Source organism: Enterobacter hormaechei subsp. xiangfangensis, assembly GCF_001729785.1.
GTDB lineage: Bacteria > Pseudomonadota > Gammaproteobacteria > Enterobacterales > Enterobacteriaceae > Enterobacter > Enterobacter hormaechei_C.
Genome location: NZ_CP017183.1, coordinates 1263306 through 1320859, shown reverse-complemented (window position 1 = coordinate 1320859; position 57554 = coordinate 1263306). Strand labels below are relative to the sequence as shown.

At 54.8% G+C, this 57554-nt stretch carries 56 protein-coding genes and 7 tRNA genes (2 of these 63 cut by a window edge); 47 read left to right on the top strand and 16 right to left on the bottom strand.

The genetic code is table 11. The annotated features are described in order from the left end of the window. From nagC to BFV63_RS06190, 10 genes are all read left to right on the top strand, one after another. Positions 1-186, top strand: the 3' end of a protein-coding gene (gene nagC / locus BFV63_RS06235; RefSeq protein ID WP_003858665.1) for a DNA-binding transcriptional regulator NagC. It extends 1035 nt beyond the left edge of the window; only the last 186 of its 1221 coding nucleotides appear in the window; its start codon lies off the left edge, out of view; it ends in the stop codon at positions 184-186. 45 nt (positions 187-231) lie between these two features. Beyond that, entirely contained in the window at positions 232-984 is a 753-nt protein-coding gene (gene nagD, locus BFV63_RS06230; RefSeq protein WP_003858667.1) for a ribonucleotide monophosphatase NagD, read from the top strand. A 250-nt stretch (positions 985-1234) separates the two neighbouring features. Further along, positions 1235-2899 carry an asparagine synthase B gene (asnB, locus tag BFV63_RS06225; RefSeq protein ID WP_003858669.1) on the top strand — a complete coding sequence of 555 codons (1665 nt, stop codon included), beginning with the start codon at positions 1235-1237 and terminating at the stop codon, positions 2897-2899. Positions 2900-3124: 225 nt separating this feature from the next. Beyond that, positions 3125-3201: transfer RNA gene (locus BFV63_RS06220), tRNA-Met, on the top strand. An 8-nt stretch (positions 3202-3209) separates the two neighbouring features. Continuing rightward, positions 3210-3294 (top strand) — tRNA-Leu (locus BFV63_RS06215). Between the two features lie 23 nt (positions 3295-3317). Next, positions 3318-3392 (top strand) — tRNA-Gln (locus BFV63_RS06210). 32 nt (positions 3393-3424) lie between these two features. Further along, positions 3425-3499 (top strand) — tRNA-Gln (locus BFV63_RS06205). Between the two features lie 17 nt (positions 3500-3516). Next, positions 3517-3593, top strand: a tRNA-Met gene (locus tag BFV63_RS06200). 41 nt (positions 3594-3634) lie between these two features. Further along, positions 3635-3709, top strand: a tRNA-Gln gene (locus BFV63_RS06195). A gap of 34 nt (positions 3710-3743) precedes the next feature. Continuing rightward, a tRNA-Gln gene (locus BFV63_RS06190) sits at positions 3744-3818 on the top strand. Between the two features lie 108 nt (positions 3819-3926). On the opposite strand, the gene ubiF is transcribed toward BFV63_RS06190, so the two are convergent. Next, complete coding sequence (gene ubiF / locus BFV63_RS06185) at positions 3927-5102, bottom strand: 3-demethoxyubiquinol 3-hydroxylase (protein ID WP_047054208.1); 1176 nt, start codon at positions 5100-5102, stop codon at positions 3927-3929. 135 nt (positions 5103-5237) lie between these two features. Between ubiF and miaB the strand changes: the two genes are divergently transcribed. The 12 genes from miaB to BFV63_RS06120 all read left to right on the top strand — a co-directional run bounded on the left by miaB (position 5238) and on the right by BFV63_RS06120 (position 17201). Then, entirely contained in the window at positions 5238-6662 is a 1425-nt protein-coding gene (gene miaB, locus BFV63_RS06180) for a tRNA (N6-isopentenyl adenosine(37)-C2)-methylthiotransferase MiaB (protein WP_003858672.1), read from the top strand. 163 nt (positions 6663-6825) lie between these two features. Next, positions 6826-7872 (top strand): PhoH family protein, encoded by a 1047-nt coding sequence (locus BFV63_RS06175; protein ID WP_003858674.1) that lies wholly within the window; start codon positions 6826-6828, stop codon positions 7870-7872. Next, the gene (gene ybeY / locus BFV63_RS06170; RefSeq protein ID WP_003858677.1) at positions 7869-8336 is read left to right on the top strand and encodes an rRNA maturation RNase YbeY; all 468 of its coding nucleotides are present in this window, start codon (positions 7869-7871) and stop codon (positions 8334-8336) included. The genes BFV63_RS06175 and ybeY overlap by 4 nt, the downstream gene beginning before the upstream one ends. An 84-nt stretch (positions 8337-8420) precedes the next feature. Beyond that, on the top strand, positions 8421-9299 hold the full coding sequence (corC, locus tag BFV63_RS06165) for a CNNM family magnesium/cobalt transport protein CorC (RefSeq protein WP_003858679.1): 879 nt from the start codon (positions 8421-8423) through the stop codon (positions 9297-9299). 5 nt (positions 9300-9304) lie between these two features. After that, positions 9305-10843, top strand: a complete 1539-nt coding sequence (lnt, locus tag BFV63_RS06160; protein WP_023315631.1) for an apolipoprotein N-acyltransferase — start codon at positions 9305-9307, stop codon at positions 10841-10843. Positions 10844-11225: 382 nt separating this feature from the next. Next, positions 11226-12131 carry an amino acid ABC transporter substrate-binding protein gene (locus BFV63_RS06155; RefSeq protein ID WP_069597465.1) on the top strand — a complete coding sequence of 302 codons (906 nt, stop codon included), beginning with the start codon at positions 11226-11228 and terminating at the stop codon, positions 12129-12131. 155 nt (positions 12132-12286) lie between these two features. Next, the gene (gene gltJ, locus BFV63_RS06150) at positions 12287-13027 is read left to right on the top strand and encodes a glutamate/aspartate ABC transporter permease GltJ (RefSeq protein ID WP_015571133.1); all 741 of its coding nucleotides are present in this window, start codon (positions 12287-12289) and stop codon (positions 13025-13027) included. Continuing rightward, positions 13028-13702, top strand: coding sequence for a glutamate/aspartate ABC transporter permease GltK (gene gltK, locus BFV63_RS06145; protein ID WP_003858686.1), 675 nt, complete (start codon positions 13028-13030; stop codon positions 13700-13702). After that, positions 13702-14427, top strand: coding sequence for an amino acid ABC transporter ATP-binding protein (locus BFV63_RS06140; RefSeq protein ID WP_006809622.1), 726 nt, complete (start codon positions 13702-13704; stop codon positions 14425-14427). Before gltK ends, BFV63_RS06140 begins: the two co-directional genes overlap by 1 nt. Positions 14428-14546: 119 nt before the next feature. Further along, a complete protein-coding gene (rihA, locus tag BFV63_RS06135) occupies positions 14547-15482 on the top strand; it encodes a pyrimidine-specific ribonucleoside hydrolase RihA (protein WP_045350552.1) in 936 nt (311 codons plus the stop codon). A gap of 218 nt (positions 15483-15700) precedes the next feature. Next, complete coding sequence (locus BFV63_RS23340) at positions 15701-16174, top strand: hypothetical protein (RefSeq protein WP_064590481.1); 474 nt, start codon at positions 15701-15703, stop codon at positions 16172-16174. A 547-nt stretch (positions 16175-16721) separates the two neighbouring features. Beyond that, positions 16722-17201, top strand: coding sequence for an Hcp family type VI secretion system effector (locus tag BFV63_RS06120; protein WP_048209133.1), 480 nt, complete (start codon positions 16722-16724; stop codon positions 17199-17201). A 130-nt stretch (positions 17202-17331) separates the two neighbouring features. Here BFV63_RS06120 and BFV63_RS06115 read toward each other — a convergent pair whose 3' ends face one another. Further along, a complete protein-coding gene (locus BFV63_RS06115) occupies positions 17332-17814 on the bottom strand; it encodes a zinc ribbon-containing protein (RefSeq protein ID WP_003858689.1) in 483 nt (160 codons plus the stop codon). A gap of 214 nt (positions 17815-18028) precedes the next feature. Here BFV63_RS06115 and leuS point away from each other — a divergent pair, with 214 nt between their 5' ends. From leuS to lipA, 14 genes are all read left to right on the top strand, one after another. After that, positions 18029-20611: a leucine--tRNA ligase gene (leuS, locus tag BFV63_RS06110; RefSeq protein WP_022650605.1), complete on the top strand. Its 2583-nt coding sequence runs from the start codon at positions 18029-18031 to the stop codon at positions 20609-20611. Positions 20612-20625: 14 nt separating this feature from the next. After that, positions 20626-21195 (top strand): LPS assembly lipoprotein LptE, encoded by a 570-nt coding sequence (lptE, locus tag BFV63_RS06105; protein ID WP_022650604.1) that lies wholly within the window; start codon positions 20626-20628, stop codon positions 21193-21195. Then, complete coding sequence (gene holA, locus BFV63_RS06100) at positions 21195-22226, top strand: DNA polymerase III subunit delta (protein ID WP_022650603.1); 1032 nt, start codon at positions 21195-21197, stop codon at positions 22224-22226. Before lptE ends, holA begins: the two co-directional genes overlap by 1 nt. After that, positions 22219-22884 (top strand): nicotinate-nucleotide adenylyltransferase, encoded by a 666-nt coding sequence (gene nadD, locus BFV63_RS06095; RefSeq protein WP_003858694.1) that lies wholly within the window; start codon positions 22219-22221, stop codon positions 22882-22884. The genes holA and nadD overlap by 8 nt, the downstream gene beginning before the upstream one ends. 268 nt (positions 22885-23152) lie before the next feature. Further along, a complete protein-coding gene (rsfS, locus tag BFV63_RS06090; protein WP_003858696.1) occupies positions 23153-23470 on the top strand; it encodes a ribosome silencing factor in 318 nt (105 codons plus the stop codon). A gap of 3 nt (positions 23471-23473) precedes the next feature. Continuing rightward, positions 23474-23941 (top strand): 23S rRNA (pseudouridine(1915)-N(3))-methyltransferase RlmH, encoded by a 468-nt coding sequence (rlmH, locus tag BFV63_RS06085; RefSeq protein WP_003858701.1) that lies wholly within the window; start codon positions 23474-23476, stop codon positions 23939-23941. A gap of 28 nt (positions 23942-23969) precedes the next feature. Continuing rightward, entirely contained in the window at positions 23970-25871 is a 1902-nt protein-coding gene (gene mrdA / locus BFV63_RS06080) for a peptidoglycan DD-transpeptidase MrdA (RefSeq protein WP_015571138.1), read from the top strand. A gap of 2 nt (positions 25872-25873) precedes the next feature. After that, positions 25874-26986, top strand: a complete 1113-nt coding sequence (gene mrdB, locus BFV63_RS06075; protein ID WP_015571139.1) for a peptidoglycan glycosyltransferase MrdB — start codon at positions 25874-25876, stop codon at positions 26984-26986. Positions 26987-27002: 16 nt separating this feature from the next. Continuing rightward, positions 27003-28109, top strand: coding sequence for an endolytic peptidoglycan transglycosylase RlpA (gene rlpA / locus BFV63_RS06070; RefSeq protein ID WP_032608855.1), 1107 nt, complete (start codon positions 27003-27005; stop codon positions 28107-28109). Between the two features lie 139 nt (positions 28110-28248). Then, positions 28249-29460, top strand: a complete 1212-nt coding sequence (gene dacA / locus BFV63_RS06065; protein WP_003858714.1) for a D-alanyl-D-alanine carboxypeptidase DacA — start codon at positions 28249-28251, stop codon at positions 29458-29460. Positions 29461-29567: 107 nt separating this feature from the next. After that, positions 29568-29831, top strand: a complete 264-nt coding sequence (gene ybeD, locus BFV63_RS06060) for a DUF493 family protein YbeD (RefSeq protein WP_003858718.1) — start codon at positions 29568-29570, stop codon at positions 29829-29831. A gap of 94 nt (positions 29832-29925) precedes the next feature. Then, complete coding sequence (gene lipB, locus BFV63_RS06055; protein WP_022650601.1) at positions 29926-30567, top strand: lipoyl(octanoyl) transferase LipB; 642 nt, start codon at positions 29926-29928, stop codon at positions 30565-30567. A gap of 291 nt (positions 30568-30858) precedes the next feature. Beyond that, on the top strand, positions 30859-31812 hold the full coding sequence (locus BFV63_RS06050) for a YbeF family transcriptional regulator (RefSeq protein WP_023315623.1): 954 nt from the start codon (positions 30859-30861) through the stop codon (positions 31810-31812). A 207-nt stretch (positions 31813-32019) separates the two neighbouring features. Then, complete coding sequence (gene lipA / locus BFV63_RS06045; protein WP_006809637.1) at positions 32020-32985, top strand: lipoyl synthase; 966 nt, start codon at positions 32020-32022, stop codon at positions 32983-32985. 80 nt (positions 32986-33065) lie between these two features. Here the strand turns inward: lipA and tatE are convergent, their stop codons facing one another. Next, the gene (gene tatE / locus BFV63_RS06040; RefSeq protein WP_003858723.1) at positions 33066-33269 is read right to left on the bottom strand and encodes a twin-arginine translocase subunit TatE; all 204 of its coding nucleotides are present in this window, start codon (positions 33267-33269) and stop codon (positions 33066-33068) included. 125 nt (positions 33270-33394) lie between these two features. Continuing rightward, the gene (locus tag BFV63_RS06035; protein WP_023324314.1) at positions 33395-34183 is read right to left on the bottom strand and encodes a deaminated glutathione amidase; all 789 of its coding nucleotides are present in this window, start codon (positions 34181-34183) and stop codon (positions 33395-33397) included. A gap of 67 nt (positions 34184-34250) precedes the next feature. Between BFV63_RS06035 and crcB the strand changes: the two genes are divergently transcribed. Next, positions 34251-34634: a fluoride efflux transporter CrcB gene (gene crcB / locus BFV63_RS06030; protein WP_017382474.1), complete on the top strand. Its 384-nt coding sequence runs from the start codon at positions 34251-34253 to the stop codon at positions 34632-34634. A 219-nt stretch (positions 34635-34853) separates the two neighbouring features. On the opposite strand, the gene cspE is transcribed toward crcB, so the two are convergent. From cspE to BFV63_RS05995, 7 genes are all read right to left on the bottom strand, one after another. Continuing rightward, entirely contained in the window at positions 34854-35063 is a 210-nt protein-coding gene (gene cspE, locus BFV63_RS06025; RefSeq protein WP_002439184.1) for a transcription antiterminator/RNA stability regulator CspE, read from the bottom strand. Positions 35064-35253: 190 nt separating this feature from the next. Beyond that, positions 35254-35829 carry a lipid IV(A) palmitoyltransferase PagP gene (gene pagP, locus BFV63_RS06020; RefSeq protein ID WP_045342250.1) on the bottom strand — a complete coding sequence of 192 codons (576 nt, stop codon included), beginning with the start codon at positions 35827-35829 and terminating at the stop codon, positions 35254-35256. A gap of 161 nt (positions 35830-35990) precedes the next feature. Further along, positions 35991-39107 carry an efflux RND transporter permease subunit gene (locus BFV63_RS06015; protein WP_048241155.1) on the bottom strand — a complete coding sequence of 1039 codons (3117 nt, stop codon included), beginning with the start codon at positions 39105-39107 and terminating at the stop codon, positions 35991-35993. Then, positions 39104-40303: an efflux RND transporter periplasmic adaptor subunit gene (locus BFV63_RS06010; protein ID WP_048241157.1), complete on the bottom strand. Its 1200-nt coding sequence runs from the start codon at positions 40301-40303 to the stop codon at positions 39104-39106. Before BFV63_RS06010 ends, BFV63_RS06015 begins: the two co-directional genes overlap by 4 nt. Next, the gene (locus BFV63_RS06005; RefSeq protein ID WP_045896387.1) at positions 40300-41556 is read right to left on the bottom strand and encodes a TolC family protein; all 1257 of its coding nucleotides are present in this window, start codon (positions 41554-41556) and stop codon (positions 40300-40302) included. Before BFV63_RS06005 ends, BFV63_RS06010 begins: the two co-directional genes overlap by 4 nt. A gap of 11 nt (positions 41557-41567) precedes the next feature. Then, complete coding sequence (locus BFV63_RS06000) at positions 41568-41861, bottom strand: copper-binding protein (RefSeq protein ID WP_003858733.1); 294 nt, start codon at positions 41859-41861, stop codon at positions 41568-41570. Between the two features lie 53 nt (positions 41862-41914). After that, complete coding sequence (locus BFV63_RS05995) at positions 41915-42316, bottom strand: hypothetical protein (protein WP_032608844.1); 402 nt, start codon at positions 42314-42316, stop codon at positions 41915-41917. Between the two features lie 339 nt (positions 42317-42655). Between BFV63_RS05995 and dcuC the strand changes: the two genes are divergently transcribed. The 7 genes from dcuC to ptsP all read left to right on the top strand — a co-directional run bounded on the left by dcuC (position 42656) and on the right by ptsP (position 51357). Next, positions 42656-44023: an anaerobic C4-dicarboxylate transporter DcuC gene (gene dcuC / locus BFV63_RS05990; protein WP_017382481.1), complete on the top strand. Its 1368-nt coding sequence runs from the start codon at positions 42656-42658 to the stop codon at positions 44021-44023. 94 nt (positions 44024-44117) lie between these two features. Next, positions 44118-44927 carry a ribonuclease I gene (gene rna / locus BFV63_RS05985; protein ID WP_023324308.1) on the top strand — a complete coding sequence of 270 codons (810 nt, stop codon included), beginning with the start codon at positions 44118-44120 and terminating at the stop codon, positions 44925-44927. A 173-nt stretch (positions 44928-45100) separates the two neighbouring features. Beyond that, a complete protein-coding gene (locus BFV63_RS05980) occupies positions 45101-45424 on the top strand; it encodes a PTS fructose transporter subunit IIB (protein WP_017382483.1) in 324 nt (107 codons plus the stop codon). Positions 45425-45451: 27 nt separating this feature from the next. Beyond that, on the top strand, positions 45452-46702 hold the full coding sequence (locus BFV63_RS05975) for a PTS fructose transporter subunit IIC (RefSeq protein WP_023315613.1): 1251 nt from the start codon (positions 45452-45454) through the stop codon (positions 46700-46702). 11 nt (positions 46703-46713) lie between these two features. Then, positions 46714-47796 carry an aminopeptidase gene (gene ypdF / locus BFV63_RS05970; protein ID WP_057059374.1) on the top strand — a complete coding sequence of 361 codons (1083 nt, stop codon included), beginning with the start codon at positions 46714-46716 and terminating at the stop codon, positions 47794-47796. Positions 47797-47798: 2 nt separating this feature from the next. Continuing rightward, a complete protein-coding gene (ypdE, locus tag BFV63_RS05965) occupies positions 47799-48839 on the top strand; it encodes an aminopeptidase (RefSeq protein WP_022650592.1) in 1041 nt (346 codons plus the stop codon). 22 nt (positions 48840-48861) lie between these two features. Beyond that, entirely contained in the window at positions 48862-51357 is a 2496-nt protein-coding gene (gene ptsP, locus BFV63_RS05960; RefSeq protein WP_048241163.1) for a phosphoenolpyruvate--protein phosphotransferase, read from the top strand. 3 nt (positions 51358-51360) lie between these two features. On the opposite strand, the gene BFV63_RS05955 is transcribed toward ptsP, so the two are convergent. Continuing rightward, positions 51361-52215 (bottom strand): helix-turn-helix domain-containing protein, encoded by an 855-nt coding sequence (locus tag BFV63_RS05955; RefSeq protein ID WP_045332385.1) that lies wholly within the window; start codon positions 52213-52215, stop codon positions 51361-51363. A gap of 1 nt (position 52216) precedes the next feature. Continuing rightward, a complete protein-coding gene (locus BFV63_RS05950; protein WP_048241165.1) occupies positions 52217-52837 on the bottom strand; it encodes a flavin reductase family protein in 621 nt (206 codons plus the stop codon). A gap of 262 nt (positions 52838-53099) precedes the next feature. Here BFV63_RS05950 and rnk point away from each other — a divergent pair, with 262 nt between their 5' ends. After that, a complete protein-coding gene (gene rnk, locus BFV63_RS05945) occupies positions 53100-53510 on the top strand; it encodes a nucleoside diphosphate kinase regulator (RefSeq protein ID WP_032608834.1) in 411 nt (136 codons plus the stop codon). Positions 53511-53647: 137 nt separating this feature from the next. Continuing rightward, a complete protein-coding gene (yldA, locus tag BFV63_RS23495) occupies positions 53648-53737 on the top strand; it encodes a small membrane protein YldA (RefSeq protein WP_015571155.1) in 90 nt (29 codons plus the stop codon). A 10-nt stretch (positions 53738-53747) separates the two neighbouring features. Here yldA and BFV63_RS05940 read toward each other — a convergent pair whose 3' ends face one another. Beyond that, on the bottom strand, positions 53748-54986 hold the full coding sequence (locus BFV63_RS05940) for a zinc-dependent alcohol dehydrogenase (protein ID WP_045345780.1): 1239 nt from the start codon (positions 54984-54986) through the stop codon (positions 53748-53750). A 181-nt stretch (positions 54987-55167) separates the two neighbouring features. Between BFV63_RS05940 and uspG the strand changes: the two genes are divergently transcribed. Next, on the top strand, positions 55168-55596 hold the full coding sequence (uspG, locus tag BFV63_RS05935; protein ID WP_022650588.1) for a universal stress protein UspG: 429 nt from the start codon (positions 55168-55170) through the stop codon (positions 55594-55596). Between the two features lie 59 nt (positions 55597-55655). Here uspG and ahpF read toward each other — a convergent pair whose 3' ends face one another. Beyond that, on the bottom strand, positions 55656-57221 hold the full coding sequence (gene ahpF / locus BFV63_RS05930; RefSeq protein WP_022650587.1) for an alkyl hydroperoxide reductase subunit F: 1566 nt from the start codon (positions 57219-57221) through the stop codon (positions 55656-55658). Between the two features lie 242 nt (positions 57222-57463). Continuing rightward, positions 57464-57554, bottom strand: the 3' end of a protein-coding gene (gene ahpC, locus BFV63_RS05925) for an alkyl hydroperoxide reductase subunit C (protein WP_003858764.1). It continues 473 nt past the right edge of the window; the window shows 91 of its 564 coding nt (coding positions 474-564); its start codon lies beyond the right edge, outside the window; it ends in the stop codon at positions 57464-57466.

Below are 57554 nucleotides of genomic sequence, written 5' to 3'. Positions count from 1 at the left end.
GAAGCCGAAAAAGTGTTACTGCCCGCCATTGAAGGCTGCATCAATACCCAGGCGCTGAAGGCATTTCGCCAGAATTTGCCGGTGGTGCGATCTACGCTCGATCACCGCTCGGCAATTGGCGCATTCGCCCTGGTAAAACGTGCCATGCTGAACGGGATCCTGCTGCAACATTTGCTGGAATCCTGATCGGATCTTATAGTAACGCCTTCTTTTTTTGATGTCGGATTGTCCATGACCATTAAGAATGTAATTTGTGATATCGACGGCGTGCTGATGCACGACAACGTTGCCGTGCCGGGTGCTGCGGAGTTTCTTCACCGCATCATCGACAAAGGAATGCCACTGGTTCTTCTCACGAACTACCCTTCACAGACTGGTCAGGATCTGGCAAACCGCTTTGCTACTGCGGGCGTCAACGTCCCGGACAGCGTGTTTTATACCTCTGCGATGGCGACCGCGGATTTCCTGAAGCGTCAGGAAGGCAAAAAAGCCTATGTGGTTGGTGAAGGTGCGCTGATCCACGAGCTGTATAAAGCGGGCTTCACCATCACCGACGTGAACCCGGACTTTGTCATCGTGGGCGAAACGCGCTCCTTTAACTGGGAGATGATGCATAAGGCAGCCTACTTTGTCGCCAACGGTGCGCGTTTTATCGCCACCAACCCGGACACGCACGGTCGCGGTTTTTATCCCGCCTGCGGTGCGCTGTGTGCCGGTATCGAAAAAATCTCGGGCCGTAAGCCGTTTGTTGTCGGTAAACCGAGCCCGTGGATTATCCGCGCCGCACTGAATACGATGCAGGCACACTCAGAAGAAACCGTCATTGTGGGCGACAACCTGCGTACCGATATTCTTGCTGGCTTCCAGGCGGGGCTTGAAACCATCCTGGTGCTTTCTGGCGTTTCACAGCTTGATGACATTGATACGATGCCGTTCCGGCCAAGCTGGATTTACCCCTCTGTCGACGAAATCGACGTTATTTGATTCAGAACCACGCCTCAGGGCGTGGTTTTTCATTTCTGCTGTCTGAAAACATCACTTCATCTAACGAAATCAGCTCTTCATTGAGAAATCATCAATAGAATCGCTTAAGGCATACTCTTTTTTTAAGATTCGGCAATTGCCATTGCACTTTTTACGTTTTCATCGGTAAAACGCTTGCGCCCCCTCCCCTTTTTGCGGCATTTTCATAAGCAAGCAACATCACAACGCAACAGGGTTAACGGAGAAGGTTATGTGTTCTATTTTTGGCGTACTGGATATTAAAACTGACGCGGGCGAACTGCGTAAAAAAGCACTCGAATTGTCCCGCCTGATGCGCCATCGCGGTCCGGACTGGTCAGGCGTTTACGCCAGCGATAAAGCGATTCTGGCTCACGAACGTCTCTCCATTGTTGATGTCAACGCTGGCGCACAGCCGCTGTATAACGAGAAAAAAACGCACGCGCTGGCTGTTAACGGTGAAATTTACAACCATCAGGCGCTGCGCGCTGAGTACGGCGATCGCTACGCGTTTCAGACCGGCTCAGACTGCGAAGTGATCCTGGCGCTGTATCAGGAGAAAGGCCCGGAGTTCCTCGACGACCTGCAAGGTATGTTCGCCTTCGCCCTGTACGACAGCGAAAAAGACGCTTACCTGATTGGCCGCGACCATATTGGTATTATCCCGCTGTACATGGGACACGATGAACACGGTAACTTCTACGTTGCCTCAGAGATGAAAGCCCTGGTACCGGTATGCCGCACCATCAAAGAGTTCCCGGCAGGTAGCTACCTGTGGAGCCAGGACGGCGAGATCCGCCCGTACTACCAGCGCGACTGGTTTGATTATGAAGCGGTGAAAGACAACGTGACGGACAAAGCGGAACTGCGTCAGGCGCTGGAAGAGTCAGTGAAAAGCCACCTGATGTCAGATGTCCCCTACGGTGTACTGCTCTCCGGCGGTCTGGACTCCTCCGTGATCTCCGCGATCACCAAGAAATTCGCCGCACGTCGCGTGGAAGATCAGGAGCGCTCTGAAGCCTGGTGGCCACAGCTGCACTCCTTTGCCGTGGGTCTGGAAGGGGCACCTGACCTGAAAGCCGCCCAGGAAGTGGCGAACCATCTTGGCACGGTGCACCATGAAATTCACTTCACCGTACAGGAAGGTCTGGATGCGATCCGCGATGTGATCTATCACATTGAAACCTATGATGTGACCACCATTCGCGCCTCCACGCCGATGTATTTGATGTCGCGAAAGATCAAAGCGATGGGCATCAAGATGGTGCTCTCCGGCGAGGGTTCTGACGAAGTGTTTGGCGGTTACCTCTATTTCCACAAAGCACCGAACGCCAAAGAGCTGCATGAAGAAACGGTGCGTAAGCTACAGGCACTGCACATGTTTGACTGCGCGCGCGCCAACAAAGCGATGTCCGCCTGGGGTGTGGAAGCCCGCGTGCCGTTCCTCGATAAGAAATTCCTCGATGTGGCGATGCGCATCAACCCACAGGACAAAATGTGCGGCAACGGCAAAATGGAGAAACATATCCTGCGTGAATGTTTTGAATCCTACCTGCCGGCGAGCGTGGCGTGGCGTCAGAAAGAGCAGTTCTCCGATGGCGTAGGCTACAGCTGGATCGACACCCTGAAAGAGGTGGCGGCGAAACAGGTTTCTGATCAACAACTGGAAACTGCGAGCTTCCGTTTCCCGTACAACACGCCAGCCTCGAAAGAGGCGTATTTGTACCGTGAGATCTTTGAGGAGCTGTTCCCGGTTCCAAGCGCAGCCGAGTGCGTACCGGGTGGTCCTTCGGTCGCCTGCTCTTCTGCTAAAGCCATTGAATGGGATGAATCCTTCAAAGCGATGAACGATCCGTCAGGACGCGCGGTGGGCGTTCACCAGTCTGCTTATAAATAATGTCCAGACTATAATCAGGCCCTCCGGGGCCTGATTTTTTTGCCTCTCTTTTCCCGGCATAAAATCGATTAATAACCAATAATTGTCGAATATTCGGCCTCGCTGTTCGCAACCTAACCAAACAGTCACATTCCGGCTATTTTCATTGAAAAAGGTGTTGACGCTGCAAGGGTCTATACGCATAATGCGCCCCGCAACGCCGATAAGGTAACGCGAAAAAAAGATGGCTACGTAGCTCAGTTGGTTAGAGCACATCACTCATAATGATGGGGTCACAGGTTCGAATCCCGTCGTAGCCACCATCTTTTTTGCGGGAGTGGCGAAATTGGTAGACGCACCAGATTTAGGTTCTGGCGCCGCAAGGTGTGCGAGTTCAAGTCTCGCCTCCCGCACCATTCCCAGGTAAGCGTTGCACGGATGGGGTATCGCCAAGCGGTAAGGCACCGGTTTTTGATACCGGCATTCCCTGGTTCGAATCCAGGTACCCCAGCCATATTTCTTCGATCATGCGGTTCTCCGCGGTATTGGGGTATCGCCAAGCGGTAAGGCACCGGTTTTTGATACCGGCATTCCCTGGTTCGAATCCAGGTACCCCAGCCATCGAAGATTGCAGTACTGGCTACGTAGCTCAGTTGGTTAGAGCACATCACTCATAATGATGGGGTCACAGGTTCGAATCCCGTCGTAGCCACCATATTTACGTTATCGAATACGATTCGGTAAACTGAACATTGTTGGGGTATCGCCAAGCGGTAAGGCACCGGATTCTGATTCCGGCATTCCGAGGTTCGAATCCTCGTACCCCAGCCACTTTAAAGTCGTTAAGCAGTTTGTTTAACGCAATTGGGGTGTCGCCAAGCGGTAAGGCTCTGGTTTCTGATACCAGCATTCCGGGGTTCGAATCCCTGCACCCCAGCCACTTTAAACAAACAAGCCCGCTCTGCGGGCTTTTTTGTTTTTGTTGTTCAGAATAGTGCGGCCTGATGCCTTCACCCTAACCCTCTCCCACGGGGAGAGGGAATAAAGATCAGAGTCCGAGGGCGTACTTCAGGGCCTGACGCTTCAGACCACCGGCACGTTCCGCTGCCATCAATCCAATATTGCGCACTATACGCACCGGACCAACATCATTGCTGAACCCGGCATAGAACAGATCCATCCCCGACTGCATAATGAAGTTATCCGCCATACGGCGCGTCTGGTAGCGCTTCAGAACCTGATGGCTGGCCCAGGCTTCCGCGTGGGCGCGAGCGTTACCCAGCACATCCAGTAACGCATCGACGTCACGGTATCCCAGATTCACCCCCTGCCCCGCCAGCGGATGAATGGTGTGCGCCGCGTCCCCCACAAGCACCAGTCCTTCACGGGCATACTGCAACGCATGGCGTCGCATCAGCGGGAATGCGCCGGCGGCAACCGGGGTCACGTTGCCCAGACGGCTCGGGAAGTGCTGGCGGATTTCGCGCTGCAACTGATCCATGGACAGCCCCTGCAACTGTCGAATGCGCGCCGGTTTGTCGTACCACACCAGCGAAGCCCAGTTATCAAACAGCGGTAAGAATGCATGCGGGCCGTTCGGCGTAAAATGCTGCCAGGTGCTTTCGCCCGGCGCGTTTGCTGACTGAACGGTGATCAGCATGCAGGACTGCTGGTACTGCCAGGCATGGATCCCAATGCCTGCCATCTGCCTGACCTGCGAGTTCGCGCCATCCGCCCCCACCACCAGCTTCACGGCCAGCTCATCGTCGTTGTCCAGCGTCAGGAGATACCCGCCCTCATGACGATGCAGGCCTTTCAGCGAGTCCGGCACGCGCAGCGTCACCTTCGGGTGCGCCTCCAGCGCCTGCCAGAGTGCCTGCTGGAGCACGTTGTTTTCCACCATATAGCCCAGGCGCGGCAGTTTCAGCTCGGCGGCATCAAACGACACGTGAGCATTTTCCCACTCCCAGGTTTCGAGACGGCTGTAAGGATGCGCGCGCATCGCCAGCACCGCCTCCCAGACGCCCAGCCCGCGAAGCAGATCAACAGAGGCCGCGCTGATGGCGGAAATACGCACGTCCGGTTGGCTGGCAGGATCGAATGCCGGCGGAGCCGCCTGTTCAATAACGGTTACGTCAAATCCCTGCTGCGCCAGCCCCAGCGCCAGTGCGCCGCCGACCATACCGCCGCCAACAACGGCAACTTCGGTGTTCAGGAGTGTCATGGTCACTATTCCTTATTGAAGAATGCCTTAAGTTTACCGGATTTTTGCGGCCCTGAGGTTGACAACCTTCATACTGGTCACAACCGCACCAAAGCATTACAATACGCGGCTTGCAATCCTGAGCTGAGCAAGTCGATGACTAAAAAACTCCATATAAAAACCTGGGGCTGTCAGATGAACGAATACGATTCATCGAAGATGGCCGATCTGCTGGATACCACCCACGGATACCAGCTGACTGAAAATGCGAAAGAAGCCGATGTGCTGCTGCTGAACACCTGTTCAATTCGTGAAAAAGCACAGGAAAAAGTCTTTCATGTGTTAGGCCGCTGGAAGCTTCTCAAACGGAAAAATCCGGACCTGATCATTGGCGTGGGTGGCTGCGTCGCATCGCAGGAAGGTAAGCTGATCCGCCAGAGAGCCCCCTATGTGGATATCGTTTTTGGCCCTCAGACCCTGCACCGCCTGCCAGAGATGATTAATCAGGTTCGCGGCAGCCGTAGCCCGGTGGTTGACGTGAGCTTCCCGGAGATCGAGAAATTTGACCGTCTGCCAGAGCCGCGCGCTGATGGCCCGACCGCCTTCGTCTCCATCATGGAAGGCTGCAACAAATACTGTACTTACTGCGTGGTGCCTTACACCCGCGGTGAAGAAGTGAGCCGCCCGGCAGACGATATCCTGTTTGAAATCGCGCAGCTTGCCGCGCAGGGCGTTCGCGAAGTGAACCTGCTGGGGCAGAACGTGAACGCCTGGCGCGGGGAAAACTACGACGGCACCACCGGCAGCTTTGCTGAACTGCTGCGTCTGGTGGCGGCGATTGACGGCATCGACCGCATTCGCTTTACCACCAGCCATCCGATGGAATTTACCGACGACATTATTGACGTCTATCGCGATACGCCAGAGCTGGTGAGCTTCCTGCACCTGCCTATCCAGTGCGGCTCTGACCGCGTGCTGAACCTGATGGGTCGTCCACATACGGTGCTGGAGTATAAGTCCACCATCCGCAAGCTGCGTGAAGCGCGCCCGGATATCCAGATTAGCTCCGACTTTATCGTCGGCTTCCCTGGCGAAACCGCTGATGACTTCGAGCGCACCATGAAGCTCATCGGCGAGGTGAATTTCGACGTCAGCTACAGCTTTATCTTCTCTGCGCGCCCGGGCACCCCTGCGGCCGATATGGTTGATGATGTACCGGAAGAAGAGAAAAAGCAGCGTCTGTATATTCTACAGGAGCGTATCAACCAGCAGGCCAACGCCTGGAGTCGTCGCATGCTCGGCACTGTCCAGCGTATTCTGGTGGAAGGCACCTCCCGTAAGAGCATCATGGAACTGTCTGGTCGAACCGAAAATAACCGCGTGGTGAATTTTGAAGGCACCCCGGACATGATCGGTAAGTTTGTGGACGTCGAGATTGTCGAAGTGCTCACGAACTCGCTGCGCGGGAAGGTGGTACGCACTGAGGATGAAATGGGTCTGCGAATTGCACAGACTCCGGAATCCGTTATCTCTCGCACCCGCAAGGTCAACGACTCTGGCGTAGGTATTTACCAGCCGTGATCCTCCTGGCCTGCCTGTCCGGCAGGCCTTGTATTTCCTCTCATCACCCCCAATATCTACCGCAACGCTTGCGCCTTTATTCTGTGGCGTGAATAATTTCGGTAATGACCGTTTTATTACGCCGTGTGGCCACAGGTCAGTTAACCAATTAAAGAGGAACAGTTTGAACATAGATACGCGTGAAATTAGCCTTGAGCCCGCAGACAACGCTCGCCTGCTGAGCCTGTGCGGGCCGTTTGATGACAACATCAAACAACTGGAGCGACGTCTGGGTATCGAAATCAATCGTCGCGATAACCATTTCAAACTCACCGGACGCCCAATCTGCGTCAACGCCGCGGCAGATATTCTCCGCAGCCTGTATGTTGATACCGCCCCGATGCGCGGTGAGATCCAGGACATTGAACCTGAACAGATCCACCTGGCCATCAAAGAGGCGCGCGTGCTTGAGCAGAGCGCGGAGAGCGTGCCGGACTATGGCAAAGCCATCAACATCAAAACTAAACGCGGCGTGATTAAGCCTCGTACCCCGAACCAGGCGCAGTACATCGCCAATATTCTCGACCATGACATCACCTTCGGCGTGGGCCCGGCGGGTACGGGTAAAACCTATCTGGCCGTTGCTGCTGCGGTCGATGCGCTTGAGCGTCAGGAGATCCGCCGTATCCTGCTGACCCGCCCTGCTGTTGAAGCCGGTGAAAAACTGGGCTTCCTGCCGGGCGATCTGAGCCAGAAGGTCGACCCGTATCTGCGCCCGCTGTATGACGCGCTGTTCGAAATGCTCGGCTTCGAGAAAGTTGAAAAGCTCATCGAGCGTAACGTGATTGAAGTGGCCCCGCTGGCCTACATGCGTGGCCGTACGCTTAACGACGCGTTCATCATTCTGGATGAGAGCCAGAACACCACTATCGAACAGATGAAGATGTTCCTGACGCGTATTGGCTTTAACTCGAAAGCGGTTATCACCGGTGACGTCACCCAGATTGACCTGCCGCGTAACACCAAATCGGGTCTGCGTCACGCCATCGAAGTCCTGGCCGAGGTAGAGGAAATCAGCTTCAACTTCTTCCACAGTGAAGACGTGGTACGCCATCCGGTGGTCGCGCGTATCGTTAACGCTTATGAGGCCTGGGAAGAGGCAGATCAGAAGCGCAGGGCCGAACTGGCCGCAGAACGTAAGCGCGAAGCGCAGGAGCATGAACAGAAATGAGTCAGGTGATCCTCGATTTACAGCTGGCCTGTGAAGATAATTCCGGCATGCCAGAAGAGGCACAGTTTCAGAAATGGCTGGATGCCGTTATCCCCCAGTTTCAGGAAGAATCAGAGGTCACGATTCGCCTGGTGGATGAAGCAGAAAGCCATGAGCTCAACCTGACCTACCGCGGGAAAGATAAGCCGACCAACGTGCTCTCTTTCCCGTTCGAAGCCCCTCCGGGCATTGAGATGCCGCTGCTGGGCGATCTGATCATCTGCCGTCAGGTGGTTGAGCAGGAAGCCAAAGAGCAGCAAAAGCCGCTGGAAGCGCACTGGGCACACATGGTGGTGCACGGTAGCCTGCATCTTCTGGGTTACGACCATATTGAAGATGACGAAGCGGAAGAGATGGAATCCCTCGAGACAGAGATAATGCTTGCTCTGGGCTATGAGGATCCGTACATTGCCGAGAAAGAATAGTCAGTCACTGACTACCATGCCGCCGCGCAGGGACATAGCGCGGCGGTTAACGTTGAACTAACAAGAGAACCCTTAACAAACGCCATGAGCGACGACAATTCACACAGTAGCGACACGACAACCACTAAAAAGGGATTTTTCTCCCTCATTCTGAACCAGCTTTTCCACGGCGAACCGAAAAACCGTGATGAACTGCTGGAGCTGATTCGTGATTCCGGGCAGAACGACCTTATCGACGAAGATACGCGCGAAATGCTCGAAGGGGTGATGGACATCGCCGACCAGCGCGTCCGCGACATCATGATCCCCCGCTCGCAGATGATTACCCTGAAACGCAACCAGACGCTGGACGAGTGCCTCGATGTGATTATCGAATCGGCTCACTCACGTTTCCCGGTCATCAGCGAAGATAAAGATCACATTGAAGGGATTTTGATGGCGAAAGATCTGCTGCCGTTTATGCGCAGCGATGCCGAAGCCTTCAGTATGGAAAAGGTGTTACGCCCGGCCGTGGTTGTGCCGGAAAGTAAGCGTGTGGATCGGATGCTGAAGGAGTTTCGCTCCCAGCGCTATCACATGGCGATTGTTATTGATGAATTTGGTGGCGTTTCCGGTCTGGTCACAATCGAAGACATCCTTGAGCTGATCGTGGGCGAAATCGAAGACGAGTATGACGAAGAAGAGGATATCGACTTCCGTCAGCTGAGCCGCCACACCTGGACCGTGCGCGCGCTGGCCTCCATTGAAGACTTCAACGATACCTTTGGCACCAGCTTCAGCGATGAAGAAGTGGACACCATTGGTGGTCTGGTGATGCAGGCCTTCGGCCATCTTCCGGCCCGCGGTGAAACCGTTGACATCGATGGTTACCAGTTCAAGGTCGCAATGGCTGACAGCCGACGTATTATTCAGGTTCACGTCAGAATGCCGGACGACTCACCGGTGCCAAAACTGGAAGATTAATGTAAATGGCATTTGCCCCACTCTTTGAACGCCAGCGCGTCCGTTTGCTGCTGGCGCTGTTACTCGGAGCCAGCGGTACGCTGGCTTTTTCTCCTTACGATATCTGGCCAGCCGCTATTCTCTCCCTGATGGGGCTACAGGGGCTTACCCTGAACCGTCGTCCGGTACAGGCCGCGGCCATCGGCTACTTCTGGGGGCTGGGACTGTTTGGCTCTGGTATCAACTGGGTCTACGTCAGTATCGCGCAATTTGGCGGAATGCCGGGGCCGGTTAACGTCTTCCTGGTTGTGCTGCTCGCCGCCTATCTTTCGCTCTACACTGGCCTGTTCGCGGGCATCCTGTCTCGCCTGTGGCCAAAAACGACCTGGCTGCGCGTGGCGATAGCGGCACCCGTTGTCTGGCAAATCACCGAATTTCTGCGCGGCTGGGTACTGACCGGCTTCCCGTGGTTGCAGTTCGGCTATAGCCAGGTAGACGGCCCGCTGAAAGGCCTGGCCCCGGTCATGGGCGTGGAAGCCATCAACTTCCTGTTGATGATCGTCAGCGGCCTGCTGGTGCTGGCCCTGGTGACACGTAACTGGAAGCCGCTGGTTGCCGCGTTAATCCTGTTTGCCCTGCCCTTCCCGCTGCGTTATATCCAGTGGTTTACGCTGGAGCCCGCGCGCGCCACGCAGGTTTCTCTGGTCCAGGGCGATATCCCGCAGTCCCTGAAATGGGATGAGAATCAGCTGCTGAACACGCTGAAAATCTACGCCAACGCCACTGAAAAGGTGATGGGCAAATCGCAGCTCATCATCTGGCCTGAGTCTGCGATCCCAGACCTGGAGATCAATCAGCAGCCCTTCCTGAAGATGATGGACGATCTGCTGCGCGCACGCGGCAGTACGCTGATCACCGGAATTGTGGATGCGCGTCTCAATCAGCAGAACCGCTATGACACGTACAACACGATCATTACGCTCGGTAAGGGCAGCGAATACAGCTATACCTCCACCAATCGTTACAACAAAAACCACCTTGTACCGTTTGGCGAATTTGTTCCGCTGGAGTCTATTCTGCGCCCACTGGCACCGTTCTTTGATTTGCCGATGTCCTCATTCAGCCGGGGCCCTTACGTTCAGCCGCAGCTGCATGCGCACGGTTTTGCCCTGACGGCCGCCATTTGCTACGAGATTATCCTCGGCGAGCAGGTGCGCGATAATTTCCGCCCGGACACCGACTATCTGCTGACCATCTCAAACGATGCGTGGTTCGGTAAATCGATTGGTCCGTGGCAGCACTTCCAGATGGCGCGAATGCGTTCTCTGGAGCTGGCGCGTCCGTTGCTGCGCAGCACCAATAACGGCATTACCGCCGTGATTGGTCCGCAGGGTGAAATCCAGGCCATGATCCCGCAATTTACCCGTGAGGTGCTGACTACTAACGTCACGCCAACTACCGGGCTCACCCCTTACGCGCGCACCGGGAACTGGCCGCTGTGGATTTTGACCGTGCTGTTCGGCTTTGGCGCAGTGCTGATGAGCCTGCGTCAGCGTCGTAAATAACCTTACCTTCTATTGCCGGGTGGCGGCTACGCCTTACCCGGCCTGCTCTCCGGCGCCGGCGCCACCCGACAATTTCCTCCCAAACTTCAATTCTGGCACGCCTGTTGCTTTGTTTAATTACATCAACGCTGTCTGGCTTAACGTGCAACCTTGTCGCACCAGCGTAGATCATCGGTAGCACCGAAATGGTGCAACGAGGGATTTTGCCTCTGAATGGTGCGGCGCGCTTCGCAAAAATAAACAATAACGCAGCAAAATCTTTACATTAAGCCAGACTAAATGTTAACAAGCTTGCATAACACTGCACTCGCATTGCGCGAGATATAACAACATCACAATGGGTATCTATGCGTCACTGGCGCTGATAAGAAAGGAGTTGGGTATGCAATTACGTAAACTGGCCACAGCAATGCTGGTTATGGGAATGTCTGCGGGGGTTGTCCACGCTGAAGACGCTCCGGCAGCAGGAAGCACTCTCGACAAGATTGCCAAAAACGGCGTGATCGTGGTCGGCCACCGTGAATCTTCTGTCCCGTTCTCTTACTACGACAACACGCAAAAAGTCGTGGGCTATTCACAGGATTACTCCAACGCCATCGTTGAAGCCGTGAAGAAAAAGCTGAACAAACCTGACCTGCAAGTGAAGCTGATCCCCATCACTTCACAGAACCGTATTCCTCTGCTGCAAAACGGCACATTTGATTTTGAATGTGGCTCAACCACCAACAACCTTGAGCGTCAGAAACAGGCCGCTTTCTCGGACACCATCTTCGTTGTGGGCACCCGCCTGCTGACGAAGAAAGGCGGCGACATCAAAGATTTTGCTGACCTGAAAGGCAAAGCGGTTGTCGTGACCTCCGGTACCACGTCCGAAGTGCTGCTGCACAAGCTGAACGAAGAAAAGAAAATGGACATGCGCATCATCAGCGCGAAAGACCATGGCGACTCCTTCCGTACCCTGGAAAGCGGCCGTGCCGTCGCGTTTATGATGGATGACGCTCTGCTGGCAGGCGAGCGCGCCAAGGCGAAGAAACCAGACAACTGGGAAATCGTCGGTACCGCCCAGTCGAAAGAAGCCTACGGCTGTATGCTGCGTAAAGGTGACGAGGACTTCAAGAAACTGATCGATGACACCATCGCTCAGGCGCAAACCTCCGGCGAAGCGGCAAAATGGTTCGACAAATGGTTCAAGAACCCAATTCCACCAAAAAACCTGAACATGAACTTTGAACTGTCTGACGACATGAAAGCGCTGTTCAAATCACCAAACGACAAAGCTCTTAACTAATTAGAACGACAGGGGCGGGATCTCCTGCCCTCTCGATTGTCGGGAAGCATGGACAGACTATACGTTGAGTGGTCGTTCCCCACTCAGCGCAAAAATTGAGCTTCTCACCAATCTTCGAGGGTAGCGCTGCTACCCTTTTTTTTCTGGAGTTTACTATGTCAATTGACTGGAACTGGGGCATCTTTCTGCAACAAGCCCCGTTCGGCAACACCACCTATCTCGGCTGGCTGTGGAGCGGCTTTCAGGTTACCGTTGCGTTATCGATAACGGCGTGGATTATCGCGTTTCTTGTCGGTTCGCTGTTCGGTATTCTGCGTACCGTCCCTAACCGTTTTCTCTCTTCAATTGGCACGCTCTATGTGGAACTGTTCCGTAACGTTCCGCTGATCGTGCAGTTCTTTACCTGGTATCTGGTGATCCCGGAACTGCTGCCGGAAGATCTCGGCATGTGGTTTAAGGCCGAGCTGGATCCTAACGTACAATTTTTTGTCTCCTCTATGCTGTGTCTGGGGCTGTTCACCGCTGCGCGCGTCTGCGAGCAGGTACGTGCCGCCATACAGTCACTGCCGCGCGGGCAAAAGAATGCGGCACTGGCGATGGGCCTGACTCTGCCTCAGGCCTACCGTTACGTACTGCTGCCGAACGCTTACCGCGTCATCGTTCCGCCGATGACCTCCGAGATGATGAACCTGGTAAAAAACTCGGCTATCGCCTCAACCATTGGTCTGGTAGATATGGCGGCGCAGGCGGGCAAACTGCTGGATTATTCCGCTCACGCATGGGAATCCTTCACGGCGATCACGCTCGCCTATGTTCTGATTAACGCATTCATCATGCTGGTGATGAACCTGGTTGAACGCAAAGTACGCCTGCCGGGCAATCTGGGGGGCAAATAAATGTACGATTTTGACTGGAGTTCCATTGTTCCCTCCATGCCCTATCTGCTGGATGGACTGGCAATCACCTTAAAGATCACCGTTATCGCCATTATCGTCGGTATTGTCTGGGGCACCCTGCTGGCAGTGATGCGCCTGTCGAGCTTTAAGCCGCTCGCCTGGTTTGCCACGGCTTACGTTAACGTGTTCCGCTCCATTCCACTGGTCATGGTGCTGCTGTGGTTTTATCTGATTGTTCCCGGCTTTTTACAGAACGTACTGGGACTGTCGCCAAAGACCGATATCCGCCTGATCTCTGCCATGGTGGCGTTTTCCATGTTTGAAGCCGCCTACTACTCAGAGATCATCCGCGCCGGTATTCAGAGTATCTCGCGCGGGCAGTCCAGCGCTGCGCTGGCGCTCGGTATGACGCACTGGCAGTCTATGAAGCTCATTATTCTGCCGCAGGCGTTTCGCGCCATGGTTCCGCTGCTGCTGACGCAGGGCATCGTCCTGTTCCAGGATACCTCCCTGGTCTACGTGCTGAGTCTGGCAGACTTCTTCCGTACCGCCTCCACCATTGGCGAACGTGACGGAACGCAGGTTGAGATGATCCTCTTCGCGGGCGGGGTCTATTTTGTGATTAGTTTAAGCGCATCGCTGTTGGTCAGCTGGCTGAAGAAAAGGACGGTATAATGATTTCCCTGAAAAATGTTTCTAAATGGTATGGGCACTTTCAGGTGCTGACCGACTGCTCAACAGAAGTGAAAAAAGGCGATGTGGTGGTGGTATGCGGTCCGTCCGGTTCCGGTAAGTCCACGCTTATCAAAACCGTTAATGGGCTGGAACCTGTCCAGCAGGGCGAGATTGTCGTTAACGGCACCAAAGTGAATGACCGCAAAACCAACCTTGCCCAGCTTCGCTCCCACGTAGGGATGGTGTTCCAGCATTTTGAGCTGTTCCCTCACCTCTCCATCATTGAGAACCTGACGCTGGCGCAGGTGAAAGTGCTGAAGCGCGACAAAAAAGCGGCGCGCGAAAAGGGCCTGAAGTTGCTGGAACGCGTCGGGCTGTCTGCACATGCGGATAAGTTCCCGGCGCAGCTTTCGGGCGGCCAACAGCAGCGTGTGGCAATCGCGCGTGCGCTGTGCATGGATCCGGTGGCTATGCTGTTTGATGAGCCGACGTCCGCGCTCGATCCTGAGATGATCAACGAAGTGCTGGACGTCATGGTGGAGCTGGCGCACGAAGGGATGACCATGATGGTGGTGACGCACGAAATGGGCTTCGCCCGTAAAGTGGCCAACCGCGTGATCTTCATGGACGAAGGGAAAATTGTTGAAGACTCACCAAAAGAAGAGTTCTTCGCAAATCCTAAATCTGAACGTGCAAAAGACTTCCTCGCCAAAATCCTGCATTAATCTTTTTAGTGCGCAATCTGCGGATTGCGCACTGCTTCACGCTTTAGATCTCTTTTTCTATTCGGCGTCACATCGCAGCGTTAACCTTGTCACAAATAATGCTGAGAATGGAGAACGCTATGGCACAGCCAATTATTCTCGACTGCGATCCGGGTCATGATGACGCGATCGCACTCGTCCTTGCTCTTGCTTCCCCTGAACTGGACGTAAAAGCTGTCACCTCCTCCGCCGGAAACCAGACGCCGGATAAAACCTTGCGAAACGTGTTGCGCATGTTGACGCTGCTGAAACGCACCGATATTCCTGTCGCAGGTGGTGCCGTTAAGCCGCTGATGCGCGAGCTGATCATTGCGGATAACGTTCACGGTGAAAGTGGGCTGGATGGTCCGGCGCTGCCGGAGCCGGATTTCGCACCGCAAAACTGCACTGCCGTCGAGCTCATGGCGAAGGTGCTGCGTGAGAGCGCAGAGCCCGTGACGCTGGTGGCGACCGGCCCGCAGACCAACGTTGCGCTGCTGCTGAACAGCCATCCTGAACTGCACAGCAACATCGCCCGTATCGTCATCATGGGCGGGGCAATGGGGCTGGGGAACTGGACGCCAGCAGCAGAGTTCAACATCTTCGTTGACCCGGAAGCCGCGGAAATCGTCTTCCAGTCGGGCCTGCCGATTGTGATGGCGGGGCTGGACGTTACCCACCGCGCACAAATTATGGTGCAGGACATCGAACGATTTCGTACTGTGGGTAACCCGGTTGCAACGACCGTGGCAGAGCTGCTCGATTTCTTTATGGAGTATCACAAAGCCGAGAAGTGGGGCTTCCACGGCGCCCCGCTGCATGACCCATGCACCATCGCCTGGCTACTGAAGCCGGAAATGTTTACCACGGTCGAGCGTTGGGTTGGTGTGGAAACACAGGGGAAATATACCCAGGGAATGACGGTGGTGGACTATTACTCGCTAACGGGAAACAAGCCGAATACCACGGTGATGGTGGATATCGATCGGGAAGCGTTTGTGGATTTGCTGGCGGAGCGGCTGGCTTATTATATGTAGTCCGAAAAAACAGTACATTATTGGGCATTTTAGGCGGTTCTGCTGCCTAATGCCCTTATCATGCCTCCCTCATACTAAAAACTTCATTAAATAAAACAAGCAAGAAAAAACAGAACGCTTTTATTTGATAATAGCTAAACCATTAGCCCCACCCATTTGTCACAATTATTATTACTTGCTACTGATTCACTCCTCAAATAAAAACAATGAATTCTTTTATGGATACTTTCAAAAGTGAGATAAACATCACTTTGCTTGGCAAGGACATGTTCGATGATCGAATGAACATAGCAAGGGAGCACGTTATGTATTACAGCGAAGAAATTATTAAGCAACCTGGAACTGACAAAGAGCTAGCTGTGCGGTTAGATAAAGCGTTAATAGGCGTTAAAGAAGGTGTACAATATTATGTAAATGGTCTTGGCGATGCCACAACACGCTTACTTTATTATACATCCTGTCTTACAGAAAATTATCAAGATGTTTGTAAAAAACTTGGTTCTGAAGATGTCAGATTTATTTGCGCTCTATATGAACTAGTCAAACATAGAAATGTTATATTTCGAATGTTGAATATATATATAGAAACCCTCTTAAAAAATAAAAGCGATGTAGAAAAGAAAACAATCCTTGAAAACTTAACGCCATTCGCCAAAAACTATCCCATTAAATACATTTCAAAAATGGTTTGATTTACTTTATAACATCATATATATGCTACGGAAACAAAATGAATTTATCTGTTCAGAATGCATTAATGAAAAAATAGGAAGCAGAGTTGGGTGGGTCATAGGAGGACTGAATATTTATGGGATTGTACAACGTGCTGCTGATAGCGCAGATAATCTAAAAAATTTCTGCCCAATATTTTATAACGCCTTATATAGAGAGGGGTTAGAAATGATGTATTTCTTGATCGAACCCATGATCATGAAGTCTTGCTATCTAAATATTAGCACAGCATCTGATGAAGAAATTGTCAGAGCACTTAAGAGAATGATGTGAAAATGCTTAATTTGATGAATAATCTATTAAGAAGATGTATCAGGCGTTTTTATAATAGTATCAAAGATGATTGCATCAACAATATTATAGGCTGTGCAATAATTTTCCTTATAGCCATAATCTCCATTTTGGTTTCTATTTTTGTCGATAATAACAAAATTGCATTTGGAATTATCGCCTTGATAGTAACACTGACATTTTCACTAATATTTTTTTACAACGGAAAAGAATGAAATGACTATCCCGGCACATATTTGGCTCATCGATGACAATGGCTCACCTTTGATAGGAGAGTGTTTAATGCCATCACGATTGGGTTCCACTGAGCTTAAGTCCTTTAATCATTCGGTATGGATTCCTACAGACCATAATACAGGGAAACTGACTGGAACACGTCTTCATGTACCGATTAGATTTAAAAAAGAGATAGACCGGCTCACACCCTATCTATTCAGAGCCGTATGCGAAGGAAGAATACTGAAAGAAGCTTTAATAAAAATGTATAAAATTAATGATGCAGGAATAGAACTGGAATATTTCAATATAAAGCTGGAAAATGTAAAGATAACTCAAATCTCCCCCGTTCTATTTCCAGTAGGTATTGCAAGTAAGCATATGGAAGAAGTTGAAATTCGCTATGAGTCTATAGAATGGAAGTACACTGAAGGAAACATAATGTACAAAGACTCGTTGAATGAAAGGGTCACAGCCTAAAGAGGGTGGAAATCTTTCGGGAAACGTTTGGATATTTACTGGCGGAGCGGCTGGCTTATTATTCTGCGGCCTGATGCCCTCACCCCGACCCTCTCCCACAGGGAGAGGGTGCAAACAGTTTTGCTTTTACCTACGGCTCAAACGGCCGACGCTGGAACTGGTCGTGCCCGCACTTCGGACACAGCGACAACACCTCCGGCGTATAAACGGCGATATGGTGGTGGCACTTCTCACACACCAGGTTCCCCAGCCCCACTACTTCGCCGCTGTGATAGACACCGTGGTGGTTTAAATCCTGGAACACCTCGCGCCACTCCAGCTGAGTTTTATCGGTAATATCCGCCAGCTCCTGCCACAGGCTCTCTTTAATTACCCGCATAAAAACACTGTCGGCGATCTCGTCCTGGCTCTCTTCATAGCTTCGCGCGAACTCCTCCAGGTCGCGGCGCACGGCGCGCGTTACCTCTTCCACTTCGGTTCGCGTTAACTCACCCGTTTGCGTCACGCGTGCGCGTGCCTGTTCGACCAGCGCGTCGATATCACGCTCGCCGTTACGCAGCCGTTCCGTCAGAGTCGCTACCAGTTCACGGTAAAATTGAGCAACCTTGTTCATCATTTTGCCTCCCGGGTAAGTAACTGTCTCTAATAATAGACCTTATTTCGTCGCCGCTTTGTCAGGTGAAGCACAGACCCGGTAAATTCCTGCAAAGTGCATTTGCGTGAAAGGCTGTTTTGACGCGGGCGTTTGGGCTATGCTATGCGGATCTGAATTACCACATCCATTGGCTACATTTGTAGCTGTATTGAACACAGGACCACTGGCTGCCATGCAAGAGCAATACCGCCCGGAAGAGATAGAATCAAAAGTCCAGCAACACTGGGACGAGAAGCGCACCTTTGAAGTAACCGAAGACGAGAGCAAAGAGAAGTATTACTGCCTGTCGATGCTTCCCTATCCTTCTGGTCGACTACACATGGGCCACGTGCGTAACTACACCATCGGTGACGTGATTGCACGCTACCAGCGCATGCTGGGCAAAAACGTTCTTCAGCCTATCGGCTGGGATGCGTTCGGCCTGCCTGCTGAAGGCGCGGCGGTGAAAAACAACACGGCACCGGCTCCGTGGACGTACGACAACATCGCGTACATGAAAAACCAGCTGAAAATGCTGGGCTTCGGCTATGACTGGAGCCGCGAGCTGGCAACCTGTACCCCGGAATACTACCGCTGGGAGCAGAAGTTCTTCACCGAGCTGTATAAAAAAGGCCTGGTGTACAAGAAGACCTCTGCCGTTAACTGGTGCCCAAATGACCAGACCGTTCTCGCGAACGAACAGGTTATCGATGGCTGCTGCTGGCGCTGCGACACCAAAGTAGAGCGTAAAGAGATCCCGCAGTGGTTTATCAAAATCACCGCCTACGCTGACGAACTGCTGAACGATCTGGACAATCTGGACCACTGGCCAGATACCGTTAAGACCATGCAGCGCAACTGGATCGGCCGTTCCGAAGGTGTGGAAATTACCTTCAACGTTGAGAACTACGATCAGACCCTGACCGTCTACACCACCCGCCCGGACACCTTCATGGGCGCGACCTACCTGGCCGTGGCCGCAGGTCACCCGCTGGCGCAGAAAGCGGCAGAAAACAATCCAGAACTGGCGACCTTTATCGACGAATGCCGCAACACGAAAGTGGCCGAAGCCGACATGGCGACGATGGAGAAAAAAGGCGTTGATACCGGCTTCAAAGCGATCCACCCGCTGACGGGCGAAGCGATCCCTGTCTGGGCCGCCAACTTCGTACTGATGGAATACGGCACAGGCGCCGTGATGGCCGTGCCGGGTCACGACCAGCGCGACTACGAATTTGCCACCAAATACGGCCTGACCATCAAGCCTGTTATTCTTGCTGCTGACGGCTCTGAACCCGATCTCTCTGAGCAAGCGCTGACTGAAAAAGGCACCCTGTTTAACTCCGGTGAGTTCAGCGGCCTGAGCTTTGAAGAGGGCTTCAACGCCATCGCCGACAAGCTGGCCTCCCTGGGCGTGGGCGAGCGTAAAGTGAACTACCGTCTGCGCGACTGGGGCGTTTCCCGTCAGCGTTACTGGGGTGCGCCAATCCCAATGGTGACGCTGGAAGATGGTACCGTGATGCCAACGCCAGAAGATCAGCTGCCGGTGATCCTGCCGGAAGACGTGGTCATGGACGGCATCACCAGCCCGATCAAAGCCGATCCTGAGTGGGCGAAAACCACCGTCAACGGTCAGCCAGCGCTGCGTGAAACCGACACCTTTGACACCTTTATGGAATCCTCCTGGTACTATGCGCGCTACACCTGCCCGCAGTACAAAGAAGGCATGCTGGATTCTGATGCAGCAAACTACTGGCTGCCGGTAGACATTTACATCGGTGGCATTGAACACGCCATCATGCACCTGCTCTACTTCCGCTTCTTCCACAAACTGATGCGTGACGCAGGCCTGGTCAACTCCGACGAGCCGGCAAAACAGCTGCTGTGTCAGGGTATGGTGCTGGCAGATGCGTTCTACTACGTTGGCGCGAACGGCGAGCGTAACTGGGTTTCTCCGGTTGATGCGATTGTCGAGCGCGACGAGAAAGGCCGTATCGTGAAGGCGAAAGACGCTGAAGGTCATGAACTGGTTTATACCGGCATGAGCAAGATGTCCAAGTCTAAAAATAACGGCATCGACCCGCAGGTGATGGTTGAGCGTTATGGTGCGGATACCGTGCGTCTGTTCATGATGTTCGCCTCCCCGGCAGATATGACCCTTGAGTGGCAGGAATCCGGCGTTGAAGGGGCCAACCGCTTCCTGAAGCGCGTCTGGAAACTGGTTTACGAGCACACCTCTCAGGGCGATGCGCCAGCGCTGAACGTAGCTGCACTGACTGAAGATCAACAGGCGCTGCGTCGTGATGTTCATAAAACTATTGCGAAAGTCACCGATGATATTGGTCGTCGTCAGACCTTCAATACCGCAATTGCGGCTATTATGGAACTGATGAACAAGCTGGCGAAAGCCCCGCAGGATGGCGAGCAGGATCGCGCGTTAATGCGTGAAGCGCTGCTGGCGGTCGTTCGCATGCTGAACCCGTTCACGCCGCACGTTAGCTTTACCCTGTGGCAGGAGCTGAAAGGCGAAGGCGATATCGACAATGCGCCGTGGCCAGTGGCGGATGAATCCGCTATGGTGGAAAACACCACGCTGGTGGTGGTGCAGGTTAACGGTAAAGTGCGCGGTAAAATTACCGTCGCGGTCGACGCAACCGAAGAACAGGTTCGCGAGCGCGCAGGCCAGGAGCATCTGGTCGCTAAATACCTTGAGGGCGTTACCGTACGTAAAGTGATCTACGTACCTGGTAAACTGCTGAATCTGGTCGTTGGCTAAGCGCGGGAGGAAACGTGCGACAACTGGCAACAATACTCTTATCTCTGGCGGTGCTTGTCACCGCTGGCTGCGGCTGGCACCTGCGCAACACCACGGCAGTGCCTGCGCAGATGAAAACGATGATCTTCGACTCATCCGATCCGAACGGACCGCTGAGCCGGGCCATTCGTAACCAGCTGCGTTTGAACGATGTTAAGCTGATCGAGAAGGGAACCCTACGTCAGGATGTTCCTTCGCTCCGTGTCCTGAAATCAACGCTGTCACAAGATACGGCCTCGATCTTCCAGGATGGGCGGACGGCGGAATATCAGATGGTGCTAACCGTTGATGCGGCCGTCTTGATGCCAGGTAAAGATATTTACCCTATCAATACCAAAGTCTACCGCTCGTTCTTCGATAACCCGCAGACGGCGCTGGCAAAAGACGCCGAACAGCAGATTATCATCAAGGAAATGTATGATAAGGCCGCGGAACAGCTGATCCGCAGGCTGCCTGCCATTGCCGCGTCGACGAAAAAAGGCGCTGACGTTATCGAAACACCGGATGCCAGCACGCCGGATATGCCAACGTCTCTGGGTAACTGATGATCAGGTTGTATCCTGAACAACTCCGCGCGCAGCTCAACGAAGGGCTGCGCGCGGCCTATCTGCTACTCGGCAACGACCCCCTGTTACTACAGGAAAGCCTTGATGCGGTTCGCCATGCGGCAGCCGCGCAGGGTTTCGATGAGCATCATACGTTCCAGATCGATAACAGTACCGACTGGAACGCTATCTTCTCGCTTTGTCAGGCCATGAGCCTGTTTGCCTCTCGTCAGACAATCCAGATCCTGCTGCCTGAGAATGGTCCTAACGCTGCCATCAATGAACAGCTGGCTATGCTGGTGAGTTTGTTACACGGCGATCTGCTGCTTATCGTACGCGGCAACAAACTCACAAAAGCGCAGGAAAACGCTGCTTGGTTTACCCGGCTAACCCCCAGTGCGGTGCTTGTCTCCTGCCAGACTCCAGAGCAGGCGCATCTGCCAAAATGGGTTGCCGCGCGAGCAAAGCAGCACAATTTGCAGCTGGATGAGGCCGCCAGTCAGCTCCTGTGCTACTGCTACGAAGGCAACCTTCTGGCACTGGCGCAGGCGCTGGACAGGCTCGCCCTGCTGTGGCCCGATGGCAAGCTGACGCTGCCGCGCGTGGAACAGGCGGTGAATGATGCCGCGCACTTTACCCCCTTCCACTGGGTTGATGCGCTGCTGTCGGCGAAAAGTAAACGTGCTCTGCACATCCTGCAACAGCTGCGCCTGGAAGGGAGTGAGCCGGTCATCCTTCTCCGTACGCTCCAGCGCGAATTACTGCTGCTGAACAACCTTAAACGCCAGTCAGCACACACGCCCCTGCGCGCCTTATTCGACAAACATCGCGTCTGGCAAAACCGTCGGGCGATGACCACGGAGGCGATAAACCGCCTGAGCCAGGAGCAGTTGCGTCAGGCAGTGCAACTTCTGATGCGCGCCGAACTGACGTTAAAACAGGATTACGGTCAGTCTGTCTGGGCGGAGCTGGAGAGTCTCTCTTTGCTGCTCTGCCATAAGGCGCTGGCAGACGTATTTATCGATGGGTGATATGCATTCTTTACAGGCAATGTATGGCGGGACCTTCGACCCGGTGCACTATGGGCATCTTAAGCCGGTAGAAATCCTCGCGAATTTGATTGGCTTGCAGCGGGTGATCATCATGCCCAACAATGTTCCGCCGCACCGTCCTCAGCCAGAAGCAACCAGCGAGCAGCGTAAAGCGATGCTCGCGCTGGCTATCGCCGATAAGCCTCTCTTCACACTGGATGAGCGTGAACTGCGTAGAGATACCCCTTCCTGGACATCGCAAACGCTGCGGGAGTGGCGCGCTGAGCAGGGGCCCATGAAACCGTTGGCGTTTATCATCGGCCAGGATTCCTTGCTCAACTTTCCCAGCTGGTACCAGTACGAAACCATTCTGGAAAACAGTCATCTGCTGGTCTGCCGCCGTCCGGGCTACCCGCTGACCATGCGCGACGCGCAGCATCAGCAGTGGCTTGACGCACATCTGACGGACAATATAGAAGACCTGCACAGTCTCCCCGCCGGGAAAATTTACCTCGCTGAAACGCCGTGGTTTGATATTTCTGCGACCCTCATCCGCGAGCGTCTCCAGCAGGGTTTAGACTGTGACGATCTCCTCCCCTCGCCCGTGCTGGCCTATATCCATGCGCACGGTCTGTATCAGAAAAGTACAGATGTCTGAGCATCGCCGGCGAAATTGTCCGTTAATGATTATCCTGCCTTGACAGGCTAAGCCATACTGATATCCTCCGCTGCCAGACTTTCCCGCCGATCGCTGCTTTACAGAAATTGTTTTACAAAAATGGCGATGCAATCTCAGGCGGAGGGTGGGATGATACCCGCCTTCAAAAGCCGGGCGGTGACATTTGTCCCGCGACTGGCGTCAGTTCAGGTATACTGACTGGCCACGAATTCATAGTTGTACAATCTCATTCACCCAGGGGGAAAACTTGCAGGGTAAAGCACTCCAGGATTTTGTTATCGACAAAATTGATGACCTGAAAGGTCAGGACATCATCGCTATCGACGTTAAGGGTAAATCCAGCATCACCGACTGCATGATCATCTGCACCGGCACCTCAACTCGTCACGTTGTTTCGATTGCTGACCATGTTGTTCAGGAATCGCGCGCGGCAGGGCTGCTTCCGCTGGGCGTTGAAGGTGAAGCGACCGCTGACTGGGTGGTTGTCGATCTCGGCGATGTGATTGTCCACGTCATGCAGGAAGAGAGTCGTCGCCTGTATGAGCTGGAAAAACTCTGGGGTTAATGCGTGAAGTTGCAACTGGTCGCCGTCGGCACCAAAATGCCGGACTGGGTACAAACCGGTTTTACTGAGTATCTGCGTCGTTTCCCAAAAGATATGCCGTTCGAACTGGTGGAGATCCCAGCAGGAAAGCGCGGCAAGAACGCAGATATCAAACGTATTCTCGATAAAGAGGGAGAGCTGATGCTGGCTGCCGCAGGCAAAAACCGCATCGTGACCCTCGATATCCCGGGCAAACCCTGGGATACGCCGCAGCTGGCGCACGAACTGGAGCGCTGGAAGCAGGATGGTCGGGACGTCAGTCTGTTGATTGGCGGACCAGAGGGGTTATCTCCCGCCTGCAAAGCGGCAGCAGAACAAAGTTGGTCACTCTCGGCGCTGACGCTGCCCCACCCGCTTGTACGGGTTCTCGTGGCAGAAAGTTTGTATCGCGCATGGAGCATCACTACCAACCACCCTTATCACCGCGAGTAATGACTGACCAGGGTAATTTAAGCAGCGGATGAAACTACAGAATTCTTTTCGCGACTATACGGCTGAGTCCGCGCTGTTTGTGCGCCGGGCGCTGGTCGCCTTTACGGGGATTTTGCTGCTTACCGGCGTGCTGATCGCCAACCTCTATAATCTGCAAATTGTCCGCTATACCGATTACCAGACCCGCTCAAACGAAAACCGTATCAAGCTGGTGCCCATCGCGCCCAGCCGCGGCATTATCTACGATCGTAACGGCACGCCGCTGGCGCTTAATCGCACCATCTACCAGATAGAGATGATGCCCGAGAAAGTGGATAACGTGCAGGATACCCTGAACGCGCTGAGAAGCGTTGTCGACCTGACTGATGACGATATCGCTGCGTTCAAAAAAGAGCGCGCACGTTCTCACCGCTTCACCTCCATTCCGGTAAAAACCAACCTGACGGAAGTGCAGGTCGCCCGTTTTGCCGTTAACCAGTACCGTTTCCCCGGTGTGGAAGTCAAAGGCTATAAACGCCGCTACTATCCTTACGGCTCCGCGCTGACGCACGTCATTGGTTACGTCTCCAAAATCAACGATAAAGACGTCGAACGCCTTGATAAAGATGGCAAGCTGGCTAACTACGCCGCAACCCATGATATTGGCAAGCTTGGGATCGAACGTTATTACGAAGATGTGCTGCACGGTCAGACCGGGTATGAAGAGGTTGAAGTTAACAACCGTGGCCGTGTGATCCGACAACTGAAAGAGGTGCCCCCGCAGGCGGGGCATGACGTCTATCTGACGCTCGACCTGAAGCTACAGCAGTATATCGAGACGCTGCTGGCGGGTAGCCGTGCTGCGGTTATTGTGACCGACCCGCGTACCGGCGGCATTCTGGCGATGGTTTCGATGCCAAGCTACGATCCGAACCTCTTCGTGGATGGCATCTCCAGCAAGGATTACTCCGGCCTGCTCAACGATCCAAACACGCCGCTGGTAAACCGCGCGACGCAGGGGGTTTATCCTCCAGCTTCAACGGTTAAACCGTATGTCGCCGTGTCTGCGCTGAGCGCGGGCGTCATCACCCGTAATACCAGTCTGTTTGACCCCGGTTGGTGGCAGTTGCCTGGCTCTGAGAAACGCTACCGCGACTGGAAAAAATGGGGCCACGGCCATCTGAACGTGACCAAATCACTGGAGGAGTCGGCGGATACCTTCTTCTATCAGGTCGCCTACGACATGGGTATTGACCGTCTGTCTGAATGGATGAGCAAGTTCGGCTACGGGCATTACACCGGTATAGATTTGGCGGAAGAGCGTTCCGGCAACATGCCAACCCGCGAATGGAAGCTGAAGCGCTTTAAAAAACCCTGGTATCAGGGTGACACCATTCCGGTGGGGATCGGCCAGGGCTACTGGACGGCAACGCCGCTGCAAATGAACAAGGCGATGATGATCCTCATCAACGATGGCGTCGTGAAAGTGCCGCACCTGCTGCAAAGCACCGTTGAAGACGGCAAAAAAGTGCCATGGATACAGCCGCACGAGCCGCCGGTGGGTGACATTCATTCCGGATACTGGGAAATCGCGAAAGACGGCATGTACGGTGTAGCCAACCGCCCTAACGGGACGGCGCACAAATATTTCGCTGGCGCACCGTATAAGGTAGCCGCGAAATCAGGTACGGCTCAGGTCTTCGGTCTTAAAGCGAATGAAACTTACAACGCACATAAAATTGCCGAACGTCTGCGTGACCACAAGCTCATGACGGCGTTTGCCCCTTATGATAACCCGCAGGTTGCGGTGGCGATGATTCTGGAGAACGGCGGCGCAGGCCCGGCGGTGGGTACCATCATGCGTCAAATCCTCGACCACATCATGCTGGGTGACAACAACACCGAACTGCCAGCTGAAAACCCGGCAGCCGCTGCGGCGGAGGACCAATAATCATGACGGATAATCCGAATAAAAAATCGCTGTGGGACAAGATCCACATCGACCCAGCCATGCTGCTGATTCTGCTGGCTCTGCTGGTCTATAGCGCCCTCGTTATCTGGAGCGCCAGCGGCCAGGATATCGGCATGATGGAGCGTAAAATCGGCCAGATCGCCATGGGTCTGGTTATTATGGTGGTGATGGCGCAAATACCGCCGCGCGTGTACGAGGGTTGGGCGCCCTATCTCTATATTTTCTGTATCATTTTGTTGGTGGCAGTAGATGCTTTCGGCGCCATCTCGAAGGGGGCACAACGCTGGCTGGATCTGGGGATTGTCCGCTTCCAGCCGTCGGAAATCGCCAAAATCGCCGTCCCGCTGATGGTGGCGCGCTTTATTAACCGCGACGTCTGCCCGCCGTCGTTGAAAAATACCGCCATTGCGCTGGTGCTGATTTTCCTGCCGACGCTGCTCGTGGCCGCACAGCCGGACCTCGGCACCTCGATTCTTATCGCCCTCTCCGGCCTGTTCGTCCTGTTCCTGTCCGGCCTGAGCTGGCGTCTGATTGGTATCGCCGTGGTGCTGGTTGCCGCGTTTATTCCTATCCTCTGGTTCTTCCTGATGCATGATTACCAGCGTCAGCGCGTTATGATGCTGCTCGATCCCGAGACCGATCCGCTGGGCGCAGGCTATCATATTATTCAGTCGAAGATTGCGATTGGCTCCGGCGGCCTGCGCGGCAAAGGCTGGCTGCACGGTACGCAGTCGCAGCTCGAATTTTTACCGGAACGCCACACCGACTTTATCTTTGCCGTTCTGGCTGAGGAGTTAGGGCTGGTTGGCATCCTGGTTCTGCTTGCACTCTACGTGCTGCTGATCATGCGAGGTTTGTGGATTGCCGCACGCGCCCAAACCACCTTTGGTCGCGTGATGGCAGGCGGATTAATGTTGATTTTGTTCGTTTATGTCTTCGTAAATATTGGTATGGTGAGTGGGATTCTGCCGGTTGTCGGCGTACCGCTGCCGCTGGTGAGTTACGGGGGCTCGGCACTGATCGTGTTGATGGCCGGGTTTGGTATCGTCATGTCGATCCATACCCACAGGAAAATGTTGTCCAAAAGCGTATAAAAATAAGGGGATCGCAATGCGTAAGCAGTGGCTGGGGATCTGCATCGCAGCAAGTTTACTTGCCGCCTGTACAAGTGATGATGGTCAGCAACAGGCAACCGTCGCGCCGCCGCAGCCTGCGGTCTGTAATGGCCCGATTGTCGAGATTAGCGGTGCCGATCCCGTTTATGAACCGCTGAACGCCAGCGTGAATCAGGATTATCAGCGCGACGGTAAAAGCTATAAAATCGTTCAGGATCCTTCCCGTTTCAGCCAGGCTGGCTTTGCTGCCATCTATGACGCTGAGCCCGGTAGCAACCTGACCGCGTCGGGTGAAACCTTCGATCCGATGCAGATCACGGCGGCACACCCGACGTTGCCTGTCCCGAGCTATGCACGCATCACTAACCTGGCGAATGGCCGAATGATCGTGGTGCGTATCAACGATCGCGGTCCTTACGGCACCGATCGCGTGATCTCCCTGTCCCGCGCGGCGGCCGACCGTCTGAACACCTCAAACAATACTAAAGTGCGTATCGACCCAATTATCGTGGCGCAGGATGGTTCGCTGTCTGGCCCGGGCACGGCCTGTACCACGGTCGCGAAACAGACCTATGCCCTGCCCGCTCGCCCGGATCTGAGCGGTGGTATGGGGGGCGCTTCAACGCCGGCAGTGCCCGCGCAGCCGCAGGGTGAAGTGCGCGCCATCAGCAACGATACGCTGCAAAGTGAAGACGCGACAGGCGCCCCGGTGAAAAGCAGTGGTTTCCTTGGCGCACCCACCACGTTAGCGCCGGGCGTGATTGAATCAAATGAACCTGCCCCAGCGCCTGCGCCCGTCGTTGCTGCACCCGCTGCACAACCCGCCCCGGTGACCGCGCCTGCTGCTACGCAGACTGCGGCGCCTGCGACGGCGAGCGGCAGCTACGTGGTTCAGGTTGGCGCTGTCAGCGATCGGACCCGTGCAGAGCAATATCAGCAGCGTTTAAGCAAACAGTTTGGCGTGCCAGGCCGCGTTGAGCAAAACGGTGCGGTATGGCGTATCCAGATGGGTCCGTTTGCCAGCAAATCGCAGGCAGCATCCCTGCAACAGCGTTTGCAGAGCGAGGCGCAGCTCCAGTCGTTTATCGCTGTTGCAAAATAATTATTCGGTGGTATCCGAAATGTCAGTTTGTGTAAACCACGTTAACACTCTCATGATGAAAGTCGGATGCCTGCCCGTATAGCATTTGCTATAGTAAGGCACTTTTTTTAATTCCATCACGGATGTCGTAGTTCTGACCATGAAGACCACTTTTTCTGCTCGTTTTGTGCAGCGCATGGCGCTGACCACGGCCCTTTGCGCTGCTGCGTTCTCCGCAGCTCACGCGGATGACCTGAACATCAAGACCATGATCCCTGGCGTTCCGCAGATCGACGCGGAATCCTACATCCTGATTGATTACAACTCCGGCAAAGTTCTGGCAGAACAGAACGCCGATGCCCGCCGCGATCCGGCCAGCCTGACCAAAATGATGACCAGCTATGTTATCGGCCAGGCTATGAAAGCAGGCAAATTCAAAGAAACCGACCTGGTGACTATCGGTAACGATGCGTGGGCAACCGGCAACCCCGTGTTCAAAGGTTCATCGCTGATGTTCCTGAAACCTGGCATGCAGGTTCCGGTCTCTCAGCTTATCCGTGGCATCAACTTGCAGTCCGGTAACGACGCCTGCGTGGCCATGGCTGATTTTGCCGCGGGCAGCCAGGACGCGTTTGTGGGCCTGATGAACAGCTACGTCTCCGCGCTGGGTCTGAAAAACAGCCACTTCCAGACCGTTCACGGCCTGGACGCCGAGGGTCAGTACAGCTCCGCACGTGACATGGCGCTGATCGGTCAGGCGCTGATCCGCGACGTGCCAAACGAGTACTCTATCTACAAAGAGAAAGAGTTCACCTTCAACGGCATTCGTCAGACCAACCGTAACGGCCTGCTGTGGGACAACAGCCTGAACGTCGACGGTATCAAAACCGGCCACACCGACAAAGCTGGCTATAACCTGGTGGCCTCCGCCACTGAAGGCCAGATGCGTCTGATCTCTGCCGTGATGGGGGGGCGTACGTTTAAAGGACGCGAAACGGAAAGCAAAAAACTGCTGACCTGGGGCTTCCGCTTCTTCGAAACCGTGAACCCGCTGAAAGCCGGTAAAGAATTTGCCTCTGAACCTGTCTGGTTTGGCGATAACGACCGCGCTTCCCTGGGCGTGGACAAAGATCTCTATCTGACTATCCCACGCGGTCGTATGAAAGATCTGAAAGCCAGCTACGTGCTGAATACCACCGAGCTGCACGCCCCGCTGCAAAAGAATCAGGTCGTGGGTACTATCAACTTCCAGCTGGATGGCAAAACCATCGATCAACGCCCGCTGGTGGTGCTGGAGGAGATTCCTGAAGGCAATTTCTTCGGCAAAATCATTGATTACATTAAGCTGATGTTCCATCACTGGTTTGGTTAAAAATTGAACACTTGAAAGTGTGATTTTGATCCCCATATACTACGTATCAGTAAAACTCCCGCCCCGTGGCGGGAGTTATTATTTTTTACACACACGCCGGAGCTGACATGAAAACCAAACTTAACGAACTGCTTGAATTCCCTACCCCTTTTACTTACAAAGTAATGGGTCTGGCGAAACCTGAGCTGGTTGATCAGGTGGTTGAAGTGGTACAGCGCCATGCGCCGGGCGACTACTCTCCATCAGTCAAACCGAGCAGCAAAGGTAATTACCACTCGGTCTCAATCACCATCACTGCGACACACATTGAACAGGTTGAGACGCTGTACGAAGAGCTCGGCAATATCGAAATTGTTCGTATGGTGCTGTAGTCCCTCTGCGGTTACCCGGTTTGCCGGGTAACCCACTTCCCCGCTGTGATATACTCCGCGTTACCTATTCTCCCTTGTCTTCGGAGACGTCCTTTTGTACCAGGATAAAATTCTTGTTCGCCATCTTGGGATACAGCCTTACGAGCCAGTCTCTCAGGCTATGCATGACTTTACCGATATGCGCGATGACACCACCCCTGATGAAATCTGGCTGGTTGAACACATGCCGGTGTTTACTCAGGGCCAGGCAGGAAAAGCCGAACATTTATTGATGACGGGTGATATCCCGGTGATCCAGAGCGATCGCGGTGGACAGGTAACCTACCACGGCCCGGGCCAGCAGGTAATGTATGTCCTGCTTAACCTGAAACGCAGAAAGCTGGGCGTACGTGAGCTCGTGACCTTACTGGAACAGACCGTGGTGAACACGCTCGCTGAGTACGGTATCGACGCTCATCCTCGCGCCGATGCCCCGGGCGTCTACGTGGGAGAGAAGAAAATCTGTTCGCTGGGGCTGCGTATCCGTAAAGGCTGCTCGTTCCACGGGCTGGCGCTGAATATCAATATGGATCTGACCCCTTTCCAGCGCATCAACCCATGCGGGTATGCGGGTATGGAAATGACGCAAATGCGCCAGTGGGTCGCTACCGCCACGCCTGAGAATATCCGCCCCGTGCTTTTGAAGAAGTTTTTAGCGCTGCTTAACAATCCTGACTACGAATATATTGCTGCTTAACACACTTCCGGCAGTGGTTCGGTTATTTGACCAGCCACTGCTTAATTGCCGCATTTACGCTTTACAATAAACCGCATATTCTATATTTTCGAGTCGCCCATATATTAGCGTCCCATATTAATTAGAACCTTAATAGTACCATCACCGGGTATCGTGTAACGTGCGTGATAATCACCCAACTGCTTGTTTTCGATAAACAAGGGAAACTTACGAAACACTTTACGAATCTCTGCAAGCATAATAAATAAATTCAACTATCATTCATATTGTGAATGGATACGGAGTAAGAGCGTGGAGCCTACTAATTTACCAGCCAAACGCCTGAATGAAACCAGCGGCGAAGATAAGCCGCAAATTTTCCGGACTTTACGTAATATTGATCTCAATTTATTGACTATTTTTGAGGCGGTATATGTCCACAAAGGTATCGTTAATGCTGCGAAAATTCTTAATCTCACACCCTCTGCTATTAGCCAGTCAATTCAAAAATTGCGCGCGATATTTCCCGATCCCTTATTTATTCGTAAAGGCCAGGGCGTAACCCCCACCGCGTACGCCACCCATCTGCATGAGTACATCAGCCAGGGTCTGGAATCGATTCTGGGCGCGCTGGATCTCACCGGCAGTTACGATAAGCAACGAACCATCACCATAGGCACCTCTCCCTCTGTGGGCGTTCTGGTCATGCCCGCTATTTACCAGGCTGTTAAACAGCATGCGCCACAGCTGCTGATCCGCAATGTGCCCGTTAACGATCCGGAAACTCAGCTGGCGCAATTCCAGACGGACCTGATCATCGACAGCAACAGCTTCGCGGCCAGAGCATTAGGGCATAACGTTCTCTATACCGACTCTCTGGCGCTCGTTTGTCGTCAGAATCATCCTGTATTGAGCGCACCTTTGACGCCTGAAAATTTGCGTCATTACGAACATGCAACCTTTATGTCCGAGGGGCAGGGCCCGGATCCGCTGCGCCAGCGTATTGACGAACTGTTCCCGGACCGTCTGATCAGCTTCAGCAGTTACAATATGTTTACCCTCGCGGCCCTGATTGGCAGCAGCGATTTGCTCTGTATTATGCCCGTGCGTCTCTTCGCTTTGCTTCAAAAATGCTGGCCGCTGGAGAGCATTCCATTGAGTCAACTTACGACGGAATCTGTTGAAATCTCACTGCATTACAACAAGCTAAGCCTGCGCGATCCGGTGCTGGAAAACGTCATTAACGTGATCCGCCAGGCTTTCTGATCCCGCCTTTCAGCGCAAGCCCCTGCCGCAAGCGGGGCAAAAGGCACAAAACAACAACTATTTTACAAATTGGCGACCTGGCAGGCTGCTTTATCGCCCCTTTAAATGATATACTGCCTGTCGTTCGTTCAAAAATAGTTGATAATTACAACATTCCCTTGAATTGAAACGCTTTCCTTCGATATTCGCAACTGGAACACGCACGCTATGAGTAAACCCATTGTGATGGAACGCGGTGTTAAATACCGCGATGCCGATAAAATGGCCCTTATCCCGGTTAAAAACGTGGCTACAGAGCGCGAGGCGCTGTTAAGAAAACCGGAATGGATGAAAATCAAACTTCCGGCCGACTCTTCGCGTATCCAGGGGATCAAAGCGGCGATGCGCAAAAATGGTCTTCACTCTGTCTGTGAAGAGGCCTCGTGCCCTAACCTTGCTGAATGTTTCAATCACGGTACCGCGACATTTATGATTCTGGGTGCCATCTGCACCCGCCGCTGTCCGTTCTGTGACGTTGCCCATGGCCGTCCCGTTGCGCCAGACGCTAACGAACCGCAAAAACTGGCGCAGACGATTGCCGATATGGCGCTGCGTTATGTTGTTATTACCTCCGTTGACCGTGACGATCTGCGCGATGGCGGTGCTCAGCATTTTGCTGACTGTATTACCGCCATCCGCGAAAAAAGCCCGAACATTAAGATTGAGACGCTGGTGCCGGATTTCCGTGGCCGTATGGATCGCGCGCTCGATATCCTGACCGCGACGCCTCCAGACGTGTTCAACCACAACCTGGAGAACGTACCGCGTATCTACCGTCAGGTACGTCCCGGTGCAGACTACAACTGGTCGCTGAAGCTGCTGGAACGCTTTAAAGAAGCCCATCCGCATATTCCAACCAAGTCTGGTCTGATGGTCGGCCTGGGTGAAACCAACGCTGAGATCATTGAAGTGATGCGCGATCTGCGCCGCCACGGCGTCACCATGCTGACGCTGGGCCAGTACCTCCAGCCAAGCCGTCACCACCTGCCTGTACAGCGTTACGTAAGCCCGGATGAGTTCGATGAAATGAAAGCCGAAGCGATGGCGATGGGCTTTACCCATGCCGCGTGCGGTCCGTTTGTTCGCTCCTCTTATCACGCCGATATGCAGGCGAAGGGCGAAGAAGTGAAATAAAGCTGTAAAATTTATTTACAGTAAAACAAAAAACCGGCCTCGTGAGCCGGTTTTTTTATGCAAGCCTTGCAGCATTGCCATTACTCTTTGTGTGAAAGCTTCTGTGCAGTGATGTCATCTTCGGCACTTTTCTTCGCTGCCGCGTCGTCATCGTTCATTGCTTTCTTAAAGCCCTTAATGGCAGCACCCAGGTCTCCACCCAGCGTGCGTAACTTCTTGGTACCGAACAGCAGGACGACCAGTGCGGCAACCACCAGCAGTTTGGTAATACTAATCTCACCCATAAATACCTTCTTTACATGAAACAGGCTGCATTCCGCCAAAAAACCTGAACGTATTAACGGTCATTTGGCGCGTGCACACAATAGCAATCTGTAACAAGGTGAATCAAGCATTGTTGAAAAAAACATCACATTAATTGCGGTGGCGCAAACCTGCGGTTGCGCAGAACAGGTAATTGCTGCCGCGCAAGCGCTATTCGGGCTGAAATTATCTCCGTCAGCAATAACGCAGGCGTCTCCGCTGCCGCAACAACCGTCACCCCCAGCGGATCGACAACCCTGCTCTGCCCAATATTTTTGTTACCACATTCACCCGCGGCTACCACGTAACAGGTGGTATCCAGCGCGCGTGCTGCCAGCAGCGTCGCCCAGTGATGCTCCTTAAGCGGTCCTTTGACCCACGCGGCGGGCAGAACCAGCACCTCCGCCCCCTGCAATGCCAGGTTCAGCGCCAGCTCGGGAAAACGGATATCGTAGCAGGTCATCAGGCCAACCTTAAAACCCTCCACCTCAATCAGCGGCGGAATTACACTCCCCGGATCGACCAGGCGCGACTCCTGAACGCTGAACGCATCATACAGATGAAGTTTGGCGTAGCTCGCGACAATGGCACCCTCACGTATCGCCACCAGCGTGTTCACCGCGCGCCCCGGCGAGGACGGAATATGGACCGTCAATATGGTGGTGAGCGTGTTGCCAACGCTTTCGGCCAGCAGTCGTTTCAGAAACGCCCCTTCCAGCGTTTGCGCAGACTTTACCGACAGGTCCGGATCGCCATCATCACGGGCCAGTAACGCCTCGGGAAGTACCAGCAACGACGCCCCCTTTTGCTTCGCCGCATGCATCAGGGAGACGCATTTATCCGCGTTTTCATTCCAGTCCGGCGTCACCGCGAACTGCCCTACTGCAACATACATAATTGTCTCCCGGTCAAAAACAGCGTTACACTCGACGCACTTACACAGCAAATAGCAGGTATTGACAGTGTTACAACTACTTATAGCCGTTTTTATTGGTGGAGGCACGGGTAGCGTTGCGCGGTGGCTCTTAAGCATGCGGTTTAACCCTCTGCATCAGGCCATTCCGATGGGGACACTGGCGGCAAATCTGATCGGGGCGTTTATTATTGGGATGGGGCTGGCCTGGTTTAATCGCATGACCAACATCGACCCTATGTGGAAGGTTCTGATTACAACCGGTTTCTGCGGCGGCTTAACAACGTTTTCTACCTTCTCTGCGGAGGTGGTGTTTCTGTTTCAGGAAGGCCGGATGGGCTGGGCGCTGACGAACATTGCCGTTAACATGCTTGGCTCGTTTGCGATGACTGCGATCGCATTCTGGTTATTTTCCTCCGCCAGCGGACATTAAGCACTGCAACCTTAATGTTGGCTTAATTTTTCTCTGTCACTCTTGGCTCAATATTGAACGAGGGTGATAGCATGAAAGAAAATCTCTTAGGCGTGGGTATGGTATTGCTAAGCGTCGCGATCGTCGCCAGCTTCCTGAAGATCTATCTTATCGGTTGATTCAGAACGAAAAAAACCCGCTCATTGAGCGGGTTTTGAAATTCTTGCTGACGCGTCTGAATTACAGAGCGATTACGTTAGCAGCAGAAGGGCCTTTGGCACCGTTAGTGATTTCGAACTCTACGCGCTGACCTTCAGCCAGAGTTTTGAAACCATTAGACTGGATTGCAGAGAAGTGTACGAACACGTCTTTGCTGCCATCTTCAGGAGTAATGAAACCGAATCCTTTGGACTCATTAAACCACTTAACGTTACCTTTAATCTTAGACATCAAAATTACCTTTACATTAAAAAACGACACAAATGCTGTGTCGGGTATCAGTACAACAATTGTGAGGCGTTTTGTCCAGCGGATCTTTGATAAAAAGTGACAAAAGTCGCGTTAATTTTCGCTGTCCGATTTTTATCCTTTACATTTCAATGTCTGTGCATTTTTTGGCCGATTTAGCAGAAAAACTCAGTTAAAACTGAAACCGCATCCAGGCAAAGTAAACGTTACCGTTGTTATAGGTACCCGGTATGTAGGTCATCTGAAACGTCGCCGGACCGTAACCAATGGAGGCAAGCGGCAGCAGTACCGGAACAGGAATGTATTTCCAGTTATCACGCGCCGTAAACCCTGCCGTATAGCCCAGCCCGAGACGGAAGTTGTCGTCTGATAACGGACGCCAGGTTTTTTCCCAGCCGTAACCGCCAATAGGCTCCCATTTATTGTAGGAGTCCTTAAACGCCATCAGGTACAGGCCATGCCAGTTACCTTTTTCATCCCAGCGAGACTGACCGAAGCCGGCCCCCCACGGACGTTCGTTATAACGGTCTGTTTTTTCTTTATCGTAGGCGAAACGTGCATGCCACGTAATGGCCGGAATATAGAGATCGTAATGCTCAGGTTCATTCCATGTTTGCGCGACGTTATCCGTGAAGGTGGTGAACCAGCCTTTATCCGCTGTATTGCTGTCTGCATTAACAGCAGACGCACACGATAACTGCCCAATAATAAACAACAAAATCAGGGGGAATTTAATTCGTACAATCACAATGCCATTACCATATTTAGTATTCGGTGCAGACCTTAACACAGAATACTTGAATGAACGCTTAACAGCATGGGTGTTATTCCTAATTACCATCCCGTTCCTGGGAATAATCTGAGGATACATAAACTGCATGCCTGAATAAGCACATGCAGTTGACATATTTAACGTTGATGTAACAATTTGTAGAGTGCGGGAATAACTAACATCGACAATAACGGTGCCGTTACCATGCCACCAATCATCGGCGCGGCAATACGTTGCATCACCTCCGAGCCACTCCCACTCCCCCACATGATGGGCAGCAGTCCTGCCATAATAGTGGCGACCGTCATCACCTTCGGACGCACGCGCAGCACGGCACCTTCGTGGATCGCCCGCATCAGCACCGTATTTCCCCCTTCTGGCTCCAGCCTGTGATATTTATCGATCGCATGATTCAAATAAAGAACCATAATTACGCCGAATTCTGCCGCCACCCCGGAGAGGGCGATAAAGCCAACGCCCCCCGCCACTGACAAATTATATTCAAGCAGCCACAATAACCACACGCCCCCAATAAGCGCGAACGGCAATGTCCCCATTATTATCAGGACATTTGATATCCGCCTGAAGGTTAACCATAAAAGGACGAATATAATCATCAGCGTGACAGGTAAAACTATTTTGAGCCTCTCGGTCGCCCGTTCCAGATATTCAAACTGCCCGGACCAGGAGAGAGACACGCCCTGCGGCAATACCACCTTCTCTCCCACCCGTTTTTGCATTTCATCCACGGCGGACTTCAGATCGCGCCCGCGCAAGTCAACATAGATCCAGCTGGAAAGGCGCGCGTTTTCACTTTTTAGCATCGGTGGGCCTTCCGTCACGACGATATCGGCCAATTCCCCCAGCGCCACCTGGCTACCGCTGGCGGTCACTACCGGCAACACCCGCAACGCGTCGACGTTATCACGCAAATCGCGGGGATAACGCAGGTTGATGGGATACCGCTCGCGTCCCAGGATCACCTCACCAATGTTATCGCCCCCGACCAGCGTGGAGACCAGGCTTTGCAGTTCATCGACGGAAACGCCGTAGCGCGCGGATTTTTGCCGATCGATACGAATATCCACGTAGCGCCCGCCTTCCAGACGCTCCGCCAGCGCAGAGGAGACGCCCGGAACGTCCTTCACCACCTGCTCAATCTGCCGGGCCACACGCTCAATGTCGGCAATATTATTGCCGTTCACCTTAATGCCGACCGGGCTTTTGATCCCGGTTGCCAGCATGTCCAGACGGTTACGGACAGGCGGCACCCACACATTGGCAATGCCCGGCAGCGACACGGTTTTATCGAGCTCCTCCACCAGCTTTTGCGGCGTCATTCCTGGCCGCCACTGCTCGCGGGGCTTAAAGTGGATGGTTGTTTCCAGCATGGTTAATGGCGCGGGATCGGTTGCCGACTCTGCCCGACCGGCTTTGCCAAACACGCTCGCCACCTCCGGGACGCTTTTGATCAAGCGGTCCGTCTGCTGAAGCAGCCGTGATGCCTCGCGAGCAGAGATCCCCGGCAGCGTGGAGGGCATATAGAGTAAATCTCCTTCATCCAGCGGCGGCATAAATTCGCTTCCCAGGCGGCTCAGCGGCCAGAGCGTGGCGATCAGCAGCAGACATGCCAGTGCCAGCGTCGTTTTCGGGAAGGTCAGTACCTTGTCCAGCAGCGGCTCATACAGGCGGATCAGGAGGCGGTTGATCGGGTTTGCCTTCTCATCCGGGATTTTCCCGCGAATGAAAAAGCCCATTAGCACCGGCACCAGGGTGATCCCAAGCCCGGCGGCCACGGCCATCGACCAGGTTTTGGTGAACGCCAGCGGCGAGAACATTCTGCCCTCCTGCGCTTCCAGCGAAAAAACCGGTATAAATGACAGCGTGATGATTAACAGGCTGCAAAACAGCGCCGGTCCCACTTCAACCGCCGCCTTTTCCGCCAGACGCCAGTATTCCCCCGGCGCGGGCTCCTTGCCCGGATTATCATGCCGCCACAGCTCCAGCACCTTGTGCATGTTTTCAATCATCACAATTGCGGCATCCACCATCGCCCCGATGGCAATGGCGATCCCGCCGAGCGACATCATATTCGCGTTAATGCCCTGATAGTGCATCACCACAAAAGCCCCGAGGATCCCCAGCGGCAGAGAGACCATCGCCACCAGCGCGGAGCGCAGGTGGAACAGGAACAGCGCACACACCAGTACCACCACGGCAAACTCTTCGAGCAGCTTGTACGTCAGCGTTTTGACCGAGTCCTCAATCAGCGTGGAACGATCGTAGACCGGAACAATCTCGACGCCCTGCGGCAGCGTTTCTTGCAGCTCGCTCAGTTTCGCTTTTACCGCATGAAGCGTTTCCAGCGCATTCTGCCCGTAGCGCATCACGATCACGCCGCCAGCGACCTCCCCTTCACCGTTAAGCTCCGCCACACCCCGGCGGATCTCCGGGCCAATGCCAATGGTGGCGACATCTTTCAGCAGGACAGGTACGCCATCGCGGGTAGCGATCACCACATTGCGAAAATTCTCCAGCGAGCGCAAATAGCCCGTTGTCCGCACCATATACTCCGCTTCGCCCATCTCCAGCAGGGCGCCGCCGCTCTCCTTATTGGCGGCCTGCACCGCGCCGGATAGCTGGCTGTGGGTAATATTCAGCGCGCGCATTTTCGCCGGGTCCGCCACGATCTGATACTGACGCACCATTCCGCCAATACTTGCCACCTCAGATACATTCGGTACCGTCTTAAGCTCGAACTTAAGCGTCCAGTCCTGTAGGGCCCGCAGATCTGCCAGGCTGTGTTTTCCACTACGGTCGATCAGTGCATATTCGTAGATCCAGCCGACGCCCGTCGCATCCGGCCCCAGCGACACCTTCACGCCCGGCGGAAACTGCGCCTGTACCTGGCTTAAATATTCCAGCACCCGGGATCGCGCCCAGTAGAGATCGGTGCCATCCTCAAACAGCACATACACATAAGCGTCACCAAACATTGAAAAACCGCGCACGGTTTTAGCGCCCGGCACAGACAACATGGAGGTTGTCAGCGGCCAGGTCACCTGATCTTCAATCACCTGCGGCGCTTTCCCGGGGTAACTCGCTTTGATAATGACCTGCACATCAGACAGATCGGGCAACGCGTCCAGCGGCGCGCGTTGCACCGCCCACCAGCCCCAGCCTGCCATCATCAGTGCGGCCAGGATCACCAGCAGGCGGTTACGCAACGAGGCGCGAATCACAGCGGCAATCATGGCGTCACCTCCGGCATCACGCTACGCAGGCTGGCTTCGGAATCAATGAGGAATTGCCCGGACGTCACCACCTTATCGCCCTCTTTGACCCCGGACAGGATCGCCGTCCAGCCCTGCGCCGTCAGGCCGGTTGTCACCGTCACAGGCCGGAAATAACCGTCCCCGGTAGCCAGCAGCAGACGCGCAGACTCTCCGCTGTTAATCACCGCCTCTTCCGGCACCGCCAGCACCGGCGGGCCTTTCATCTCTTCCGCACGCCTGACGGAGAGGTACATACCCGGCTTCAGCTTATGTGCGGAATTTTCCATCACGATACGGGCTTTCAGGGTTCGCGTGGTCGTCTCCATCTGCGGCAGCAATTCGCTGACCGTGCCGTGGAATTGCTCCCCCGGCCAGCTTTCTGACGTTGCGACCACGTTGCTGCCCACTGCCAGAGACTGCGCCTGCGTTTGCGGGTAATCGACCACCAGCCAGACCGGATCGAGCCTGGCGATCTCAAACAGCGGCGCCGTTGCGGTGATTTGCGCCCCTTCCCGCACGTCCAGCTTCACCACATAGCCGGCCCGGTCAGCGCGCAGGATGAGCGTGGTCTGCGGCTTGCCGCTACGCTCCAGCAAACGAATGACCTCTTCCGGCATAAACTGCAACGCCAGCCGCTCGCGTGCGGCGCGGGTCAATGCGGCATCGCCAAGCTGACGAACTGCGAGATACTCCTGCTGGGCGGTGGTCCATTGCGGGATCCACAGTTGCGCCAGCGCCTCTCCGGCTTTCACCTGCTGCTGCGGTGCATTAACAAACAATTTTGACACCACGCCATTGGCCGGAGCTGACACCACCGAGACGTTACGTTCATCCGTTGCAACCGTGGCAAAGGCCGAGAACGGCGAAACCAGCTGGCGCATCTCAACGTTGGCGGTTTTCATCCCCAGGTTTTGCTGCTGTTGAGTGCTGATGGCCACGCCTGACGCCGCCTGCGCTTCATCAGCGTAGCGCGGGACCAGATCCATATCCATAAAGGGGGATTTACCCGGCTTATCGAAGCGCTGACCGGGTACCATGGGGTCGTACCAGTAAAGCACCTTACGTTCAGAGGGTTGTGCAGCCGCAGCCGGCTGATGCGTCTGCTTCTGTCCGACAAAATAGCCGCCAGCGGCAGCTATCGCGATGGCAATCGCCATTAACGTTGTTTTTTTCATTGCGCCAGCTCCTGCGGGATCAACCAGTTCACGGCAGCCCAGGTTCGCGCCATTTCGCGCTCCGCCTGGTTCACCGCCAGTTCCGTATCCAGTACGCCACGACGCGCCTCCAGCAGGGCCGGAAGCGCCGACTGTCCAGAGCGATATTGCGCCGTCAGTACCGCCAGCCGTTGACGCTGCAACGGTAGTACCTCGTCCCGCTGTCGCTGCCACACCGTTTGCGCAGCCTGATACTGCGCCACCAGCGTTTGCACCTGGGCAATGTGTTCGCGCTTGAGCAGCGTCAGTTGATCCGCCGCCTGCATAGAGCGGGAAACATCGGCGGCGTAATCCTTGTCCTGACGTTTTGACTGGAACAGAGGCAGATCCACGCTGAACATCACGCCAGCCATATCGTCATAGCCTTCAGCGCGGTGGGCGTAATAGACCTCCACATCCACATCGGGTATCGCCGCCACGGCAGATTGCGCTGAACGCGCTTTCGCGGTCTCGGCTTCACGTCGTGCGGCCTCCACTTCCGGGTGCCTGACGATCCCCTCCTGCAACGTTTTTTCATCGGCAGGAAGACGCTGATAGCGCGGCAGCGGACCGCGAACCGCCGTAATCGCGTGCCCCGTAAGCTCCAGCAGACGGCTTTGCGCCAGCTGCACATCCCGCTGCGCCAGCGTCTCTTTGTCGCGCATGGCGCTGAGGATCATTTGCAGGGCCAGTACGCTGTCCGGCGTGGCGCTTCCCGCCCCGACACTCGCCTTCTGCACGCCCCGCTGGCGTTCGGTTTCACGGACCAGCGTTCTGGCCGTGTTCAGCGCCTGCTGGGCCAGCGCCAGATCCAGCCAGGCCTGGGCGGTATCACGCTGAAGCGCGGCGCGGACGGCTTCGGATTTTGCCAGCACGCTTCGCGCCTGCGCCTGAAAGGTCTGCGCTTTACGTTCCCGCTTCTCTGAGCTGACGTAGCTTTGCATGATGCCAACCTTCTGCATGGTCATCCCTTCGCGCGTCAGTCGCCGATCGTTGCTGCCCTGTACCGGCACGTTTTCGATGCCGAATTTCAGTTTTGGGTCAGGTAATTGCGTGGCGGAAACCGCCATCGCATCCAGCGCCTGCGCTTCGTTACGGCTGGCGGAGAGTTCTGCTGAGTAGCGCTGGGCTTCGGTCAGGGTGTGTTCGAGCGTCCACGGCTCCGCCTGCGCGGCGGAGGTTAACAGGCCGAACAACACCCCACCGAGCCACAGGCTCAGTGTGTGTTGTTTCATGGTGACCTCGCTTAGCGCGCTGGCGTCAGCGAGATAATCTGGAAACCGTCACCCGCACGCTGAAGCGTGAAGGTCACCTCATCCCCCGGTTTGGCGCCATTCAGCGTAGCGCCGGCAGATAAAGTAAACGGCATGGTCATTGCTGGCCATTTTAGTTCCGGTATGGCCTCGTGCCGGAGCATGACGGCGCTGTCAGAGATCGACTGAACCACGCCGCGGCCCTGCCAGGTCTGGTTTGCCTGAACGGTATAAGAAGCGAAAGAGACGGACGCGCCAACCAGCGCGGAAAGGAATACGGTACGCATGATAAAACTCCTGTTAAACGTTAAGTAAATAAAATCAACGAATTAACAGGTTTTTACTCCCGAAACCGGCAATAGCGGATCGTTGCCGGCGGCCCCACAGCAGGAGGGGTAACGGACCACGCAGAATGGCTTGCAGACGAGCACTCTGGCGGAGTTAAGGTCAGGGTCATGGCGGCAGGCAGCGCCACCAGATGCGGCTGGGCAGGATCTTTTTGTACCTGATCCGGCACACAATGTTTTTCACACAGCGGTGAAGCACCGGCAGCATAATGCGGCCCCGGTTGCGCCATCATCTCCATATGCTGGATGGTGGCCACCTCGCCGCGCAAATCCATTGAACATTGATGGGACGCGACGGCCACCTGAGTCTGGATCAACAGCCAGCCAAACGCCAGCAAAAACATCAGCAGATGTTTTTTGATAAAGCGCAGGCGATATGTCCAGCTGGCGTACATATTGAGATCGTCGGACAGGAGAAAGTGAACCGAGTATAAGCAGGCAAAAGAATGAAAGAGAAGTGGTTTTAAAGAGATTTACGTTTTAAATCGATTGTCGGCAAGTAATACTCAAAACCTTAACACTTCACCATCAATTTAATGACATATAATATCTATTCATCAGGTCAATAACGTCTTAATATAAATGACGCAGGGTTAGCAAAAATATCGTCATCAGTGCCTTTAGTAGTCTCTTTCTTGATTTTAATCAGCAAGGACTGGACATTTATTCGGCACATTTCAGCTTCTTTTTTATTGATTATTTGTCTCTCGGGCAGCAAGGAAACAGGGGAAATCATGCTTACTTTTCTCGAACTCCTCATTGGAGTCGTGGTCATTGTCGGTGTAGCACGCTACATCATTAAAGGTTACTCAGCCACCGGCGTGCTATTTGTCGGCGGCCTGACGCTGCTGATCATTAGCGCGCTAATGGGTCATCAGGTTTTACCCGCCAGCGAAGCCAGTACCGGATATACCGCTACCGATATTGTGGAATATATAAAAATTCTGCTAATGAGCCGCGGCGGCGATCTGGGCATGATGATCATGATGCTCTGCGGATTTGCTGCCTATATGACCCATATCGGCGCGAATGATATGGTGGTAAAGCTGGCTTCTAAGCCGCTGCAATATATTAACTCCCCCTATCTGCTGATGGTCGCGGCCTATTTCCTGGCCTGTCTGATGTCATTAGCCGTTTCCTCAGCAACGGGCCTTGGCGTGCTGTTAATGGCAACTTTATTCCCGGTAATGGTTAACGTCGGGATCAGCCGTGGTGCAGCGGCGGCTATTTGCGCCTCTCCGGCGGCGATTATTCTCTCCCCTACTTCCGGTGACGTAGTGCTGGCCGCGAAAGCCGCGGAAATGTCGCTAATTGACTTCGCCTTCAAAACCACACTGCCGATCTCCATCACCGCTATTCTCGGCATGGGCGTGGCGCATTTCTTCTGGCAGCGCTATCTCGATAAGAAAGAGAACGTCAGCCACGAAATGATGGACGTCAGCGAAATCACCACTACCGCCCCGGCGTTTTATTCCATCCTGCCCTTCACGCCGATTATTGGCGTGCTTATTTTCGACGGCAAATGGGGCCCGCAGCTGCACATCATCACTATCCTGGTGATCTGTATGCTGCTGGCGGCCATCCTGGAGTTCGTTCGTGGTTTTAACACCCAGAAAGTGTTCACGGGTCTGGAAGTAGCCTTCCGCGGTATGGCGGATGCCTTCGCGGGCGTGGTGATGCTGCTGGTTGCCGCGGGGGTGTTTGCCCAGGGGCTGAGCACCATCGGCTTTATTCAGAGCCTGATCTCTATCGCCACCTCGTTCGGCTCGGCCAGCATTATCCTGATGCTGGTGCTGGTGGTGCTGACCATGCTGGCGGCGATGACCACCGGCTCCGGTAACGCGCCGTTCTACGCCTTTGTTGAGATGATCCCTAAGCTGGCACACTCCTCCGGCATCAACCCGGCTTACCTGTCCATTCCAATGCTTCAGGCCTCCAACCTGGGTCGTACCATTTCTCCGGTATCGGGCGTGGTGGTTGCGGTTGCGGGGATGGCGAAAATCTCTCCGTTTGAAGTGGTAAAACGCACGTCAGTGCCGGTGCTGGTTGGCCTGATTATCGTTATTATCGCCACCGAAGTACTGGTTCCCGGCGCTGCCTAAGCGAAATTCCTGATTTCCAAAAAGCGCCTGCGGGCGCTTTTTGTGCTTTAATAACCCCCAGAAATTAATCGCGCCCAACCAATCAGGAAAGCAAATGTTCAGGAAGGATATCGTTATCCCGTCTGGCGCAGTAGCGCTTGCACTCTGTGTCTTCTCAATTCAGGCAGATCCGCTTAAGCCAACCCAGTACGGCGATTTCGATCGCTACGTTCTGGCCCTTTCCTGGCAAACCGGATTTTGCCAGAGCATGGTCGAACGTAACCGTGACGAACCGGAAGAGTGTCGCCTGCAAAAAGAGAGCAGCAACAAAACCGATTTTCTGACCGTCCACGGCTTATGGCCAGCATTGCCGAAATCGATTGCCGCTCGCGGAGTGGATGAACGCCGCTGGATGCGCTTCGGCTGCGCCACTCGTCCGGTTCCGAATATGCCGGAAGCAAAAGCCAGCCGCAAATGTGACGCCGCAGAGACCGGACTATCGCTAACGGGCGCGGCGAAGCTGAACAGCGTGATGCCCGGCGCGGGCGGCAACTCCTGCCTTGAACGTTATGAATACGCGAAACACGGCGTCTGCTTTGGTTTTGATCCCGACGCTTACTTCGGCACCATGGTGCGCATGAACCAGGAAGTGAAGCACAGCGCGGCAGGAAAATTTCTGGCGGAAAACTATGGCAAAAGCGTCCGCCGCAGCGACTTCGATGCAGCCGTGGCCAAAAGCTGGGGAAAACAGAGTGTAAAAGCGTTCAAGCTTACCTGCCACGGCAATCCGGCTTATCTGACCGAAATGCAGATCTCGCTGAACGCCAGCACCATCAACAACCCACTCTCTGCCGGCTCCTTTGCGCCACAGCCGCATCCGGGCAACTGCGGCAAACAGTTTGTCATTGATAAAGCCGGTTACTGATGCTGCGCCGGGCAACTTTTTGCCCGGTTTTTCATCGGCTTCCGTGATATGACGATTAACCTCACACTTCCGCTCACACGCATCATTTTTCCAGCAAAAGCATTATTAATCCGGTAAACATCACTGAAACCTCCCCGTCATAATCGTGGCGTTATCTACAGGAGGAATTTCACATGGCTAAAAAACTGATTGCACTGTGCGCCTGCCCGATGGGCCTGGCACATACCTTCATGGCAGCCCAGGCGCTGGAAGACGCGGCGACGGAAGCCGGTTATGAGGTAAAAATTGAAACCCAGGGCGCGGACGGGATCCAGAATCGCCTGACCCCGCAGGATATTGCCGACGCTGACATTATCATCCACGCCATCGCGATCACCCCGGAAGACAATGAACGCTTCGAAACGCGCGACGTGTATGAGATTACGCTTCAGGACGCCATTAAAAACGCGGCAGGCACCCTGAAAGAGATCGAAGAGATGATTGCAGCAGAACAATAATAATCTTCACATCCAGGGGTTTTCGTCATGGCTATTAAAAAACGCAGCGCGGTTCGCCCGGACAGTCACGAGGGTGACACACTTGCCATCAAATCCGCACCGGTTGCCGCCGGTGCGTCTTTCTGGAAAGAGCTTCCACAGCACATTATGTCGGGGATATCCCGCATGGTGCCAACACTTATCATGGGCGGGGTTATCCTCGCCATTTCACAGCTTATCGCCTACGTCTGGCTGGAGATCCCGCCTGACACCGGTATTCTCGACGCGCTTAACTCAGGCAAATTCACCGGTTTCAATCTCTCGCTATTGAAATTTGGCTATCTGACTGAATCGTTCGGCGGGCTGCTGTTCAGCTTCGCCATCCCAATGTTTGCCGCCTTTGTCGCCAACTCTATCGGCGGAAAACTGGCCTTCCCGGCCGGGTTTATCGGTGGCCTTGTCGCCACGCAGCCGACGCTGGTGCTGAACTTTGATGCGGAAAAACTGACCTGGCTTGCCACCAAACCCGTGCCCTCCACGTTTATTGGCGCGCTGATTATCGCCATAGCCGCAGGCTATCTGGTCAAATGGCTGAATAGCCGCATTAACGTTCCACAGTATCTGCTGGCCTTTAAAAGCACCTTTCTGATCCCAATCCTCTCGGCGCTGTTTGTAATGCTGGCGATGTATTACATCATCACGCCGATTGGCGGCTGGCTGAATGCAGGTATGCGGACCGTACTGCTGGCGGCGGGTCAGGCGGGCTCCATGATGTACGCCATCGGGATGGCGGCGGCCACGGCGATTGATCTTGGCGGCCCCATTAACAAAGCGGCGGGATTTGTTGGCCTGGGGCTGACAACCGATCATGTCCTGCCCATCACCTCCCGCGCCGTGGCGATTGTTATTCCGCCCATTGGTCTGGGGCTGGCCACGCTGATTGACCATCGTCTGACCGGCAAACGCCTGTTTAGTCCGCAGCTTTATCCGCAAGGCAAAACGGCCATGTTCCTCGCCTTTATGGGCATCAGTGAAGGGGCCATCCCGTTCCTGCTGGAAAATCCGCTTGCGACGCTGCCGGCGTATATGGCGGGCGCGATCGCCGGTGCAATGACTGCCACCGCGCTCGGTGCCGTGCAGTGGTTCCCTGAATCGGCGATCTGGGCGTGGCCACTGGTCACCAATCTGGGGGCGTACATGCTCAGTATTGTGGTCGGGGCGGCGATCACCGCGCTGTTGGTAGTGATTATTCGTAACAGTCTGCACAAGCGCGGGAAACTCGCTATCAACACGCTGTAACGGGGTGAAACATGGAATTACTGAGAAGGCTTCGTGCCTGGCTGGCTGCGGAAAAACTGGACGGCGTGCTCATCTCTTCGCGCCAGAATAAACAGCCGCACCTGGGCATTTCAACCGGTTCGGGCTATGTACTGGTGACACAAACCGCGGCACATATCCTGGTGGATTTCCGTTACTACAGCGATATCGCTTCACGAGCGGCGGGCTATGAGATGCACCTGCTTAACACGGAGAACCCGCTTGCGCAGGCGGTGAATCAGATTATTGCGAAGGAAGCTCTCACCCGTCTTGGCTTTGAGGGTGAATACGTGAGCTGGCAAACAGGCGTGCTGTGGCGCGATACGCTGAATACCGCCCTTTGCAGCACCTCGCTCGACGCGCTGCGGCAGATAAAAACCGCTGACGAAATCGACCGTATCCGTGCAGCATGCGGCATTGCCGACCGCGCCGCACAGCACATCCGGCGTTTCATTCAGCCCGGTATGCGCGAACGTGAAGTCGCTGCCGAGCTGGAGTGGTTTATGAAGCAGGAGGGTGCGGACAAGCCCTCTTTCGACACCATTGTCGCCAGCGGGCCGCGCGGTGCGCTGCCCCACGGCAAAGCCTCTGACAAAGTGATTATGCCTGGCGAGATGATCACCCTTGATTTCGGCGCCCAACACCAGGGGTATTGCTCGGATATGACAAGGACCTTTCTTGTCGCCGGGCAAAACACGCCGCCGGAGGAACACCCTCTCTATGCGGTGTACCAGATCGTTCTGGCGGCACAACAGGCAGCTATTGATGCCATCCGCCCCGGCGTTTCCTGTCATCAGATCGATAGCGCCGCACGTTCCGTGATTGAACGTGCAGGTTACGGTCCGCAGTTCGGGCATAACACCGGCCATGCCATTGGTATTGATGTTCATGAAAATCCACGTTTTTCCCCTACCGACCGCACCCCGTTGCAGCCCGGCATGGTGCTGACCGTTGAGCCGGGGATCTACCTTGAACACCTGGGCGGGGTACGAATTGAAGATGTGGTGCTGGTGACGGAAACGGGTGCGGAGGTGCTTTATACCTTCGACAAACGGCTATTGCTGACGGGAGAATAAGAGTGGACAGAGATTTACTGCGCGCCCTGAGCGAAGCAGACGCCATTGCGGCCTCAGAGCAAGAGGTGCGCGACATCCTGCTCAGTGAGGCGCAAAAGTACCATAAAGAGGTTCAGTTTGATGGGCTGGGTTCCGTGCTTATCCGCGTCAACCAGAGCCGGGGCCCGAAGGTGATGGTCTGCGCCCATATGGATGAAGTCGGTTTTATGGTGCGTAGCGTCTCGCGCGAAGGGGCCATTGATGTCCTGCCCATCGGCAACGTGCGCATGATGGCCCGTACCCTTCAGCCGGTGCGCATCACCACGCGTAACGGGGAAAAAATACCGGGACTGCTGGATGGGGATCTGAAAGGAGAAAACGTTGACAATTTGCGTGTCGACATTGGCGCGACGTCGGCGGAGGAGGTGTTCGCCGCCGGTATCGACGCAGGCGACCGCGTGACGTTCGATACACCCTTTCAGACCCTTCCCCACAATCGGGTGATGGGTAAAGCCTTCGACGATCGTCTCGGCTGTTACCTGCTGATTGCGCTGCTGCGCGAGCTGCACCAGACGCCGCTCGACTGCGAGCTTTGGCTGGTGGCCAGCTCAAGTGAAGAGGTCGGCCTGCGCGGCGGCCAGACCGCCACGCGCGCCATTCATCCTGATATCGCGCTGGTGCTGGATACCGCCTGCTGGTCAAAAAATTTCGATTATGGCAGCGCCAACCATCGCCAGATCGGTGCGGGCCCGATGCTGGTGCTGTACGACAAAACGCTCATCGCCCCAGCCAAACTGATTGCGCTGGCTGAGACGATCGCGCGATCTCAGGGGATCCCGCTGCAAAAAGACATGTTCAGCAACGGCGGAACGGACGGCGGGGCGATCCATCTCTCCGGCACTGGCGTGCCGACTCTTGTGCTTGGTCCCCCTACCCGACACGGGCACTGCGCGGCATCCATTGCCGACGAAAAAGACATTCATCACACCCAACAACTGCTTGTCGCGCTTGTGGCAGGCATGAACCGTGAGACCGTGGATCATCTGACGGACTTCAGATGCTGATCTCACGCGGCCAGGAGGAAGTATGCTTTCAATTGAATTTTTCTGCCCACTGCCCAACGGCCTGCATGCGCGTCCGGCCTGGGCGTTAAAAGAGCAGTGCAGCGCATGGCGCAGCGATATCCGTTTTATCAACAGAAGGCTTCACACTCATGCGGATGCCAAAAGCTCGCTGGCGCTGATCAGTACCGGTACGCTGTTTAATGACAGCTGCGTGCTGGAAATTAACGGCGGCGACGAGGAGCAGGCCCGACGCGTGCTGGAGGCATATCTCACCGGCGCGTTTATCGACAGCGACAGTATTCCCTCCGGCGACGCGCCGCACGTTGCGCATCCACTGCCCCGCTCGCTCGTAAGGCTTGCTCCCCATCTTCAGCACGGCATTACGCTCGCCAGTGGCATCGGGGCTGGCACTCTGCGAGGCTGGCAGAGCGATAACCTCAAACGTTATTGTCAGATCCCCGCCTCGCCGGAAGATATTACCCGCCTGGAACACAGCCTGGCGACGCTGGCTGAACAGCTCAACCACCGCCTGCGCGGGCTAGACGGCGAGAGTAAAACCATTCTCAGCGCGCATCTTTCACTGATCCAGGATGAGGAGTTTGGCGGCACCATACGCCGACTGATCGCCGAGGAGCGGCTAAGCCTTGCGGAGGCGATCATTCGTAATATGGAGCTGATCTGCGACAAGCTGTCACTCTCCGCCAGCGATTACCTGCGTGAACGCGTCAGCGATATTCGCGACATCAGCGAGCAGCTTCTTAACATTACCTGGCCGGAGTTGCAGCAAACCTCCGCATTCACCCTTAGCGCCCCCACCATTCTGGTAGCGGAAGATCTGACGCCCAGCCAGTTTCTCAGCCTCGACACGCAGTACCTGAAAGGCATGGTGCTTGAAAAAACAGGCCGGACGTCGCATACGCTGATCCTGGCACGCGCGGCCTCCGTGCCTGTGCTGAGTGGTTTAACGGTCGCCTCACTGGCGCCGTTGATGGGAAAAGAGGTCATTCTGGACGGCATCTGTAGCGTGCTGGTCGTTGAACCCAACGACGCGGTGAATGATTACTACAGCGTGGCGCAGCGCCTTGCCGACCGACGCCACCAGCAGCAGATCAAAGATGCGGGTCTTCCAGCGCTCACCCGCGACAACGTACCGGTAGAGATTGCCGCCAACATCGGCAGCGCGCTGGAAGCGCCCGGGGCGTTTACCTGCGGCGCGCAGGGTATCGGGCTGTTTCGCACTGAAATGCTGTATATGGACAGAGACACCGCGCCGGACGAGCAGGAGCAATTCGAAGCCTATCAGCAGGTGCTGCTCTCCGCGCAGGGCAAGCCGGTCATCTTTCGCACAATGGACATCGGCGGCGATAAGCAGATCCCTTACCTGAACATTCCCCAGGAAGAAAACCCGTTCCTCGGCTATCGCGCCGTTCGCATTTATCCCGAATTTGCCGATCTCTTCCGCACCCAACTGCGCGCGATCTTACGCGCAGGCGCAAGCGGCAATGCGCTGTTGATGATCCCGATGGTGCACAGCCTCGATCAGATTTTATGGATCAAACAGGAGCTGCAAAACGTTCGTGACGCCCTGGCCTCACAGGGGTTACGTCACACCGCGCGCCTGCCGCTGGGGATCATGGTTGAAGTGCCTTCAGTCTGCTTTATCATCGATCACTTCTGCGAAGAGGTGGATTTCTTCAGTATCGGCTCGAACGATATGACTCAGTATCTCTACGCTGTCGATCGCAACAACCCGCGCGTGTCGGGGCTGTATAACCCCATCACACCGTCTTTTTTACGCATGGTTCGCCAGATCGTCACCGCAGCGCATCGTCACGGGAAATGGGTCGGCATTTGCGGTGAACTTGGCGGAGAGCAGCGCTACCTCCCTCTTCTGCTTGGGCTGGGCTTAGATGAGTTCAGCATGAGCGGGCCGCGCATCCCTGCGGTAAAAACCCAGTTGCGTCAGCTGGACATGGCGACCTGCCGGGCGCTGGCAGATAAGGCCTGCGACAGCCGCAGCGCAGAGGAGATTGAAGCCCTGCTGGCGGATTTCACACCGGAAGCGCCGCCGCGTCCATTGCTGGCGCTGGAGACTATCGTGGTCAATGAGCCGCTGACCTCAAAAGAGCAGGTGCTTCAGTTCTTATGCGGAAATCTTGCGATTCATGGCAGGACCGAAAACCCGCTCGAGCTTGAAGAAGATCTCTGGCAGCGCGAAGAGATTGTCACTACCGCCGTCGGGTTTGGTGTGGCGATCCCTCACACCAAATCGCAATGGATACGCCATTCCAGCATCAGCATTGCCCGTCTGGACAAGGCGATTGACTGGGAGTCGGATTTGGGCGACGTCGAGCTGGTGATCATGCTGACGCTCGGCGCTCAGGAAGGGATTAATCACGTGAAGGTCTTTTCCCAGCTGGCGCGGAAGCTGGTCAATAAAACATTTCGCGAGTCGCTGTTTGCAGCAACGACGCCGCAAAGTATCCTGGATCTGTTGAACGCTGAAATCACGTTCTGACTGTCACTGAAAGCGTGCGCGATACTCCCCCGGCGTCAGGCCAAACTGGCGCCGGAAAAGACGGCTAAAATAGTCGCTATCGGCATAGCCACAGCGCTTCGCCACTTCCCCCACCGGCAGGTGGTATTTTTGCAGGATGGTTCTCGCCTTCGCCATACGCACCCAACGAACGTAATCCACAAAACTCATCGTCCCCTGTTGAGAGAACAGGCGTGACAGATGGTTAGCCGAAATATTAAACAGCGAAGCGACGCTGTCCCGCGACAAGGATTCAGCATAGTTTTCCTGCACCCAGTTACAAATGCTCTGATAGAGGAAATCCCCGCGCGACACTCCCGGTTCAGGCAGCGACGACACCACTTTACGGCACCAGTGCAGCAGACTCAGCACCAGTGGTTGAATAATAGCCTGGTCCTGCGGGGAAGCGCTCAGGTGCGTCAGGGCCATCAGCATTGCGGCACATTCACCTCGTTCAGGGTGAGGAAGCTCCACGTGTCGCTGCGCAGGCACGGATCGCCCGTGCCGGGTATCATGAAACACCAGCCCCAGCCACGACGGCGCGAAAAGAATGCTCAGCAGCATGACCGGTCGTTCAAACACCGGGACGCTGGCGGCCTGGGCGGGAAGAAACAGCATTTCCCCCTGGTGGAGGGGCTGCTGCCCGGCAACCAGTCTGTTGCCATATTCCCCGCGAAGAACGACGTCAAGCCGTGGCCAGTCGCGGCTCACGCTTCCGACAGCGTCAGACGCGCCACGATGAGCAAACCAGACTCGCCCCAACTGCTGTGGGTTGAGCACCAGGCCGCTCAACAGATCGGCAAAAAACTGCTGATCGGCGGGCAACAGGGTTGCGCGCATATTACCCCCTGCGCGCATCCGGGCGTACCAGGTCGAAGCGATGGCTATCACTGATGGCATAGTAGGCCGTCGGTCCACCCGCACGCAGAATGGGCTGCGCTTTCGCGGTCTGGTAAATCCCCTCTTCCAGCAAACTCTCGGCGATATGGACGCCCACGACTTCGCCGAGCACCAGCCAGGTATCAATCGGTGTCCCATCCGCGCCGGTAAGCTGAATGCACTGTGACAATCGACACTCGAAATTCACCGGGCTTTCCGCCACGCGCGGCGAGCTCACAAGCTGGCTGGCTACGGGCGTCAGGCCGGCAAAGGTAAATTCATCCTCGCCATGAGGGAGCGTGGCGGAGGTTTCATTCATCGCCTCGGCCAGATCGCGCGTTGCGAGGTTCCAGACAAACTCCCCCGTTTCGGTAATATTCCGCAAGCTATCCTTCCAGCCATTGCTGGAAAAACCAATGATCGGTGGGCGATAGTTAAAACAGTTAAAGAAGCTGTACGGGGCAAGGTTCAGTTGACCGGCCTTATCACAGGATGAGATCCAGCCAATCGGACGTGGACCGATAATGGCGTTCAGCGGGTCGTGCGGCAGGCCGTGCCCCTGAGAAGGTTGGTAAAAGTACATATCGCTCTCTCTACGCTGGGGCTGCAACGCGCATTGCCCGGGTTCAGTCTTTCCAGCGTAACGAAATTTCCGTTCAGCGTGAATCGGGACGCCGGGTTTATTGCCAAAAATTCATATGGCGCATGATTGTGACCTTCATCACTTCAAACTTACGGTTTCAGACAGTATCATCAGCTAAGTTAAACCCTCGCTGCCAGACGGCGAGGGTTTTCTTTTGGATTGGTTTCTGCGTTACACGCAGCATTAACGACATGGAGTAAAAATGTCCAGACCTACGATTATCATCAATGAACTCGACGCAGAACGTATTGACCGACTGTTGGAGAAACCAGAATTCGCCTCGCTGCCGGTAGCCGATGCGCTGAACGAAGAGCTAGACCGGGCGCAGATGTGTACGCCTGAGACCATGCCGCATGATGTGGTCACCATGAACAGCCAGGTGAAGTTCCGCAACCTGACCACCGGCGAGGAGCTCACCCGTACGCTGGTCTATCCGGCGCAGATGACCGACAGCAGCACGCAACTGTCGGTGCTGGCACCCGTGGGCGCGGCGCTGCTTGGACTGCGCACAGGCGATACTATCCACTGGGAACTCCCGGGCGGTGCCTCAGCTCACCTGGAAGTGCTTGAGCTGTTCTACCAGCCCGAAGCCGCTGGCGATTACCTGCGTTAATCCCTTCTGAACAAGCGACCCCGCTTTGCACAGAGGATGCACCCGCATCCTCTTTCCGCAAATTCACCCGATTGTGTTATATCGGACAAAAACCGCTTAATCCACGCTTACTCTGTTGTGGTGCCGTGGGGACGGTCATGGGTGAGATACTTGTTATCACACTGGTTTTTCTCATCATCCTGGCGATCCTCGTCGTGGCGGTGCTATACCTTGAGCGCCACTGGTGAGTGAGGAACCTCACACAACGCCGCCGGGGAAGGCATTTACCAGTCCCTTCACTTTCTGCTGCGCTGCCTCCGGGGTGTCTGCACCAGGCACCAGGATCACCTTGCGGCACTCCTCCTCCCGTTTTTCGAAGATTTTATAGGCGCGCTCCGCATCAGACAGCGGAAGATAGTGGGTGACAATATCTTCCGGTGTAAGCAGCCCTTTTTCGATAAGCGGCAGCAGCTCTCCCAGCCAGGCATGGACGTGGGTCTGCCCCATCTTAAAGCTCAGCCCTTTATCGAAAGCATCGCCAAACAGGAAGCCGTGTATAAAACCGGCATACACGCCCGGCACGCTGACCACGCCTCCGCGCCGCACCGCAGCAATGCACTGGCGCAGGGCTTTGCCGCTGCTGCCTTCAATTTTCAGGTTACTGAGGATCGTTTCCGTGGTGCTGCCTTTGGCCTCAAACCCGACGGCATCAATCACCGCATCCACTCCGCGCTGTCCGGCCGTTTGCTCAATGATTTTCTCCGCCGCGTCGTTATCGTCATCAAAGTTAATCGGGATCGCGCCGTAGCGCTCCTGGGCAAACCGCAGTCGATAGGGATGATGATCAACCACAAAAATCTGCTCTGCGCCGAGAAGCCGCGCGCAGGCAATGGTCAGTAGCCCCACCGGCCCGGCCCCGAATACGGCGACGCTGGAGCCTCTCTGAATCTGCGCATTTTTCGCCGCCTGCCAGGCGGTAGGCAGAATATCTGACAGGAAAAGCGCTTTGTCGTCAGACAGCAGCTGAGGCACTTTAAACGGCCCCACGTTGCCTTTCGGGACGCGCACATACTCCGCCTGTCCGCCCGGCACGCCGCCGTAAAGATGGCTGTAGCCAAACAGCGCGGCAGGGGCGGGAATTTGCTTTTTGTTCAGCGCCGCGCCCTGCCCGCGATTCGTGTTTTCGCAGGCCGCGTACTGTTGCATCTGGCAAAAGAAGCAGTCACCGCAGGCAATTACAAACGGGATCACCACCCGGTCACCTTTCTGCACGTTCTTCACTTCGCTCCCGCACTCCACCACCTCGCCCATAAATTCATGACCAAAGATATCGCCATGCTGGACCTTGGGAATTTTTCCGCGATAAAGATGCAAATCAGAACCACAGATCGCCGTGGCCGTTACGCGCAGGATGATATCGTCAGGCTGTTCGATGCCCGGATCGGGGACATTATCGACCCGAACATGATGTGGACCGTGATAGGTGAGAGCTTTCATGCAACCTCCGAAAGGGTGTGGGTAAGCTTATAAAAGGGTAGCTACCTCTCGGGATCTGCCCCGGAATCCGGCTGTTTTGAGATTTATCCTGGCGAGATAAAAAAGTGCTGTCGGGATTACAGAAACCATTTATATTTTGTGGTTGAATGATTTCAGCGTTTATTAACAAGGAGAAACGGTTATGTATCAAACAATCATTATGCCGGTTGATGTTTTTGAAATGGAACTGAGTGATAAGGCTATACGTCACGCGGAATTTCTCGCGCAGCAGGACGGAATTATTCATCTTCTGCATGTTTTGCCGGGCTCTGCCAGCCTGAGCCTGCATCGTTTCGCTGCTGATGTGCGTCGTTTTGAAGAGCATTTACAGCACGAAGCCGAGACGCGCCTGCAAACCATGGTCGGGCACTTCAGCATCGATCCTTCCCGCATCAAAACCCACGTCCGGTTCGGTAGCGTGCGCGACGCCGTTAATGAGCTTGCCGGGGAATTAAATGCCGACGTGGTAGTGATTGGTTCACGTAACCCTTCCATCACCACTCACCTGCTGGGGTCGAACGCCTCCAGCGTGATCCGCCACACCCACATTCCGGTGATGGTCGTCAGATAAAAAAAGAGGCCACCTTTAGGTGGCCTCTGGCATTGCAGGTGTCGTCTTGCTTTCTTTTATTATGCAGTTTTGGTGCGGATCAGGTAATCAAACGAGCTCAGCGACGCTTTCGCACCTTCACCGGTAGCGATGATGATCTGTTTGTACGGCACGGTGGTGCAGTCGCCCGCCGCAAATACGCCCTTCACGCTGGTTTCGCATTTCGCATCGATGATGATCTCGCCCATGCGGTTACGCTCAATAGCGCCTTCCAGCCAGGTGGTGTTTGGCAGCAGGCCAATCTGAACAAAGATCCCTGCCAGCGCTACGCTGTGGATATCGCCGCTCACGCGGTCACGGTATTCCAGACCAGTCACTTTGCTGCCGTCGCCTTTCACTTCTGTCGTCTGGGCATTGAGCACAATGTCGACGTTATTCAGGCTACGCACCTTATCCTGCAACACCTGGTCCGCTTTCATCTCCGGAGCGAACTCCAGCAGGGTAACGTGTTCCACAATTCCCGCCAGATCGATAGCCGCTTCCACGCCGGAGTTACCGCCGCCGATCACCGCGACGCGTTTACCTTTGAACAGCGGGCCGTCACAGTGGGGGCAATAGGTCACGCCTTTGGTGCGATACTGATCTTCGCCCGGGACGTTCATGTTGCGCCATTTCGCGCCGGTGGCAATGATCACGCTGCGCGCCTTCAGCACCGCGCCGGACGCCGTTTCAATCTGGTGCAAACCACCCTCGACCGCCGCCGGAACCAGTTTGCTGGCGCTCTGGCTGTCAATGACATCCACGTCGTAGTCGCTGACGTGCGCTTTCAACGCACCGGCCAGCTTCTGGCCTTCGGTTTTCGGCACGGAAATGTAGTTTTCAATGTCTACGGTATCCAGAACCTGACCACCGAAACGCTCGCCCATCAGACCGGTACGGATCCCTTTACGTGCGGAGTAGACCGCTGCCGCCGCGCCCGCCGGGCCTGAGCCAACAATCAGCACGTCATAAGCATCGCGTTGGTTCAGCTCTTCCGCCGCGCGTTTTTCTGCGCCGGTATCCACTTTGGCGACGATTTCGGTCAGCGTCATGCGCCCCTGGCCGAACTCCTGGCCATTCAGGTAAACCGCCGGAACGCCCATCACGTTGCGCTCGGTGATTTCGTTCTGGAACGTACCGCCGTCAATCGCCGTGTGCTTAATGCGTGGGTTGAGGACTGACATCAGGTTCAGCGCCTGCACCACGTCCGGGCAGTTGTGGCAGGAGAGCGAGTAATAGGTTTCAAACTCAAAATCACCGTCGATATCGCGGATCTGCTCCAGCAGCGCCTGCGCTTCTTTTGACGGATGACCACCGGTCCACAGCAGCGCCAGCACCAGGGACGTAAATTCGTGCCCCAGCGGAGAGCCCGCGAAACGCGGCCCCTGGTCAGACCCTGGGTTGGCGATCAGGAAAGAAGGCTTACGGACTGCCAGCGTGTTGTCTTCTTTGAAGGTCACTTTCGGCGACAGCTCAGCAATCTCTGTCAGCAGTGCTTTGATTTCTGCCGATTTCGCGCTGTCGTCCAGCGTGGCAATCAGCTCAACAGGTTTGGTCAGTTTCTCAAGGTAGGCCTTGAGCTGGGTTTTCATGTTAGTGTCGAGCATTATTCTTCCCTCTCTTAAAACGTCATCATGCAAGCCGCCTTATACGGGCTGCCTGAATGCAACTTGCATCATGGTGCTGGAATGAAATGGGCGCGGGGAGCGCCCATGACTGAAACAATTTCCAAAGTATTTCGCGTCAGAGCAAGGCGGCTAGCCTGAGAATCCCCGGGAGCTTACTAAAGTAAGTGACCGGGGTGAGCAGGCGACGCCAACGCAGCTATGGCGTGAAAAACGACGGAAATTTAGATCTTGCCGACCAGGTCCAGAGATGGCGCCAGCGTCGCTTCGCCTTCTTTCCATTTCGCCGGGCACACTTCGCCTGGGTGAGAAGCA

Coding starts and splice junctions, on each gene's coding strand:
- rnk (WP_032608834.1), top strand. CDS start 53,100: ATGTCCAGACCTACGATTATCATCAATGAACTCGACGCAGAACGTATT.
- lnt (WP_023315631.1), top strand. CDS start 9,305: ATGGCATTTGCCCCACTCTTTGAACGCCAGCGCGTCCGTTTGCTGCTG.
- BFV63_RS23340 (WP_064590481.1), top strand. CDS start 15,701: ATGGATACTTTCAAAAGTGAGATAAACATCACTTTGCTTGGCAAGGAC.
- BFV63_RS05980 (WP_017382483.1), top strand. CDS start 45,101: ATGGCTAAAAAACTGATTGCACTGTGCGCCTGCCCGATGGGCCTGGCA.
- BFV63_RS05995 (WP_032608844.1), bottom strand. CDS start 42,316: ATGTACGCCAGCTGGACATATCGCCTGCGCTTTATCAAAAAACATCTG.
- dacA (WP_003858714.1), top strand. CDS start 28,249: ATGAAGACCACTTTTTCTGCTCGTTTTGTGCAGCGCATGGCGCTGACC.
- BFV63_RS06005 (WP_045896387.1), bottom strand. CDS start 41,556: ATGAAACAACACACACTGAGCCTGTGGCTCGGTGGGGTGTTGTTCGGC.
- dcuC (WP_017382481.1), top strand. CDS start 42,656: ATGCTTACTTTTCTCGAACTCCTCATTGGAGTCGTGGTCATTGTCGGT.
- rihA (WP_045350552.1), top strand. CDS start 14,547: ATGGCACAGCCAATTATTCTCGACTGCGATCCGGGTCATGATGACGCG.
- rna (WP_023324308.1), top strand. CDS start 44,118: ATGTTCAGGAAGGATATCGTTATCCCGTCTGGCGCAGTAGCGCTTGCA.
- nadD (WP_003858694.1), top strand. CDS start 22,219: ATGGGTGATATGCATTCTTTACAGGCAATGTATGGCGGGACCTTCGAC.
- leuS (WP_022650605.1), top strand. CDS start 18,029: ATGCAAGAGCAATACCGCCCGGAAGAGATAGAATCAAAAGTCCAGCAA.
- ahpF (WP_022650587.1), bottom strand. CDS start 57,221: ATGCTCGACACTAACATGAAAACCCAGCTCAAGGCCTACCTTGAGAAA.
- ubiF (WP_047054208.1), bottom strand. CDS start 5,102: ATGACACTCCTGAACACCGAAGTTGCCGTTGTTGGCGGCGGTATGGTC.
- ybeY (WP_003858677.1), top strand. CDS start 7,869: ATGAGTCAGGTGATCCTCGATTTACAGCTGGCCTGTGAAGATAATTCC.
- BFV63_RS06000 (WP_003858733.1), bottom strand. CDS start 41,861: ATGCGTACCGTATTCCTTTCCGCGCTGGTTGGCGCGTCCGTCTCTTTC.
- yldA (WP_015571155.1), top strand. CDS start 53,648: ATGGGTGAGATACTTGTTATCACACTGGTTTTTCTCATCATCCTGGCG.
- BFV63_RS05975 (WP_023315613.1), top strand. CDS start 45,452: ATGGCTATTAAAAAACGCAGCGCGGTTCGCCCGGACAGTCACGAGGGT.
- cspE (WP_002439184.1), bottom strand. CDS start 35,063: ATGTCTAAGATTAAAGGTAACGTTAAGTGGTTTAATGAGTCCAAAGGA.
- miaB (WP_003858672.1), top strand. CDS start 5,238: ATGACTAAAAAACTCCATATAAAAACCTGGGGCTGTCAGATGAACGAA.
- BFV63_RS05955 (WP_045332385.1), bottom strand. CDS start 52,215: ATGCGCGCAACCCTGTTGCCCGCCGATCAGCAGTTTTTTGCCGATCTG.
- uspG (WP_022650588.1), top strand. CDS start 55,168: ATGTATCAAACAATCATTATGCCGGTTGATGTTTTTGAAATGGAACTG.
- BFV63_RS05940 (WP_045345780.1), bottom strand. CDS start 54,986: ATGAAAGCTCTCACCTATCACGGTCCACATCATGTTCGGGTCGATAAT.
- lipA (WP_006809637.1), top strand. CDS start 32,020: ATGAGTAAACCCATTGTGATGGAACGCGGTGTTAAATACCGCGATGCC.
- corC (WP_003858679.1), top strand. CDS start 8,421: ATGAGCGACGACAATTCACACAGTAGCGACACGACAACCACTAAAAAG.
- holA (WP_022650603.1), top strand. CDS start 21,195: ATGATCAGGTTGTATCCTGAACAACTCCGCGCGCAGCTCAACGAAGGG.
- mrdA (WP_015571138.1), top strand. CDS start 23,970: ATGAAACTACAGAATTCTTTTCGCGACTATACGGCTGAGTCCGCGCTG.
- BFV63_RS06115 (WP_003858689.1), bottom strand. CDS start 17,814: ATGAACAAGGTTGCTCAATTTTACCGTGAACTGGTAGCGACTCTGACG.
- mrdB (WP_015571139.1), top strand. CDS start 25,874: ATGACGGATAATCCGAATAAAAAATCGCTGTGGGACAAGATCCACATC.
- BFV63_RS05950 (WP_048241165.1), bottom strand. CDS start 52,837: ATGTACTTTTACCAACCTTCTCAGGGGCACGGCCTGCCGCACGACCCG.
- nagD (WP_003858667.1), top strand. CDS start 232: ATGACCATTAAGAATGTAATTTGTGATATCGACGGCGTGCTGATGCAC.
- ptsP (WP_048241163.1), top strand. CDS start 48,862: ATGCTTTCAATTGAATTTTTCTGCCCACTGCCCAACGGCCTGCATGCG.
- BFV63_RS06035 (WP_023324314.1), bottom strand. CDS start 34,183: ATGTATGTTGCAGTAGGGCAGTTCGCGGTGACGCCGGACTGGAATGAA.
- ybeD (WP_003858718.1), top strand. CDS start 29,568: ATGAAAACCAAACTTAACGAACTGCTTGAATTCCCTACCCCTTTTACT.
- BFV63_RS06120 (WP_048209133.1), top strand. CDS start 16,722: ATGACTATCCCGGCACATATTTGGCTCATCGATGACAATGGCTCACCT.
- gltK (WP_003858686.1), top strand. CDS start 13,028: ATGTACGATTTTGACTGGAGTTCCATTGTTCCCTCCATGCCCTATCTG.
- ypdF (WP_057059374.1), top strand. CDS start 46,714: ATGGAATTACTGAGAAGGCTTCGTGCCTGGCTGGCTGCGGAAAAACTG.
- BFV63_RS06155 (WP_069597465.1), top strand. CDS start 11,226: ATGCAATTACGTAAACTGGCCACAGCAATGCTGGTTATGGGAATGTCT.
- gltJ (WP_015571133.1), top strand. CDS start 12,287: ATGTCAATTGACTGGAACTGGGGCATCTTTCTGCAACAAGCCCCGTTC.
- rlpA (WP_032608855.1), top strand. CDS start 27,003: ATGCGTAAGCAGTGGCTGGGGATCTGCATCGCAGCAAGTTTACTTGCC.
- BFV63_RS06140 (WP_006809622.1), top strand. CDS start 13,702: ATGATTTCCCTGAAAAATGTTTCTAAATGGTATGGGCACTTTCAGGTG.
- BFV63_RS06010 (WP_048241157.1), bottom strand. CDS start 40,303: ATGAAAAAAACAACGTTAATGGCGATTGCCATCGCGATAGCTGCCGCT.
- BFV63_RS06015 (WP_048241155.1), bottom strand. CDS start 39,107: ATGATTGCCGCTGTGATTCGCGCCTCGTTGCGTAACCGCCTGCTGGTG.
- asnB (WP_003858669.1), top strand. CDS start 1,235: ATGTGTTCTATTTTTGGCGTACTGGATATTAAAACTGACGCGGGCGAA.
- tatE (WP_003858723.1), bottom strand. CDS start 33,269: ATGGGTGAGATTAGTATTACCAAACTGCTGGTGGTTGCCGCACTGGTC.